The organism is Streptomyces echinatus (assembly GCF_014203595.1).
Taxonomy (GTDB): Bacteria; Actinomycetota; Actinomycetes; order Streptomycetales; family Streptomycetaceae; genus Streptomyces; species Streptomyces echinatus.
Map to the genome: position 1 here is coordinate 732,945 of NZ_JACHJK010000002.1, position 55,103 is coordinate 788,047.

The 55,103-nt window shown below is 73.1% G+C and carries 56 protein-coding genes (2 of these 56 cut by a window edge); 33 read left to right on the plus strand and 23 right to left on the minus strand.

What is annotated here, in order from left to right:
• A protein-coding gene (locus FHS34_RS07855; RefSeq protein WP_184962529.1) for a LysR family transcriptional regulator crosses the window boundary here: on the plus strand, positions 1–183 show its final stretch. Its footprint begins 741 nt before the window's first position; the window shows 183 of its 924 coding nt (coding positions 742–924); the start codon falls outside the window, past its left edge; it ends in the stop codon at positions 181–183.
• Between the two features lie 106 nt (positions 184–289).
• On the opposite strand, the gene FHS34_RS07860 is transcribed toward FHS34_RS07855, so the two are convergent.
• Positions 290–757: an ATP-binding protein gene (locus FHS34_RS07860; protein WP_184962531.1), complete on the minus strand. Its 468-nt coding sequence runs from the start codon at positions 755–757 to the stop codon at positions 290–292.
• 213 nt (positions 758–970) lie between these two features.
• Here FHS34_RS07860 and FHS34_RS07865 point away from each other — a divergent pair, with 213 nt between their 5' ends.
• Positions 971–1,831 carry a helix-turn-helix domain-containing protein gene (locus FHS34_RS07865; RefSeq protein ID WP_184962533.1) on the plus strand — a complete coding sequence of 287 codons (861 nt, stop codon included), beginning with the start codon at positions 971–973 and terminating at the stop codon, positions 1,829–1,831.
• 9 nt (positions 1,832–1,840) lie between these two features.
• The gene (locus tag FHS34_RS07870) at positions 1,841–2,062 is read left to right on the plus strand and encodes a DUF397 domain-containing protein (RefSeq protein WP_184962535.1); all 222 of its coding nucleotides are present in this window, start codon (positions 1,841–1,843) and stop codon (positions 2,060–2,062) included.
• 67 nt (positions 2,063–2,129) lie between these two features.
• Here the strand turns inward: FHS34_RS07870 and FHS34_RS07875 are convergent, their stop codons facing one another.
• The gene (locus FHS34_RS07875; protein ID WP_184962537.1) at positions 2,130–3,257 is read right to left on the minus strand and encodes an 8-amino-7-oxononanoate synthase; all 1,128 of its coding nucleotides are present in this window, start codon (positions 3,255–3,257) and stop codon (positions 2,130–2,132) included.
• Between the two features lie 147 nt (positions 3,258–3,404).
• Here FHS34_RS07875 and bioB point away from each other — a divergent pair, with 147 nt between their 5' ends.
• The 4 genes from bioB (at position 3,405) to FHS34_RS07895 (ending at position 7,475) form a co-directional block, all read left to right on the plus strand.
• Positions 3,405–4,622, plus strand: coding sequence for a biotin synthase BioB (gene bioB / locus FHS34_RS07880; protein ID WP_184962540.1), 1,218 nt, complete (start codon positions 3,405–3,407; stop codon positions 4,620–4,622).
• On the plus strand, positions 4,615–5,895 hold the full coding sequence (locus tag FHS34_RS07885) for an adenosylmethionine--8-amino-7-oxononanoate transaminase (RefSeq protein WP_184962544.1): 1,281 nt from the start codon (positions 4,615–4,617) through the stop codon (positions 5,893–5,895). The genes bioB and FHS34_RS07885 overlap by 8 nt, the downstream gene beginning before the upstream one ends.
• A gap of 1 nt (position 5,896) precedes the next feature.
• Complete coding sequence (bioD, locus tag FHS34_RS07890) at positions 5,897–6,613, plus strand: dethiobiotin synthase (RefSeq protein ID WP_184962548.1); 717 nt, start codon at positions 5,897–5,899, stop codon at positions 6,611–6,613.
• 169 nt (positions 6,614–6,782) lie between these two features.
• Positions 6,783–7,475 carry a class I SAM-dependent methyltransferase gene (locus FHS34_RS07895; protein ID WP_184962551.1) on the plus strand — a complete coding sequence of 231 codons (693 nt, stop codon included), beginning with the start codon at positions 6,783–6,785 and terminating at the stop codon, positions 7,473–7,475.
• Between the two features lie 13 nt (positions 7,476–7,488).
• Here FHS34_RS07895 and FHS34_RS07900 read toward each other — a convergent pair whose 3' ends face one another.
• Positions 7,489–7,863 (minus strand): fic family toxin-antitoxin system, toxin component, encoded by a 375-nt coding sequence (locus FHS34_RS07900; RefSeq protein WP_184962554.1) that lies wholly within the window; start codon positions 7,861–7,863, stop codon positions 7,489–7,491.
• An 88-nt stretch (positions 7,864–7,951) separates the two neighbouring features.
• Positions 7,952–8,194, minus strand: a complete 243-nt coding sequence (locus tag FHS34_RS07905) for a toxin-antitoxin system HicB family antitoxin (RefSeq protein WP_184962556.1) — start codon at positions 8,192–8,194, stop codon at positions 7,952–7,954.
• 121 nt (positions 8,195–8,315) lie between these two features.
• Between FHS34_RS07905 and FHS34_RS07910 the strand changes: the two genes are divergently transcribed.
• The 7 genes from FHS34_RS07910 (at position 8,316) to FHS34_RS07940 (ending at position 16,640) form a co-directional block, all read left to right on the plus strand.
• Positions 8,316–9,128 carry an ABC transporter ATP-binding protein gene (locus FHS34_RS07910; protein WP_184962558.1) on the plus strand — a complete coding sequence of 271 codons (813 nt, stop codon included), beginning with the start codon at positions 8,316–8,318 and terminating at the stop codon, positions 9,126–9,128.
• Between the two features lie 4 nt (positions 9,129–9,132).
• Positions 9,133–11,700 carry an ABC transporter permease gene (locus FHS34_RS07915; RefSeq protein ID WP_184962560.1) on the plus strand — a complete coding sequence of 856 codons (2,568 nt, stop codon included), beginning with the start codon at positions 9,133–9,135 and terminating at the stop codon, positions 11,698–11,700.
• A gap of 69 nt (positions 11,701–11,769) precedes the next feature.
• The gene (locus tag FHS34_RS07920) at positions 11,770–12,654 is read left to right on the plus strand and encodes an LLM class F420-dependent oxidoreductase (RefSeq protein ID WP_184962563.1); all 885 of its coding nucleotides are present in this window, start codon (positions 11,770–11,772) and stop codon (positions 12,652–12,654) included.
• A 45-nt stretch (positions 12,655–12,699) separates the two neighbouring features.
• Complete coding sequence (locus tag FHS34_RS07925) at positions 12,700–13,125, plus strand: GNAT family N-acetyltransferase (RefSeq protein ID WP_184962565.1); 426 nt, start codon at positions 12,700–12,702, stop codon at positions 13,123–13,125.
• A gap of 218 nt (positions 13,126–13,343) precedes the next feature.
• A complete protein-coding gene (locus FHS34_RS07930; RefSeq protein ID WP_184962567.1) occupies positions 13,344–14,705 on the plus strand; it encodes a hemolysin family protein in 1,362 nt (453 codons plus the stop codon).
• Positions 14,702–15,721 carry a hemolysin family protein gene (locus FHS34_RS07935; RefSeq protein ID WP_184962570.1) on the plus strand — a complete coding sequence of 340 codons (1,020 nt, stop codon included), beginning with the start codon at positions 14,702–14,704 and terminating at the stop codon, positions 15,719–15,721. Before FHS34_RS07930 ends, FHS34_RS07935 begins: the two co-directional genes overlap by 4 nt.
• 130 nt (positions 15,722–15,851) lie before the next feature.
• Positions 15,852–16,640: an SGNH/GDSL hydrolase family protein gene (locus tag FHS34_RS07940; protein WP_184962573.1), complete on the plus strand. Its 789-nt coding sequence runs from the start codon at positions 15,852–15,854 to the stop codon at positions 16,638–16,640.
• 2 nt (positions 16,641–16,642) lie between these two features.
• Here the strand turns inward: FHS34_RS07940 and FHS34_RS42330 are convergent, their stop codons facing one another.
• The 7 genes from FHS34_RS42330 to FHS34_RS07975 form a co-directional block, all read right to left on the minus strand.
• Positions 16,643–16,960, minus strand: coding sequence for a site-specific integrase (locus FHS34_RS42330; protein WP_225817702.1), 318 nt, complete (start codon positions 16,958–16,960; stop codon positions 16,643–16,645).
• Positions 16,961–17,386: 426 nt separating this feature from the next.
• Positions 17,387–17,725 (minus strand): hypothetical protein, encoded by a 339-nt coding sequence (locus FHS34_RS07950; protein ID WP_184962575.1) that lies wholly within the window; start codon positions 17,723–17,725, stop codon positions 17,387–17,389.
• Positions 17,722–18,093: a hypothetical protein gene (locus FHS34_RS07955; RefSeq protein WP_184962971.1), complete on the minus strand. Its 372-nt coding sequence runs from the start codon at positions 18,091–18,093 to the stop codon at positions 17,722–17,724. The genes FHS34_RS07950 and FHS34_RS07955 overlap by 4 nt, the downstream gene beginning before the upstream one ends.
• Positions 18,094–18,179: 86 nt before the next feature.
• A complete protein-coding gene (locus FHS34_RS07960; protein WP_184962577.1) occupies positions 18,180–19,028 on the minus strand; it encodes a helix-turn-helix domain-containing protein in 849 nt (282 codons plus the stop codon).
• Complete coding sequence (locus FHS34_RS07965) at positions 19,025–19,765, minus strand: DUF6879 family protein (RefSeq protein ID WP_184962579.1); 741 nt, start codon at positions 19,763–19,765, stop codon at positions 19,025–19,027. The genes FHS34_RS07960 and FHS34_RS07965 overlap by 4 nt, the downstream gene beginning before the upstream one ends.
• Before the next feature lie 127 nt (positions 19,766–19,892).
• The gene (locus FHS34_RS07970) at positions 19,893–20,486 is read right to left on the minus strand and encodes a hypothetical protein (protein WP_184962581.1); all 594 of its coding nucleotides are present in this window, start codon (positions 20,484–20,486) and stop codon (positions 19,893–19,895) included.
• Positions 20,487–21,010: 524 nt separating this feature from the next.
• Positions 21,011–21,355, minus strand: a complete 345-nt coding sequence (locus FHS34_RS07975) for a hypothetical protein (RefSeq protein WP_184962583.1) — start codon at positions 21,353–21,355, stop codon at positions 21,011–21,013.
• A 1,065-nt stretch (positions 21,356–22,420) separates the two neighbouring features.
• On the opposite strand from FHS34_RS07975, the gene purB reads away from it, so the two are divergent.
• Both purB and mug read left to right on the plus strand, forming a co-directional pair.
• A complete protein-coding gene (purB, locus tag FHS34_RS07980; RefSeq protein WP_184962585.1) occupies positions 22,421–23,863 on the plus strand; it encodes an adenylosuccinate lyase in 1,443 nt (480 codons plus the stop codon).
• Between the two features lie 71 nt (positions 23,864–23,934).
• A complete protein-coding gene (gene mug, locus FHS34_RS07985) occupies positions 23,935–24,465 on the plus strand; it encodes a G/U mismatch-specific DNA glycosylase (protein ID WP_225817701.1) in 531 nt (176 codons plus the stop codon).
• On the opposite strand, the gene FHS34_RS07990 is transcribed toward mug, so the two are convergent.
• Genes FHS34_RS07990 through FHS34_RS08000 form a run of 3 tightly spaced genes read right to left on the minus strand, consistent with a single transcriptional unit; the run spans position 24,426 to position 26,544 of the window.
• Positions 24,426–24,869 carry a hypothetical protein gene (locus tag FHS34_RS07990; RefSeq protein WP_184962587.1) on the minus strand — a complete coding sequence of 148 codons (444 nt, stop codon included), beginning with the start codon at positions 24,867–24,869 and terminating at the stop codon, positions 24,426–24,428. The genes mug and FHS34_RS07990 overlap by 40 nt on opposite strands.
• Before the next feature lie 41 nt (positions 24,870–24,910).
• On the minus strand, positions 24,911–25,621 hold the full coding sequence (locus FHS34_RS07995; protein ID WP_184962589.1) for an ABC-2 transporter permease family protein: 711 nt from the start codon (positions 25,619–25,621) through the stop codon (positions 24,911–24,913).
• 2 nt (positions 25,622–25,623) lie between these two features.
• Positions 25,624–26,544: an ATP-binding cassette domain-containing protein gene (locus FHS34_RS08000; RefSeq protein ID WP_184962591.1), complete on the minus strand. Its 921-nt coding sequence runs from the start codon at positions 26,542–26,544 to the stop codon at positions 25,624–25,626.
• 109 nt (positions 26,545–26,653) lie between these two features.
• Between FHS34_RS08000 and FHS34_RS08005 the strand changes: the two genes are divergently transcribed.
• The 3 genes from FHS34_RS08005 to FHS34_RS08015 all read left to right on the plus strand — a co-directional run bounded on the left by FHS34_RS08005 (position 26,654) and on the right by FHS34_RS08015 (position 29,731).
• Positions 26,654–27,808 carry a sensor histidine kinase gene (locus FHS34_RS08005; protein ID WP_184962593.1) on the plus strand — a complete coding sequence of 385 codons (1,155 nt, stop codon included), beginning with the start codon at positions 26,654–26,656 and terminating at the stop codon, positions 27,806–27,808.
• Positions 27,809–27,822: 14 nt separating this feature from the next.
• Positions 27,823–28,479 carry a response regulator gene (locus FHS34_RS08010; protein ID WP_184962595.1) on the plus strand — a complete coding sequence of 219 codons (657 nt, stop codon included), beginning with the start codon at positions 27,823–27,825 and terminating at the stop codon, positions 28,477–28,479.
• A gap of 97 nt (positions 28,480–28,576) precedes the next feature.
• A complete protein-coding gene (locus tag FHS34_RS08015; protein WP_184962597.1) occupies positions 28,577–29,731 on the plus strand; it encodes an ROK family transcriptional regulator in 1,155 nt (384 codons plus the stop codon).
• A 503-nt stretch (positions 29,732–30,234) separates the two neighbouring features.
• Here FHS34_RS08015 and FHS34_RS08020 read toward each other — a convergent pair.
• Both FHS34_RS08020 and FHS34_RS08025 read right to left on the minus strand, forming a co-directional pair.
• Positions 30,235–30,996 carry a GntR family transcriptional regulator gene (locus tag FHS34_RS08020; protein ID WP_184962599.1) on the minus strand — a complete coding sequence of 254 codons (762 nt, stop codon included), beginning with the start codon at positions 30,994–30,996 and terminating at the stop codon, positions 30,235–30,237.
• 264 nt (positions 30,997–31,260) lie between these two features.
• Entirely contained in the window at positions 31,261–32,148 is an 888-nt protein-coding gene (locus FHS34_RS08025) for an RNA polymerase sigma-70 factor (RefSeq protein WP_184962601.1), read from the minus strand.
• 121 nt (positions 32,149–32,269) lie between these two features.
• Between FHS34_RS08025 and FHS34_RS08030 the strand changes: the two genes are divergently transcribed.
• The 4 genes from FHS34_RS08030 (at position 32,270) to FHS34_RS08045 (ending at position 37,122) form a co-directional block, all read left to right on the plus strand.
• Positions 32,270–32,923: an NADPH-dependent F420 reductase gene (locus FHS34_RS08030; RefSeq protein WP_184962603.1), complete on the plus strand. Its 654-nt coding sequence runs from the start codon at positions 32,270–32,272 to the stop codon at positions 32,921–32,923.
• Between the two features lie 96 nt (positions 32,924–33,019).
• Positions 33,020–33,850 carry an alpha/beta fold hydrolase gene (locus FHS34_RS08035; protein ID WP_184962605.1) on the plus strand — a complete coding sequence of 277 codons (831 nt, stop codon included), beginning with the start codon at positions 33,020–33,022 and terminating at the stop codon, positions 33,848–33,850.
• A gap of 131 nt (positions 33,851–33,981) precedes the next feature.
• Positions 33,982–35,568, plus strand: a complete 1,587-nt coding sequence (locus tag FHS34_RS08040) for an alkaline phosphatase D family protein (RefSeq protein WP_184962607.1) — start codon at positions 33,982–33,984, stop codon at positions 35,566–35,568.
• A 129-nt stretch (positions 35,569–35,697) separates the two neighbouring features.
• Entirely contained in the window at positions 35,698–37,122 is a 1,425-nt protein-coding gene (locus FHS34_RS08045) for a GNAT family N-acetyltransferase (RefSeq protein WP_184962609.1), read from the plus strand.
• Between the two features lie 293 nt (positions 37,123–37,415).
• On the opposite strand, the gene FHS34_RS08050 is transcribed toward FHS34_RS08045, so the two are convergent.
• Positions 37,416–38,615: a trans-sulfuration enzyme family protein gene (locus FHS34_RS08050; protein ID WP_184962611.1), complete on the minus strand. Its 1,200-nt coding sequence runs from the start codon at positions 38,613–38,615 to the stop codon at positions 37,416–37,418.
• 60 nt (positions 38,616–38,675) lie between these two features.
• Here FHS34_RS08050 and FHS34_RS08055 point away from each other — a divergent pair, with 60 nt between their 5' ends.
• The 6 genes from FHS34_RS08055 to FHS34_RS08080 all read left to right on the plus strand — a co-directional run bounded on the left by FHS34_RS08055 (position 38,676) and on the right by FHS34_RS08080 (position 44,925).
• Positions 38,676–39,161 carry an Lrp/AsnC family transcriptional regulator gene (locus FHS34_RS08055; RefSeq protein WP_184962613.1) on the plus strand — a complete coding sequence of 162 codons (486 nt, stop codon included), beginning with the start codon at positions 38,676–38,678 and terminating at the stop codon, positions 39,159–39,161.
• 53 nt (positions 39,162–39,214) lie between these two features.
• Positions 39,215–40,906: a DUF885 domain-containing protein gene (locus tag FHS34_RS08060; protein WP_184962615.1), complete on the plus strand. Its 1,692-nt coding sequence runs from the start codon at positions 39,215–39,217 to the stop codon at positions 40,904–40,906.
• 268 nt (positions 40,907–41,174) lie between these two features.
• The gene (locus tag FHS34_RS08065) at positions 41,175–41,849 is read left to right on the plus strand and encodes a hypothetical protein (RefSeq protein ID WP_184962617.1); all 675 of its coding nucleotides are present in this window, start codon (positions 41,175–41,177) and stop codon (positions 41,847–41,849) included.
• A 161-nt stretch (positions 41,850–42,010) separates the two neighbouring features.
• Positions 42,011–42,268, plus strand: a complete 258-nt coding sequence (locus FHS34_RS08070) for a ferredoxin (RefSeq protein WP_184962619.1) — start codon at positions 42,011–42,013, stop codon at positions 42,266–42,268.
• Complete coding sequence (locus FHS34_RS08075; RefSeq protein WP_184962621.1) at positions 42,258–43,649, plus strand: NAD(P)/FAD-dependent oxidoreductase; 1,392 nt, start codon at positions 42,258–42,260, stop codon at positions 43,647–43,649. The genes FHS34_RS08070 and FHS34_RS08075 overlap by 11 nt, the downstream gene beginning before the upstream one ends.
• 37 nt (positions 43,650–43,686) lie before the next feature.
• A complete protein-coding gene (locus FHS34_RS08080; RefSeq protein WP_184962623.1) occupies positions 43,687–44,925 on the plus strand; it encodes a cytochrome P450 in 1,239 nt (412 codons plus the stop codon).
• Positions 44,926–44,981: 56 nt separating this feature from the next.
• Here FHS34_RS08080 and FHS34_RS08085 read toward each other — a convergent pair whose 3' ends face one another.
• The gene (locus FHS34_RS08085) at positions 44,982–45,458 is read right to left on the minus strand and encodes a rhodanese-like domain-containing protein (RefSeq protein ID WP_184962626.1); all 477 of its coding nucleotides are present in this window, start codon (positions 45,456–45,458) and stop codon (positions 44,982–44,984) included.
• Positions 45,459–45,552: 94 nt separating this feature from the next.
• Here FHS34_RS08085 and FHS34_RS08090 point away from each other — a divergent pair, with 94 nt between their 5' ends.
• Complete coding sequence (locus tag FHS34_RS08090) at positions 45,553–45,999, plus strand: Lrp/AsnC family transcriptional regulator (RefSeq protein WP_184962628.1); 447 nt, start codon at positions 45,553–45,555, stop codon at positions 45,997–45,999.
• A 30-nt stretch (positions 46,000–46,029) separates the two neighbouring features.
• Here the strand turns inward: FHS34_RS08090 and FHS34_RS08095 are convergent, their stop codons facing one another.
• The 5 genes from FHS34_RS08095 to FHS34_RS08115 all read right to left on the minus strand — a co-directional run bounded on the left by FHS34_RS08095 (position 46,030) and on the right by FHS34_RS08115 (position 52,551).
• A complete protein-coding gene (locus FHS34_RS08095) occupies positions 46,030–49,029 on the minus strand; it encodes an AAA family ATPase (protein WP_184962630.1) in 3,000 nt (999 codons plus the stop codon).
• Entirely contained in the window at positions 49,026–50,189 is a 1,164-nt protein-coding gene (locus FHS34_RS08100) for an exonuclease SbcCD subunit D (RefSeq protein ID WP_184962632.1), read from the minus strand. Before FHS34_RS08100 ends, FHS34_RS08095 begins: the two co-directional genes overlap by 4 nt.
• Before the next feature lie 434 nt (positions 50,190–50,623).
• Positions 50,624–51,250 carry a YigZ family protein gene (locus FHS34_RS08105; protein ID WP_184962634.1) on the minus strand — a complete coding sequence of 209 codons (627 nt, stop codon included), beginning with the start codon at positions 51,248–51,250 and terminating at the stop codon, positions 50,624–50,626.
• Between the two features lie 36 nt (positions 51,251–51,286).
• A complete protein-coding gene (locus FHS34_RS08110; protein ID WP_184962637.1) occupies positions 51,287–51,826 on the minus strand; it encodes a SixA phosphatase family protein in 540 nt (179 codons plus the stop codon).
• Entirely contained in the window at positions 51,823–52,551 is a 729-nt protein-coding gene (locus FHS34_RS08115; protein ID WP_184962639.1) for a hypothetical protein, read from the minus strand. Before FHS34_RS08115 ends, FHS34_RS08110 begins: the two co-directional genes overlap by 4 nt.
• Before the next feature lie 142 nt (positions 52,552–52,693).
• Between FHS34_RS08115 and FHS34_RS08120 the strand changes: the two genes are divergently transcribed.
• The 3 genes from FHS34_RS08120 to FHS34_RS08130 form a co-directional block, all read left to right on the plus strand.
• A complete protein-coding gene (locus FHS34_RS08120; protein WP_184962640.1) occupies positions 52,694–53,101 on the plus strand; it encodes a CoA-binding protein in 408 nt (135 codons plus the stop codon).
• Positions 53,102–53,303: 202 nt separating this feature from the next.
• Complete coding sequence (locus FHS34_RS08125) at positions 53,304–54,938, plus strand: APC family permease (RefSeq protein ID WP_184962642.1); 1,635 nt, start codon at positions 53,304–53,306, stop codon at positions 54,936–54,938.
• A gap of 68 nt (positions 54,939–55,006) precedes the next feature.
• Positions 55,007–55,103, plus strand: the beginning of a protein-coding gene (locus FHS34_RS08130; RefSeq protein WP_184962644.1) for a 4-hydroxybenzoate 3-monooxygenase. It continues 1,121 nt past the right edge of the window; 97 of the gene's 1,218 nt are visible here — the first part of the coding sequence; the start codon lies at positions 55,007–55,009; the stop codon falls past the right edge of the window.

A 55,103-nucleotide genomic window follows, 5' to 3' on the forward strand; every position in this document is an offset into this window, starting at 1 on the left:
GTACCGGAGATGGTGGCGCGGACCGCGACCACGCCGGTCGGGATGCGGCCTCTGGAGGGCGGCCGGCTGGGCCGCACGATCTCGGTGGCGTACCGCGCGGACGAGACGAACCCGGCCGCGGACGTCTTCCGTGCGCTGTTGCGGGGGGCGTTCGGCCGGGCGGGGAGAGGAACGGCCGGCTGAGGACCACCGCCGCGAGCACCACCCGTCCACTGTGCGGTCCGACCCCGCGGGGAACCCTCCGTGCGGGTGTCGTCCGGTCGGCGGCGGTCCAGGCCGGCGCCCGGGGTCACGGCTTCGGGGGCAGCCCCGCCGGGACCGCCGGGACCGCCGCGGCCTGGACGGTCCAGGGGAGTTCGATGGAGACCGTCTTGCCGCCCTCGCGGGTGGGGCGGACGCGGAGTCTGCCGCCGCACTCCGCGGTGAGACAGCGGATGATGACCATGCCGCGGCCGTTGTCCTGCTGGACGGCGGCGGGCAGTCTCTTCGGGAAGCGGGGATGGCTGTCCGTGACGCCGATGCGCAGGTGTTCGTCATGGTGCAGAGCGATGTCGACGGTGAAGGTGGGTGACTGGCCGAAGGTGTGCTGTACGGCGTTGGTGGCGAGTTCGGAGACGATGAGCCGCACGGTGTCGGCGACATCGGTGTCCGACGGGAGGCCCCACTCCGCCAGGGTGCCCACGACGTAGGAACGGGCGGCGGAGACCGAGGCGGGATCGCTCGGCAGAGTGACGGATGCTTCCAGATGGTCTGCCATGGCGACGTCGTCCCTTTCCCGCGGGACCGATGTCCGACAGACGGCGGAGGGTTCGAGTACGGTCCCGGACTGGTGCTTGCCCGTCAGATTGCCATCACCGGGACGGTCACGGGGGGCGATCCACCAAGATATGCATATATCTGTCGCTCGAAGCGGTGAACTCTGCGACGCGAAACCGTATTTGGGCGGCCCGGAAGGAGTAAGGAGGAGCCCATGCAGAACGGTCCGGCAGTACGCCGTCGCAAACTGGGCGCCGAACTGCGAACGCTGCGTACCGGCGCCGGGCTCACGAGCGGTGAGGCGGCCCGGCTGGTCGGCTGGCACCAGTCGAAGGTGAGCCGCATCGAGACCGGTTCCAGCGGTGTGAAACCGGCCGATCTGGGGTTACTGCTCGACGCCTACGGGGTGCGGGACGGACACCTGCGCGAGTTGCTGCTGATGCTGGCGGGGGCGGAGGACGCGGGTGGCCGGCACCGATGGTGGCATGCCTACCGCGGGGTGCTGCCACCCACGTACCGCGATTTCATCAGTCTGGAGTCACAGGCGAGCGCGATGCGGACCCTGGAGACCACGGTCGTGCCCGGCCTGCTGCAGACTCCCGAGTACGCCCGCGCGGTGACCCGGGCGGCCGTGAAGGACCTGGCCGAGGACCGCCTGGACACGCTGGTGGAGGTGCGTCTGGCCAGGCAGGACGTACTGCGTTCGAACCCGCCGCTGGTGCTGAGCGCCGTACTGGACGAGGCGGTGCTGCGCCGCGAGGTCGGCGGTCCGGGAGTGATGGCCCGCCAGCTGGAGCGGCTGACGGAGGCCGCCCGTCTGCCGCAAGTCCGGCTGCAGGTCCTGCCGTTCGGGGCGGGAGCCCATGTCGGCCTCACCGGCCCTTTCGTTATCTTCTCATTTCCGAGCACTTCTGATCTGGATGTGGTGGTTCTCGACCAGTTGACGAGTAGCCTCTACCTGGAACGGAAAGAAGACCTGATGGCCTACTCCGAGGCCTTCAGCACCCTTCAGTTCCACGCCCTTTCCCCCGAGGAATCGTTGGACTACATCGCCGGGATAGGTGACGGCGTGTAAGGAGGCACCATGTCAGCTCTGCCTCGGAACGTTCCCGCCAGTACCGAACTGCAGGACGTGCGCTGGCTGCGCAGCAGCTACAGCACGGGAGCCAACAACTGCGTGGAGACGGCCCGGCCGCGCTCCGGCCCCGCGGCCGGACTGCTCGCCGTGCGCGACTCGAAGAACCCGGCCGGACCCGCGCTGCTCTTCTCAGCCGCCGGCTGGGCGGGCTTTGTCACCACGCTTTGACCACCATCTGATCAGAACCGATCAAATCTATCCACACTCGTGCGACACACGGCCGTGTCACGCCGACTCATGGTCGCGTTTCGCCGATGACCCGTACAGCGCGTTCGATCTCGGCCCCGGACAGGTCCGCGCGGGCGGTCAGCCTCAGCCGTGAGATGCCGTCGGGCACGGAAGGAGGACGGAAGCAGCCCACGGCCAGGCCCGCCGACCGGCAGTCGGCCGCCCAGCGCACCGCCTGCTCCGGGGAGGGAGCCCGCACGGAGACCACCGCGGCGTCCGGACGTACCGCCTCCAGACCCGCGGCGGTCAGCCGTGCGTGCAGCTCCGCGGCCACCTCCCGGGCCCGCGCCGCCCGTTCGGGCTCGCGCTCCAGCAGCCGCAGCGCCGCCAGCGCGGCACCGGCCGCCGCCGGCGCCAGTCCCGTGTCGAAGATGAACGTCCGGGCCGCGTTGACCAGGTGGTCGATCACCCGGGCCGGGCCGAGCACCACCCCGCCCTGACTGCCCAGCGACTTGGACAGGGTCGCCGTGACGACCACGTCGGCGGCGCCCGCGAGCCCCGCCGCGTACGGCGCGCCCCGGCCGCCGTCGCCCAGCACGCCGAGTCCGTGGGCGTCGTCCACCACCAGCCCCGCGCCGTGCTCCCGGGCCGCCGCGGCCAGCGCGGCCAGCGGGGCCTGGTCGCCGTCGACGGAGAACACCGTGTCGGAGACGACGATCGCCGCCCCCTCGTGCGCGCCGAGCGCCTTGCGCACGGCCTCCGGGTCGGCGTGCCCGACCACCTGCGTCTCGCCCCGGGCGAGCCGGCAGCCGTCGATGAGGGAGGCGTGGTTGCCCGCGTCGGAGACGATCAGCGAGCCGTGCGGGCCGAGCGCCGTGACCGCGGCCAGGTTGGCGGCGTAGCCGGAGGAGAACACCAGGGCCGCCTCGAACCCGCAGAACGCGGCCAGCGCCCGCTCCAGCTCGGTGTGCAGGCCGGTGGTACCGGTGACCAGCCGGGAGCCGGTGGAGCCACCGCCCCAGGTGCGGGCGGCCTCGGCCGCTGCCCCGGTGACCTCGGGGTGGCGGGCCAGGCCCAGGTAGTCGTTGCTCGCCAGGTCCAGCAGCGGCGAGTCGGCGGGGCGCGGACGCAGGGTGCGCACGAGTCCGGCGCGGCGGCGCGCCTCGGCCTGCTCGTCGATCCAGCCGAACGCCATGGGTCCTCCGGTGCTTTTGTAGGTAGCGGACAGACCCTAGCGGCACGACCAGTCACCCACTGTGTGGCAATACCCACACGGTGAACCGTCTCTGTTGTGCGAAGTCTCCTTGGCCCGGGACGGTCCCGTAAGACAGGATCGGACCTCATGGACCTGCTGAACACGCTGGTGGACAAGGGGCTTCGGCGCGAGCTGCCGACCCGCGAGGAAGCGCTCGCCGTACTGGCCACCTCCGATGACGACCTGCTCGACGTGGTGGCCGCGGCCGGAAAGGTGCGCCGGCACTGGTTCGGGCGTCGGGTGAAACTCAACTATCTGGTCAACCTCAAGTCCGGTCTGTGCCCGGAGGACTGCTCCTACTGCTCCCAGCGGCTCGGCTCCAAGGCCGACATCCTGAAGTACACCTGGCTCAAGCCGGACGAGGCGTCCGAGGCCGCCGCCGCGGGCCTCGCGGGCGGCGCCAAGCGGGTCTGCCTGGTGGCCAGCGGGCGCGGTCCGACGGACCGGGACGTGGACCGGGTCTCGGAGACCATCAAGGCCATCAAGGACCAGAACGAGGGCGTCGAGGTGTGCGCCTGCCTCGGCCTGCTCTCCGACGGCCAGGCCGAGCGGCTGCGCGAGGCGGGCGCGGACGCCTACAACCACAACCTCAACACGTCCGAGGGGACGTACGGGGACATCACGACCACCCACACGTACGCCGACCGGGTGGAAACGGTGCAGAAGGCGCACGCGGCCGGGCTGTCCGCCTGTTCGGGTCTGATCGCGGGCATGGGCGAGACCGACGAGGACCTCGTCGACGTCGTCTACTCGCTGCGTGAGCTGGACCCGGACTCGGTGCCGGTGAACTTCCTGATCCCGTTCGAGGGCACCCCGCTGGCCAAGGAGTGGAACCTCACCCCGCAGCGCTGCCTGCGGATCCTGGCGATGGTCCGGTTCGTCTGCCCGGACGTGGAGGTCCGCATCGCGGGCGGCCGTGAGGTCCACCTGCGCACGATGCAGCCGCTGGCGCTGCACCTGGCCAACTCGATCTTCCTCGGCGACTACCTGACCAGCGAGGGCCAGGCCGGCAAGGCCGACCTGGACATGATCGCGGACGCCGGCTTCGAGGTGGAGGGCGCCGACCAGGTGACACTGCCGGAGCACCGCGCCGGGGAGGCGGGCGGCTGCGGCTCGCACGCGAGCGCCGGCTGCGGGTCGGGCGCCGACGCGGGCTGCGGGTCGGGCGCCGAGGCCGGCTGCGGCTCGCACGAGGCCGGCGGCATCTGCGGTACGGCCGCCGTCGCCACGGCCGGCGAGGCGCGCACCGACCTCGTCGCCGTCCGCCGCCGGGGCGCCGGAACGGATCTCGCGCCCAATGCCTGATCTCGGCGTGCCGGAGCTGCTGGAGCTGGACCGGCGTCATGTGTGGCACCCCTACGGCCCGATGCCCGGGCAGTCGGAACCGCTCGTCGTGGAGGCGGCGAGCGGGGTCCGGCTGCGGCTGGCGGACGGTGCCGGGGAACTGGTCGACGGTATGTCCTCGTGGTGGTCGGCCGTCCACGGCTACCGCCACCCGGTCCTCGACGAGGCCGTGCGCGAGCAGCTGGGCCGGATGAGTCATGTGATGTTCGGCGGGCTCACGCACGAGCCCGCCGTCCGGCTCGCTAAGCTCCTTGTCGACATGTCGCCAGATGGTCTGGAGCACGTCTTCCTGGCCGACTCCGGTTCGGTGTCGGTCGAGGTCGCGGTGAAGATGTGCCTGCAGTACTGGCGTTCGCTCGGCCGGCCGGCCAAGCAGCGGCTGCTGACCTGGCGCGGCGGCTACCACGGCGACACCTGGCAGCCGATGTCGGTGTGCGATCCCCAGGGCGGGATGCACGAGCTGTGGTCCGGGGTGCTGCAGCGCCAGGTGTTCGCGGATCCGCCGCCCGCCGAGTACGAGGAGTCGTACGCGGAACAGCTGCGCGAGCTGATCGCGCGGCACGCGGACGAACTGGCCGCGGTGATCGTGGAGCCGGTGGTGCAGGGCGCGGGCGGGATGCGCTTCCACTCCCCCGCCTATCTGCGGGTGCTGCGCGAGGCGTGCGACGCGCACGACGTGCTGCTGGTGTTCGACGAGATCGCCACCGGCTTCGGCCGCACCGGCGCGCTGTTCGCGGCGGAGCACGCGGCGGTCTCCCCCGACGTGATGTGCGTGGGCAAGGCGCTGACCGGCGGCTATCTGTCGATGGCGGCCACCCTGTGCACCGCGCGGGTCGCCGACGGCATCTCGCGGGGCGAGGTGCCGGTGCTCGCGCACGGCCCGACGTTCATGGGCAATCCGCTGGCCGCGGCCGTGGCCTGCGCCTCCATCGAACTGCTGCTGGGACAGGACTGGCTCGCGGAGGTCAAGCGGATCGAGGCGGGTCTGCGGGAGGGCCTGGCGCCGGCGCGCGACGTTCCCGGGGTGCGGGACGTCCGGGTCCTCGGGGCCATCGGGGTCGTCCAGCTCGACCACGCGGTCGACATGCGGGCGGCCACCGCTGCCGCCGTGCGGGAGGGCGTGTGGCTGCGCCCGTTCCGCGACCTGATCTACACGATGCCGCCGTACGTCACCTCGGACGAGGACGTGGCGCGGATCGCGCGCGCGGTGTGCGCCGCGGCGCGGGAGGGATGAGATGCCGGTACTGGTGATCACGGGAACGGGCACGGAGGTCGGCAAGACCGTCACCACCGCCGCCGTCGCCGCGGCGGCGCTCGCGGCCGGGCGTTCGGTGGCCGTGCTCAAGGCCGCCCAGACGGGCGTCCTGCCGGACGAGCGCGGGGACGCGGACGAGGTCGCGTGGCTCGCGGGTCCGGTCACGACCGACGAACTGGCCCGCTATCCGGAGCCGTTGGCGCCGGGCACGGCGGCCCGGCGGGCCGGTATGGCGCCGGTGCACCCGCACGAGGTGGCCGAGCGGGCCGCCAAGCTGGCCACCGAGCACGATCTGGTGCTGGTGGAGGGGGCGGGCGGACTGCTGGTCCGCTTCGACGCGGCCGGCGGCACGCTGGCCGACACGGCCCGGCTGCTGAACGCTCCGGTGCTGGTCGTCGCGCAGGCCGGGCTCGGCACCCTCAACACCACGGAGCTGACGGCTCGCGAACTGCGGCGGCGCGAGCTGGAGTTCGCCGGGGTGGTGATCGGCAGCTGGCCGGCCGCCCCGGATCTGGCCACCCGCTGCAATGTGGCCGACCTGCCGGAGGTCGCCGCCGCCCCGCTGCTCGGCGCGCTGCCGGCCGGGGCCGGGGCGCTGTCGCCCGCCGCGTTCCGCACGGCCGCGCCGGGCTGGCTCGCCCCGCGGCTGGACGGGACCTGGGACGCGGAGGCGTTCCGGGTGCGCGAGGCGCCGTAGCCCGGCCGGGAACCTTCCGGCGTGTGCCGTTCCGGCCGCCGCTCCGGGCGGCCGGAACGGCGGAGTGGCGGTCTCCCCCGTCGGCACCGACACGGCGGAGTCCGGTGGGGTGCGCCGGGCCGTCCCGGGGGACACTCTCCCTAGGGCCGTCCTGTCCAGGGAGGTTGCCATGCGACTGTTGTCCACCCGTTCCGGCCGGGTGACGCGGGGTCCCGTCCACCATCCGCTGTTCGCCCGCTACTACGCCCGGATCAGCGTCGGCGCCGAGTCCCGGCTCGGGATGGCCGGGGTGCGGGAGCGGCTGCTCGCCGGGCTGTCCGGGCGGGTGATCGAGATCGGCGCGGGCAACGGGCTGAACTTCGGGCACTATCCCGGGGCCGTGGCGGAGGTGGTGGCGATCGAACCGGAACCGCGGCTCAGGCAGTTGGCGCTGGAGTCCGCGCTGCGCGCCCAGGTGCCGGTGGACGTGGTGCCGGGCGCGGCAGAGGCGCTGCCGGTCAAGAGCGAGGCGTTCGACGCGGTCGTGCTCTCCCTGGTGCTGTGCAGCGTGCGGGACGTCCCCCGGACGCTCGGCGAGGTACGGCGGGTGCTCCGGCCCGGCGGCGAGGTGCGGTTCTTCGAGCACGGGCAGGGCGGCGGCCGGGCCATGACTCTGACCCAGCACGCCCTGGACCGGACCCTGTGGCCGGTCCTCAACGGCGGCTGCCATCTGGCCCGGGAACCGGTCGCCGCGCTGCGCGAGGCCGGTTTCCGCCTCGGACCGCACCGGCGCGTGATGCTGCCGGAGCGTGGGCCGGCGCTGCCGACCTCCTACTGTGCGCTCGGGGTCGCCTGGCGGCCGGACGAGCCGGACGGGCGCTGACCGGCCGGCGGCGTCAGCCGCTCCAGCGGCGCAGCTCGCGCGCGATGTCGTCGACGTCCGCCGTGCCGTCCTTCACCAGCCGGGCGAGGTCCCGCACCTGCTCGGGCGTGGTGACCACCTTCTCCCCGCTGGCCACCAGGTAGGCGTAGGCGACCGCCGAGGCGAACAGCGCGTTGGAGCGTTCCAGCGCCGGTACGTGGATGAGCAGTTGCAGCAGGGCGGCGGCGCGGGCGTGCGGGGTGTCATAGACGGGCACGCCGAATATCCGGGCGCGGTGCCGGGCGACGGCGGCGACCAGGGCACCCCAGTCGGTGACCTGCGGGTCCCCCGGCGTCTTCTGTTCGGCGAGCATGAGCAGCCAGGCGAGGTCGATGCTGAGATCGTTCAAGGAATCGGCTTCGGGGGGTCGGCTTCGGGAGCGCGGCTCGGGGAGATCACGCTTCAGCAGAGCAGCTCGGGCGGATCGTCCGCAAGGCTCAGCAGCGCTCTTCGGCCGCGTCGGTGCCGCGCGCCTCGGCGAACTCCTCGGTGAACACGGACTCGTACTGCTTCATGAAGTCGGCGGCCGCGTCGACGAACGTCCGGCCCGTTTCCCCGGCGTCCTGTCTGACCAGCTCCTCGATGTAACGGTTGACGCTGATGCCGCGGGCCTGGGCGCGCTCGCGGGCCGCGCGGGCGGTGCCCTCGTCCACGCGCACGTTCAGCTGGGTCTTCGCCATGCTTCGACGCTAGCGCCGGGACGCTAGCCGCGGCAAGGGCGCACGGATGCGCTGCGCCGGGTCCCCGGTGTCCCTTACGCTCGCCCCCGGACGGGCAGTTCAGGCGACCGGGGAGGCGGTCTTGTCGACACCTGCTGCGCAGCATGTATCCGGCCGCACGCCGGACGGCGGGATCGCGGCCCGCGCCCGCGGGCTGACCAAGGCGTACGGCTCCGGTGAGACGGCCGTGCTCGCCCTGGACGCGGTGGACGTGGACATCGCGCGGGGCCGGTTCACCGCCGTGATGGGCCCCTCGGGCTCCGGCAAGTCCACGCTGATGCACTGCCTCGCGGGCCTCGACACGGTCTCGGCCGGTCAGGTGTGGCTCGGCGAGACCGAGATCACCGGGCTGCGCGAGCGGGAGCTGACCCGGCTGCGGCGGGACCGGATCGGGTTCATGTTCCAGTCGTTCAACCTCATCCCGACGCTGACGGCGGCGGAGAACATCACGCTGCCGATGGACATCGCGGGCCGCCGGCCCGATCCGCGGTGGCTGGACCGGGTCGTCGACGCCCTCGGGCTGCGCGACCGGCTGGGGCACCGGCCGGCCCAGCTCTCCGGCGGCCAGCAGCAGCGGGTCGCGTGCGCGCGGGCGCTGGCCTCCCGGCCCGAGCTGATCTTCGCCGACGAGCCGACCGGCAATCTGGACTCGCGGGCCGGTCTGGAGGTGCTGGGCTTTCTGCGCGAAGCGGTGGACGACCTCGGGCAGAGCGTCGTCATGGTCACGCACGACCCGGGTGCCGCCGCCCACTCCGACCTGGTGCTGTTCCTCGCCGACGGGCGGATCGAGGACGAGCTGCCGGGGCCGACGGCGGAGGCCGTGCTGGAGCGGATGAAACGATTCGAGGTGGTCCGACGCCCCTCCGGCGACGGCCTCGGCGGCCAGGAGGGCTGACCCCGTGCTCAAGGCGACCCTGCGGAGCTTCCTGGCGCACAAGGGGCGGCTGGCCCTGTCCGCGCTGGCCGTGATCCTGTCCGTGGCGTTCGTCGCGGGCAGCCTGATCTTCTCCGACACCGTCACCCGCACCTTCGACCGGCTGTTCGCCTCCACCGCCGCCGATGTGACGGTCCAGCCGAAACAGGATCTGCGGTCGGCCCGGCTGAGCGGGACGGTGCAGACCCTGCCCGCCGCGCTGCGGGACCGGGTGGCGACGGTCGACGGGGTCGCGGCGGCCCGGGCCGAGGTGTCGGTGCAGAACGCGTTCGTGGTCGACCGCCACAACAAGTCCGTCGGCCCGACCACCGGCGCCCCGACCATCGTCACGGCCTGGCACGTCACCCACCACAGCCCGGTGAGGATCACCTCCGGGCGCGCCCCGCTCGGCCCCGGTGAGGCCCTGCTGGACGCCGACACGGCCGACCGGAAGCACGTGCGGACCGGTGACCCGCTGACCGTGCAGGCGCAGCCCGGCACGTTCCGGGTCCGGGTCGTCGGCATCGCCACCTTCACCACGACCAACCCCGGCGCGGCCCTGGTCTACCTGGACCCGGCGGTGGCCGGCCGGGAACTGCTCGGCTCGTCCGCGAAGGCGACCAGCGTGACGGCGGACGCGGCGGCGGGCGTGTCCGACGCCGAACTCGAACGCAGGATAGGCGCGGCGCTCGGCACCCGCACATACGACGTGAAGACCGCTGCCGAGCAGGCCAAGTCGGCGGCGGCCACCCTCGGCACGTTCCTCGACGTGATCAAGTACGTGATGCTGGGCTTCGCCGGCGTCGCCCTCCTCGTGGGTGTGTTCCTGATCGTCAACACGTTCTCCATGCTCATCGCCCAGCGCACCCGTGAACTGGGGCTGCTGCGGGCACTGGGCGCGGACCGGCGGCAGGTTCGGCGCTCGGTGCTCACCGAGGCCCTGCTGCTGGGGCTGGTCGGCTCCACACTCGGTCTGGCCGCCGGAACGGGGCTGGCGTACGGGCTGATCCGGCTGATGAGCGCGTTCGGGATGAACCTGAAGGCCACGGAGATGGTGATCGGCTGGGGCACACCCGTCGCGGCCTACGTCGTCGGCCTCGGTGTCACCTTCGTGGCCGCCTACCTGCCGTCACGGCGCGCGGCGGCCGTCTCGCCGATGGCGGCGCTGGCGGACGCCGAAGTCGCCGGTGTGGGCAGGCCGTTGACGGTGCGGGCGATCGCCGGGGCGGTGGTCGCGGCGGCCGGCGCGGCGGCACTGGCCGGGTGTGCGGCGGCGACGCGGACCGCTCAGGCGGCCTCGCTGCTCGGTGCCGGTGTCGCCCTGACCCTGATCGGGACCGTCGTCGCCGGGCCGCTGCTCGTCCGGCCGGTGATCCAGGTGCTGGGCGGGGCCTTCCCGGCGCTGTTCGGCCCGGTCGGCCGGATGAGCCAGCGCAACGCCCTGCGCAATCCGCGCCGCACCGGCGCCACCGCCGCCGCGCTGATGGTCGGGCTGGCCCTGGTCAGCGGGATGTCGGTGGCGAGCGCCTCGATGTCGGCGTCGTTCGACCGGCAGATCGACCGGACGCTGGGCGCCGACTTCGTGGTCCAGAACGCCAACTTCATGCCGTTCACCCGTCAGATCGCGGACCGCGTCACCGCGACCCCGGGGGCCGGGCTCGTGGTACGGCAACGGCTCACGCCCGTCGCCGTACGCCTGCCGGACGGCCGGCGGGTGAGGACGACCGCCGCCGGGTACGGCCCGGGGCTCGACGACGTCGCGCACCTGACGTACGCGCGGGGCGGCTCGGCGGCCGCCCTGGCCGACGGACACCTGGCCCTGGACGCCGACTGGGCCCGGGACCACCGGGTGCGCCTCGGCAGCGTGCTGCCGGTCGAGTTCCCCGGTGGCGGACGGGCGGAGCTGACCGTCGGGGCGCTGACCGACCAGGAGTCGGCCGAGGGGTTCGGCACCCAGGGCGGCATCTTCTTCGGGCTGGCCACGCTGGAGAAGTACGTGCCGGACGGTCAGGACTCAGCGCTCTACGTCAACGCCGCACCCGGCACGGGGGCGGCGGACCTGCGGCCTCGCCTGGAACGGGCGCTCACGGCGTTCCCGCAGGTCCAGGTGCGCGACCAGGCCGACTACAAGGAGCTGGTGCACGACCAGATCGCCGTCCTGCTGTACCTGGTGTACGCGCTGCTGGGGCTGGCGATCGTCATCGCCGTGCTCGGGGTGGTCAACACCCTCGCCCTGTCGGTCGTGGAGCGGACCCGGGAGATCGGGCTGCTGCGCGCGATCGGGCTGGCGCGGCGGCAGCTGCGCCGGATGATCCGGCTGGAGTCGGTGGTGATCGCGGTGTTCGGGGCGGTCCTGGGGCTGGCGCTGGGGCTGGTGTGGGGCCTGTGCATGCAGCAGGTGCTGGCCCTGCGCGGACTGACGGCCCTCGCGATCCCGTGGGGCACGATCGTCGTGGTGATGATCGGCTCGGCGGTGGTGGGCGTGGTGGCGGCCCTGCTGCCGGCGCTGCGGGCGTCGCGGATGAACGTGCTGGCGGCGATCGCCCACGAGTGAGCGCCCGCGGGCGGACATGATGGGATGGGCTCGGATCCGGCTCAAGTCACCTTTCGCTGAGGAGAGTTCATGCCCCGCCCGTTCCGTTTCGGAGTCAACCTGCTCAACGCCGCGCCCGCCGCCGAATGGCGCGCCAAGTGCCGTCGCGCCGAGGAACTGGGTTACGACGTGATCCTCGTCCCGGACCACCTCGGGATGGTCGCGCCGTTCCCGGCGCTGGTCGCGGCGGCGGAGGCGACCGAACGGCCGCGGCTCGGCACGTTCGTGCTCAACGCCGGCTTCTGGAACCCGGCCCTGCTGGCCCGCGAGGTGGCGACCACGGACGCGCTGACCGGCGGCCGGCTCGAACTCGGCCTCGGCACCGGGTACGTGCCGGCGGAGCACGAGGCGGCCGGGCTGCCGTACGGTTCGCCGCGCGAACGGGTGGACCACCTGCGGCGGACGGTGGAGGAGCTGGAGCGGCTGCTCGGCTCGGCGGACCACGAGCCGCGGCCGGTTCAGGCCCGGGTGCCGGTGCTGATCGGCGCCAACGGCGACCGGATGCTGCGCCTGACCGCCGAGCACGCGGACATCGCGGCCTTCACCGGGGCCCGGCCGGGGAACACCCCCGGCTCGCTGGAGCCGCTCGGCGCCGACGAGCTGGACGAACGCGTGGCCCGCTACCACGCGGCGGCGGACCGGGCGGAGCCCGCCGAGCTGAACCTGCTGATCCAGCTGGTGGCTGTCACCGACGACCCGGAGCCCGCGCTGAAGCCGCTGCTGGAGCGGCAGGCCGGGCTGACCCTGGACGAGGCGCTGGCCCTGCCCCTCGTGCTGGCCGGTCCGCTGGACCGGATCGTGGCGAAGGTGCGGGCGCAGCGCGAGCGGTTCGGGTTCTCGTACCTGACCGTGCTGGAGCCGTTCATGGAGGCGTTCGCGCCGGTGATGGAGCGGCTGCGGGCGGAGTCCGCATGACGGAATCCCCGCGCGGCACGGCCGGTTCGTGATCACGATGGCCGCATGACCGAACCGCGCGTACGTGCCGCCGTCCCCGACGACCTGGACGCCGTCCTCGCCTTCTGGAAGACGGCCGCCGAGGGCACGAGCATCAGCGACGACCGGGCCGGGGTGGAGCGGCTGGTGGCCCGCGATCCCGAGGCGCTGCTGCTCGCCGAGTCCGGGGGCGAGCTGGTGGGCACGGTGATCGCCGGCTTCGACGGCTGGCGGTGCCATCTGTACCGGCTCGCGGTGCATCCGGAGCGGCGGCGGCAGGGCATCGGCTCGGCGCTGCTGGCCGCCGCCGAGGAGCGTTTCGCACGCCTCGGCGGGCGCCGGGCGGACGCGATGGTGCTGGTCCGCAACGAGACTGCGCAGCACGCCTGGCGTTCGGCCGGGTACGGGCCCGAGGAGCGCTGGCGGCGCTGGGTGAAGCCGCTCGGCGGCTGAGCGGAGGACCGGGCGGCCGGGAGGCGGAAGGGACGGGCGAACCGGGAATCGGACCGGGATCCACAGGCACGAGAGGGTTCTTTGCCCATCCTTTACCATTGAGGGAGCACTCGGCCCTCTATGAAAGGTTGTGAGCGTCCGTCCATGGGCGAGCCTCCCGGTACGCGACACCGCGCGCACTCCCCTGACCTGCCCGATCATGGGACGGGGGTGACCCGATGACCGAAGTGCTCCTCCTTCTGGTGGCGATCCTGCTGTCAGTGGCCTGCGGCGCCTTCGTGGCGGCGGAGTTCTCGCTGACCACGGTCGGACGCGGCGAGCTGGAACGGGCCGCCGAGCGCGGCGAGCGCGGCGCCGCGGGCGCCCTGAAAGCCGTACGGAACCTGACCTTCCAGCTCTCCGGCGCCCAGCTCGGCATCACCGTGACCAACCTGGTGGTCGGCATGCTCGCCGAGCCGTCGATCGCCAAGCTGCTCGCCGGGCCGTTCCAGGCGCTGGGCCTGTCGCGGACCACGGCGAGCTCGGTCGCGCTGGTGCTGGGCACGGCCCTGTCGACGGTGTTCCTGATGGTCGTCGGCGAGCTGGTGCCGAAGAACTGGGCGATCTCCTCCCCGCTGGCCGTGGCCAAGCGGGTGGGCAGTGGGCAGCGCTGGTTCAGCGCCGTCTTCCGGCCCTTCATCACGCACCTGAACAACACGGCCAACCGCTTCGTGCGCCGGCTCGGCATCGAACCGGCCGAGGAACTCGCCTCCGCGCGCGGACCCCAGGAGCTGGCCGCGCTCGCACGGCACTCCGCCAAGGCGGGCGCCCTGGAGGCGGACACCGCCGAGCTGTTCGTCCGGACCCTGAACCTGGCCGACCTCACGGCCGAGAACGTGATGACCCCGCGCGTCCAGGTCGTCGCCCTGGACATGCAGGCGACCTGCGAGGACGTCGCCAACGCCACCCGGGCCACCGGTCTGTCCCGCTTCCCGGTCTACCGGGGCACCCTGGACGCGGTCGTCGGGACCGCCCACATCAAGGACGTCCTGGCCGTCCCCGCCGACCAGCGGCCCCACCGCACGGTCGCCCAGGTGATGCGCGAGCCCCTCCTGGTGCCCGAGTCGCTGACCGTGGACCGTCTGCTGGACCGGCTCTCCGGCAGGCGCACCATGGCCGTGGTCATCGACGAGTACGGCGGTACGGCCGGCGTGGCCACCCTGGAGGACATCGTGGAGGAGGTCGTCGGCGAGGTGCGGGACGAGCACGACCCGCACGAGACTCCCGACCTCGCCTCCGCCGGCGCGGACGAACGGGGCCGGGCCCTGTACTCGGCGGACGGCGCCGCCCGCACCGACCAGCTCGCCCGCGTGGGCCTGCGTGTGCCGGAGGGGCCGTACGAGACGCTGGCCGGCCTGGTCGCCACCGAACTGGGGCGGATACCGGCCGTCGGGGACAGCGTCGAGGTGGCCGGCTGGCGGCTGGACGTCGTCGACGCCTCGGGCCGCAGGGCCGCCCGCGTGCTGCTGCACGCGCCGCTGGACGACGAACGCGCCGGCGGGGCCGACGGGACCCGCGGGACACGGGAGGGAACGCGATGACCGCCGTACAGCTGCTGATCGGTCTGGCGACCCTCGTCGTCAACGCCTTCTTCGTGGGCGCGGAGTTCGCGCTGATCTCCGTACGCCGCTCGCAGATCGAGCCGCTGGCCCAGGAGGGCGACCGCCGCGCGCGCAGCGTGCTGTGGGGCCTGGAGCACGTTTCCGCGCTGCTGGCCGCCGCCCAGCTCGGCATCACGCTGTGCACGCTGGTGCTGGGCGTGGTCGCGGAGCCGGCGATCGCGCATCTGCTGGAACCGGTGTTCCACGCGGTGGGTGTGCCGGAGAGCGCGGGTCACGTCGTGTCCTTCGTGATCGCGCTGACCCTCGCCACCTATCTGCACATGCTGCTCGGCGAGATGGTCCCGAAGAACATCGCGCTCGCCGAACCCGTGCGCAGCGCCCTGCTGCTCGGCCCGCCGCTGGTCACGCTGGCCCGGGCGCTGCGGCCGGTGATCTTCGCGATCAACGCCTTCGCGAACGGGCTGCTGAAGCTGCTGCGCGTGGAGGCGAAGGACGAGGTCGCGGCCACCTTCACGGACACGGAACTCGCCGAGATCGTCAAGGACGCCAGCGAGGCGGGCCTGATCGACAACCGCGCGCAGGAACGCCTGCACGACGCCCTGGAGCTGGGCAGCCGACCGGTGCGGGACGTGATCGTGCCGCTGCGGGACGTGGTCTACGCGCACCTGGGGGTCACCCCGGAACAGCTGGAGAGGCTGTCGGCCGAGTCGGGCTTCTCCCGCTTCCCGGTGGTGGACACCGGCCGCCGGATCGTGGGCTACCTGCACGTCAAGGACGCCCTGGACGCCTCGCCGCGGGACATGCCGTTCCGGCTGCGGGACATGCGGTCCATCGCGCGCGTGCGGGAGGGGACGCCACTGGACGACGTGCTCACCGCGATGCGGGCGGGCCGGACACACCTCGCGGCCGTCCTCGGCGAGGACGGACGGCTGGCGGGCCTGGTGACCATGGAGGACGTCCTGCGGGAGCTGTTCGGCCAGCCCGCTCCGGGGTGACGCCCAGGGGCTTCCGGACCGTCACCCCGGTGCCGCTCCGGGAAACCCGGGGCGCGCCGCCCCGGGGCCGCCCCGGGATTCCGGGGCGACCGACCGACGGGTATGGCGCCGGGATACCATCGCTGTCGCCATGCAGACGAATCCCACACCTCCCCCGTACACCAGCCTGGTCGCGGTCGGCGACTCCTTCACCGAAGGCATGTCGGACCTGCTGCCCGACGGCTCCTACCGTGGCTGGGCGGACGTCCTGGCCGCGCGGATGGCCGGCGCTACGCCCGGGTTCCGGTACGCCAACCTCGCCGTGCGCGGAAAGCTGATCGGGCAGATCGTCGACGAGCAGGTGGCGACGGCCGCGGCCATGAACGCCGACGTGGTCACCCTGGTCGGCGGGCTGAACGACACCCTGCGCCCCAAGTGCGACATGGTCCGGGTCCGGGACCTGCTCACCGAGGCCGTGGAACGGCTGGCGCCCTCCTGCCGGCAGCTGGTGCTGATGCGCAGCCCCGGCCGCCAGGGCCCGGTGCTGGAGCGGTTCCGGCCCCGCATGGAGGAACTGTTCGCCTGCGTGGACGAGCTGGCCGGGAAGCACGGCGCCCTGGTGGTCGACCTCTACGGGGCGCCCTCGCTGGCCGACCCGCGGCTGTGGGACGTGGACCGGCTGCACCTGACGGCGGAGGGACACCGCCGGGTCGCCGAGGCGGTGTGGCAGACGCTCGGGTACGAGCCGGAGGACGCCGAGTGGCACGTGCCGACGGCGGCGACGCTCCCGCCGGGCTGGACGGCGCGCCGGATCGCCGACGCGCGGTTCGCCCGGCAGCACCTGATCCCGTGGATAGGCCGTCGCCTGACCGGCCGCTCCTCCGGCGACGGCCGCCCGCCCAAGCGCCCGGAGCTGCAGCCGTACGAGGGCCGGGCATAGCCTCACGGACCTGACCACCCGGGACAGCCGGCGGCGAGGGTGGCCGACGGCGAGGGTGGCGACGCGGCCGGGGATACCAGAGTGACCGGGGTCTCGTAGGTTCCGCCGAACGGGGGCGCTTTCGGATCTCCCCCGTGGAAGCTGTCCCACACCGTCGCCGCGGCCCGCAGATCCTCGACGTCCGGGCGCACGTACTTCCGCTTCGTGAAGGTCGCGTTCGTGTGGCCGGCCCACGCCGCGAGAATGTGGTCGGGCACGCCGGCGTTCGCGAGGTACGTCAGGCAGGAGTGCCAGGCGTCGTACAGGCGAACCTGCCGCATCTCCAGCTCTCGCATCAGCCGGTACGCGTGCCCGCCCGCCCTCTCGCCCCTGAGGGGCGGGGGTGCTGAGGGCGGACTGGCGATCGTGGACGGGACCGCCCCCGACGGGGGCGGAGGCGGTCCCGCGTCTCCAGCGCCGACCTCTCTACCCCGATTCGCCGTCTAGGGCTGCGCTGGAGAACTGTTCCGTACCCGGCGCGGTCGGCGACGCTGCCGGGCACGGGGCCTACTCGAACCACACGGTGCCTGTCGTGTCGGTGATGGAGTGTCGGCCGGTGTAGTAGTCCTCGTGTCGCCGATCGGCGTGGGGGCGCCTTGTGCACCACGCCTTGCCGTTCTGGTGCTTCAAACCGCAGTAGCCGGCTGCGCGGCGGGCTGACTGCGCGGCCTCCGCTCTCCGTGTCGCGTAGTCCTTCTGCTTCGCGGTCATGGGCGTAGCTCCAGGGCGAGGGCCTGCAGCGCGCGGCGGGTCTGGCAGAACGTGGCGTCGTCCGTGCACTGCTCGCACCGGCCGCGGTGGTCGTCGCGCGCGGCGAGGACGGCCCGGCGGGCACACGGCCGGCAGGCACGGGGGAACCAGTGGCCGCCGTCGGTGGCGCGCTCGCCGAGGTCGATGGCCGTCGCGGTGGACAGCGGCTCGGCGCCCCACACGCACTCTGCGCCGCGTGCCCTGGCGTCGGGTAGAACTTCCAGCCGCGGCAGCGGGATGAGCGGCAGGAGTTCGGCGGGGATGTCGACCAGGGCTCTGGTCTGGGCGGTTGTCATGCGGTCGTCTCCGCTTCGGTCCGGTAGCCATGCGTGACTGGCGGGCAATGCAGTTCCCAGCCAGCCGGGTGCACCGTGAGGCCGCCGACGTCGTCGAGTTCGTCGGCGAGGTTGGGCGGGAGCAGCCACCAGGTCAGGCTGCTGCGCACGTTGCCGAGGACCGGGCCGTGCAGGTTCAGGTGCATCCGTCGGAGCGCTTCGAGGGCCCGGGCCAGGGGTGTCTCGGCGACGCGCCAGTGGGAGCCTGTGGGGATCGCGGCCAGCTGCTGGGCGTCCCACGCGCGTTGCGCCGCGCCTGGGTCAGGGGCGCAGGACAGTAGCCAGTCCTGCCCTTCTCGTACCGGGGCGAGGGGGAGGTGTGTCGCCATGCCGTGACCGTATGCAGGGCGGTTGCGGGCCTGCGCGCCGATTGCGCGAGACTGCGCACGCCGCTGCGAAGGTTGCGGCTGATTGCCTACGAGAGGTCGAGAGAGCCCCGTGCACGGCCGATCAGCCGCCGTGCCGGGGCGCCGTACTCGGCGGACTCAGCGAGCCATTCCCACGCCCGCTCATACAGCGCGAGGTCTTCGTCGCCCGTCAGCCATAGTTCCTCGCTGATCGTCTCCACGATGACCAGGCGCCGGTCGTAGATCCAAAACGCGTGTGGTGCGGTACGGCGCAGTTGCGCGCCGAACGGGATGATGCCCAGCTCGATTCGGCGCTGCCCGACGAGGTTGTACAGGCGGTCCAGCTGCTCGGCCATCACGTCGTTGGGGCATGGCTGGTGATACAGGGCGGCCTCGCACACGAGGAACCGGAACGACTTCTCCGGGTCGTACAGTGCTTCCTGCCTGCGCATCCGTTTCTCTACCGCATCGTCGGTCGTAGGCGGGATGCCGCGGAAATCGGCGTTGGCGTCGAAGATGACGCGCGCGTACTCGGGCGTCTGGAACAACCCGGGGATCCGGGAGACCTCAAGACCGCGGATCAGCGACGTGGTCTCGGTCTGCCGTACTGCGATCTCCTGGCGGCCGCGGTGCCCGCCGGCCAGTTGCTTCCGCCACGATCGGTTGCGTTGCTTCATGTCCAGGCCGGCCAGCAGCCCGTGCAGTTCCGCCTCGATGTCGGGCCGTTCAAGGGCGCGCGCCCATGCGCTCAAGTCATCCCGGGTGGGCGTCTGCTTGCCGTTCTGCAAGCGGCTGACCTTCGAGGTCTGCCATCCGAGGCGCGCGGCGAGGTCTTTGCCTTCCAGCCCTGCCTCGGTGCGCAGCTCGCGCAGCCGTGCACCGAGGGCTTCACGGGCCGTCTGGAAGTCGGTGGTCACACGGTCGACGCTACCTGTCGCGCGAACTCCTGCGTGGGCACAGCGTGATGCCAGGCGGCGTCTCGGGCCTGGCATGCGGCGAGTACCTCTGCGGGGTCGTCGGTGACGTACACGCCGAGCGTGGTGTCGTCCTCGTCGAACGCGAACCGGGCGACGATGCGGGAGTCGAAGAGCCAGAAGTCGTAGTCGGGCAGGCGCAGCCGCTCGGCGTGGGCGCGGGTCAGGTTGCGGATGTCCTCGCCCGCGGCCACATTGCCGGGCGCGCTCGCGAGCAGGAACCGCTGCCCGTCGGTGGGCGGGTCGTCGACCAGGCGCACGCGCTCGAACCGCTTCCCCGCGGCCGTCTGCTCGGCGACGTTCTCCCGCCACGCGTTGGCGGGGTCGGCAGCGATGTCCTCGCCGGACTGCCAGCGTGCCCACTTCGGGCTGCGGCGGTCGGAGGCGTAGCCGCGGCGCGTCTCCAGCCGCCAGGCGGTGTGCCGGAACTCGCGGAACATGTGGGCGATGGACGAGAACGGCGCCAGTGCCGGGGCCTCGGTCTTCGGCGCGTACCGGGTGAGCAGGCTACGCGGGACGCGTACGAAGGTCTCCGTGGGCTTCACGTCGCGCAGCTGCACCAGATGTTCGGGGTCGGTCTCGCGGTCACCCTGCACGAGGATCTCGTCGGTTCCCTCGATCTCGTACAGGGTGGGGCAGTCGCCGTCGTCGCTGGTGGTGCCGATGAACCTGAGCGCCATGGTGCCTCCACGTTCTGGTAGTTGAACCCCCAGAATGCGCGGGACGGCGCCGAGGCGGAGAGCGATTGCGGCAGATTGCGCGCGCTCGCACGGGCGTGCTTATTGCGCGCAACCAGACCGCCAGCGGTCAGACCTTGGGCACTGTCCACGTGATCGGTTCGCGGCCCTGGGGCGCGTAGATGATCTCGTTGGGGCGGCTGCCCTTCTCCACGCTCAGCGTGATCAGGCCACGCAGGCATCTGCCGGGTTGGACGAGGGAGCCGACGACGGGGTACTCCGGCTTGGGGATGCCGGCGCCGCTGATGCCGGGGGCCTGCAGCTGCGTGTCGTCGGGGAAGCCGAGCTTCCAGGGCGTCTGGCTGACCTGCACGTTGGAACTGGTGGGGTCGGCACACACTTTCACGTCGATCAGCGCCCACACGGGGTGAGGGAAGTCGGAGAGTGCCTGAACGAGATGGACGCCGGGAGCGGGCTGCGTGTAGCGGAGGACGGTGGTGGTGCCGCTGACGTGGCTGCCGTCGAGGTCTGTGTCTGACCAGTGATGCCCGGAGCCGAGCCGAAGCGGGGCGCTGGCGGCCTTGGGTGAGGCCGTGGCAGTGGGCGTGCTGCTGGGCTTTGCAGCGGGCTTGGTCGCCTTGTCATCGTTGCCTTCGCTGCTGCAGGCGGTGGCGGTGGTGATGGCGAGTAGGGCGCCGGCGAGCGCGGCTGTCCTCGTGTGCATGGTGTCCCCTTTGGGTCAATGCGCGGGAGGATCATGCGTGCATCGATGGTGACGGGTAGGCCTTGTGTCCGGCTTGTGACGCGAGAAGCAATGGCGAGGTCTACCTCGGGATCGCGTCCTACACCGAAGCGGCGCTCGAAGGCGCTCTGCCGCTGCCGACCGAGGAAGTCCCAACGTGTCGCCTGTGCGACTTCGTTGTACAGCGCCTCAACTGCGCAGCCTATTGCGGGTTCGTACACTTCGGGCACCAGCTCTTGCAGGGAAATGAGCTGGGCATGGGCGGCGATGTTGAGTGGCCACGCTCGACGGGGTCCGTAGATCTTCTGCAGCGAGCGTAAGGGTAGTCATCGACTGAGACACAGCAGTTTGAGCCCAGTCCGGCCGGCTCGTTGACTGGGCGCACTGGCGGCTTCAGGGTGAACTCGCCTGCAGCGAGTGGACGCCGCCGTGCCGTCGCCGATGGACTACGACTGGTGAGAGCACGAGCGCCCCGCCACTCGGGCGGGGCGCTGTGGCCGGTTCTGCTACTTGCCGACGTTGATCTTCTCGTTGTCGAGGAGGGCGGTGTGGGTCGCCGCAGTGATCATCATCAGAATGAGGAGCAGGCCCGCGAACGGTGCCCCCGCGTCACCGTCCTTCGGACTGATCAGGAACACGCTGCCGAAGATGACGAGCTCCCCGACCACGTAGGTGATCGCCAGCCACGGCTTGACGACGCCTTTCACCGCGGCGACGACGAATGGTACGGCGGCGGCCAGGCCGAGGGAGACGAGAGGGACGAGTGTCCAGATCACCTTGGCCACGGAGGTGTTGAACATGCGGGGCCGGGTGGGGGTGTACGGGGTGGTGAAGTAAGGGTTCGTGGCCATGGGTCTCCCTCGCGGTTGTGGGTGGCGTGTGGGGCAGTGTGCTGCGGTGGGGCGGGGTCCGTGGGGGTTTCTGACGAATTGACGCCTACGGGTGATCGGGCTGTCGTGTGGCGTGCCGCTCTGGACTCAGCGGCTGCCCGCCTCATGCGTACGACGCCAGGCGTTGTGGGCGCGCCGACCGGCTCGCAGGCGGAGCTTGCGGCCGCGGCAGCGCGGGCAATTTTGGGTGCCTGCGGGGTGGGCTCGCTCGTCGGGCACCGCCGGCGAAGGCAGCGAAGGCGGCGATCAGGGTGACGGCGGCGACGTACTCGCTCTTCCGCGGCCGGTACGCGGCGACGAGCCGGGCGACCTGGGCGAAGGTCCAGCGGCTGACGCTGTGGGTGCGGTGGGCGTGGCCGCCGGCGACGGTGCGGCGGGGGGGCGGCCGGGGGGACGGCGAGGCGCTTGGCGGCGGAGCGCAGTCCCTTGACGACACCGGCGGCGATGGCCACGGTGGCGAGGGAGCGGGGGGCGGAGTCGGCGTCAGGCCCCCCGCTCGGTGTTGGCGCACCGGCGGGCCCGTCCCGTTTCCGAGAGGCTTGACCTTGTATCTACACAGCATCCATAACCTTGTAGATACACGAAACCCCGTGCGAGGATCTGTGATCCACGAGAGAGAGCCGTGGCGGAGCAGTCAGCAGAGACGAAGCGGCACACGACCCCCCGGGCCGATCCGGGTGCCGGACCCGCTGTGGCAGGCATACGGGCGTGTGTGAGCGACTGGGCACCGATCGCACGAACGACGTCCTGGACCACATGAAGGCGCGGATCCGCGAACACGGCACCGATGAAGACCGTGCGGATCTTGAGCGGGCCGAGAAGGAAGTCGCCGAGCGCCGCGCCCGCAAGGGCGGCCGGCCGAAGCAGGAACCCCCGGGCCGACAGTTGGGGGTCGGGGCGGCGACGTCTCACACTCGTCTCACAAACCGATGCGCGCACACCCGCCCGACAGCCCGTTGACCTGTAGTTTCCTACGGCTCCTGGATGGTACGGACCCTGTATGGACGGACTGTAAACTCTGGACACGTGACTTCTGCGCCCGCCAAGCCCCGCATCCCGAACGTCCTCGCCGGACGCTACGCCTCGACCGAGCTCGCCACGCTCTGGTCCCCCGAGCAGAAGGTGAAGCTGGAGCGGCAGCTCTGGCTCGCCGTGCTGCGGGCCCAGAAGGACCTCGGCATCGACGTGCCGGACGAGGCGATCGCCGACTACGAGCGCGTCCTCGGCACCGTCGACCTCACCTCGATCGCCGAGCGCGAGAAGGTCACCCGGCACGACGTGAAGGCCCGGATCGAGGAGTTCAACGACCTCGCCGGGCACGAGCACGTGCACAAGGGCATGACCTCCCGTGACCTCACGGAGAACGTCGAGCAGCTGCAGATCCGGCTCTCCCTGGAGCTGGTGCGCGACCGCACGGTGGCCGTCCTCGCCCGCCTCGGCAAGCTCTCGGGCGAGTACGCCGAGCTGGTGATGGCCGGGCGCTCGCACAACGTGGCCGCTCAGGCCACCACCCTCGGCAAGCGTTTCGCGACCGCCGCCGACGAGCTGCTCGTGGCGTACGGCCGCATCGAGGAGCTGCTGGGCCGCTACCCGCTGCGCGGCATCAAGGGCCCGGTGGGCACCGCGCAGGACATGCTCGACCTGCTGGGCGGTGACGCGGCGAAGCTGGCCGACCTGGAGAACCGGATCGCCCGGCATCTGGGCTTCTCCCAGGCCTTCACCTCCGTCGGCCAGGTCTACCCGCGCTCGCTGGACTACGAGGTCGTCACCGCGCTGGTGCAGCTGGCCGCGGCGCCGTCCTCGCTGGCCAAGACGATCCGGCTGATGGCCGGGCACGAGCTGGTCACCGAGGGCTTCAAGCCGGGCCAGGTCGGCTCCTCGGCCATGCCGCACAAGATGAACACCCGCTCCTGCGAGCGCGTCAACGGCCTCATGGTCATCCTGCGCGGCTACGCCTCGATGACCGGCGAGCTGGCGGGCGACCAGTGGAACGAGGGCGACGTGTCCTGCTCGGTGGTGCGCCGGGTTGCGCTGCCGGACGCGTTCTTCGCCCTGGACGGCCTGCTGGAGACCTTCCTGACCGTCCTCGACGAGTTCGGTGCCTTCCCGGCCGTCGTCGCCCGTGAGCTGGACCGCTACCTGCCGTTCCTGGCCACCACCAAGGTGCTGATGGGTGCCGTGCGGGCCGGTGTCGGCCGCGAGGTCGCGCACGAGGCGATCAAGGAGAACGCGGTCGCCACCGCGCTGGCGATGCGCGAGCAGGGCGCCGAGCGCAACGACCTGCTCGACAAGCTCTCCGCCGACGGGCGCCTGCCGCTCGACCGTGAGCAGCTGGCCGCGCTGATGGCCGACAAGCTCTCCTTCACCGGCGCCGCCGCCGACCAGGTCGGCGTGGTCGTCGGCCGGATCGAGGAGATCGTCAAGCGGCACCCGGAGGCCGCCGGCTACACCCCCGGAGCGATCCTCTGACCCGCGCACCGCGCTCTCCCCGCTTCACCCGGGCGGAACTGGAGGCCGCCCGCGACCGTCTCGTCCCGGACGTGGTCGCGGACGGCCTCCGTGTGCTGTTCTGCGGGATCAACCCGGGGCTGATGACGGCGGCCACCGGCCACCACTTCGCCCGCCCCGGCAACCGGTTCTGGCCGGTGCTGCACCTGTCCGGCTTCACACCCCGGTTGCTGAGGCCGGCCGAGCAGGGCGAGCTGCTGTCGTACGGGCTCGGCATCACCAATGTGGTGGCACGGGCGACCGCGCGGGCGGACGAGCTGACCGCCGAGGAGTACGTCGAGGGCGGGCGGCTGCTGGCCGGGAAGGTGACGCGGCTGCGGCCGGGGTGGCTGGCGGTCGTCGGCGTGACCGCGTACCGCGCGGCCTTCGCCGACCGCACGGCCCGGGTCGGCCCGCAGGAGCGGACGATCGGGGACACCCGGGTGTGGGTGCTGCCCAATCCCAGCGGCCTGAACGCGCACTGGACGGCGGCCACGATGGCGGAGGAGTTCGCCCGGCTGCGGGAGGCGGCGGGCGCGGCCGGTCACGGCGGGTCGGACTCCGTCACTATGCCGAGCAGCTGAAAGGGCAGCTCCTTGTCCCACTGGGAGACGCCGAGGGCGACCCAGCGGCCCGCCTCCGGCACCCGCCAGAGCCGGACGTCCGGGACGTGACCGCTGAGCCCGGCCCAGGGTTCCGCGAGGGCCTCGCCCGCCATGCCGCGGTGGAGCACGCTGTACAGGCTGAAGTGCAGCGACGGCCCCCACCGCGCGCCGAGCCGCTCCGCGAGAGCGTCCCGGTCGGCGTCGTACTGCGCCTCGGTCTCCTCCCGTTCGCCGTCGTGGACGTCCCAGAAGTCCTGGCTGGTCTGTAATGCGGCTATGTGATAGCCGGGCCCGCTCTCGCCGTGCTCCGTCCTGCCGTACGCGGCCGGGAACTCCCGGGCGCACAGCAGGTCGATGAGGGTCAGACACTTCGCGATGTCCATGAGATCCAGTAAAGCGGGCACCACTGACAAGTGGCGGCCTGTCAGACGTCCCTGCGCCGCAGGCTCCAGGCACCGGCGAGCAGGGCCGCCGCCGCCCACAGCGCGGTCACCGCGAGCCCGCTCCACGGGCCCAGGGTGCCGTCCCAGCCGCTGTGCAGGGCCACTTGGCCGGCCCGGTCGGGGAGGAAGTCGGCGACTCCGCCGGACAGGTCGCCGACGACGAAGGACACGATCAGCAGGAACGGGATCAGCACCGAGAGGGTCGCCATCCCGCTGCGCAGCACGGTCGCGAGTCCGGCGGCGAACAGGGCCATCAGCGTCAGGTGCACGCCGCAGCCGACGGCGCCGCGCAGTCCCGCGGACCAGCCGGGCGCGGACGCGCCGAGGACCGACCGGCCCACCAGGAGCGTGACGAAACCGGTGAGCAGCCCGACGGCCAGCGCCGGCAGCGCGATCGCCGTCGCCTTCGCGACGAACCAGCGCCCCCGGTCGGGCACCGCGGACAGCGTCAGGCGCAGCGCGCCGCCCCGGAACTCGGACGCGACCGCCGTCGTACCGAAGGCGATGGCCGCGACCTGCCCGAAGTTGATGCCGAAGAACACCGAGAACAGCGGGTCGGAGTCGTCGGCGTCGGTGGCGGCGAGCGCCGAGAACGCGGCGGTGGCGACGAGGATCGCGGCGAGGGCGCCCAGCAGGGAGCGCAGGGTCCGGATCTTGATCCACTCGGCGTGGAGCGCGGGTGCGAACGACATGGTCAGGCCTCCTGGGGCGGTGCGGTGAACTCGGTCTCGGACGCCGTCAGATCGAGGTAGGCCTCCTCCAAGGTGGCTTCCCGGGTGGCGAGTTCCAGGACGGGGACGCCCGCCTCGGACATCAGCCGGCCGAGGTCGTCCACGCGCGTGTGCCGCACGATCCAGGTCCCGGCCTCGTCCCGGGAGGCGTCATGGCCGTGCCGGGCCAGGAGGTCGGAGAGGGCGGCGGGGTCGGTGGTGCGGATGCGGACGTGGGGCCGCACGCGCGCGTGGATGAATTCCCGCACCGGTGTGTCGGCGAGCAGCCGGCCCCGGCCGAGGATCAGCAGGTGGTCGGCGAACGCGGCGGTCTCGCCCATGAGGTGGCTGGAGACCAGGACCGTGCGGCCCTCCGCGGCGAGCCGCCGCAGCAGCGCCCGGATCCAGATGATGCCTTCGGGGTCGAGGCCGTTGGCGGGTTCGTCGAGCAGGACGACCTCGGGGTCGCCGAGCAGGGCGGCGGCGATGCCGAGCCGCTGCCGCATGCCGAGGGAGTACGTCCGCACCCGGCGCCGCGCCACGGCGGCCAGGCCCGTCTCCTCCAGGACGGTGTCGACCCGGCGGGCCGGGACGCGGTTGCTCGCGGCGAGGGCCAGCAGATGGTCGCGGGCGGTGCGGGAGCCGTGCGCGGCGCCGGCGTCGAGGAGGGCGCCCACCCGGCGCAGGGGTTCGCGGAGCCGCGGGTACGCCTCGCCGCCGATGGTGGCGGTGCCGGCGGTGGGCCGGTCGAGGCCGAGGAGGAGACGGAAGGTCGTGGACTTGCCGGCGCCGTTGGGGCCGAGGAATCCGGTGACGCGGCCGGGCCGGACGCTGAAGTCGAGGCCGTCCACGACGCGCCGTCCGCCGTACTCCTTGGTGAGCTCTCGTACGTCGATGCTGGTCATGGCAGACAGCCTGGCCGGGCACGGGCGCCCGTTCCTCCCCCGCCGGTGGAGATCGTCTCCCCCGTGCGGGGGAGGGTCGTTGTCGGTGCCGCCTGCGACGATGAGGGCCATGGTCCGCCTTCTGCGCCCGCTGCTGCGCGGGACGACGTACACGCGTCTGCTGCATCTGTGGGTGCCGATGCTGGTGGTCAGCGTCTGGCTCTTCGTGATGCCGTCGACCCCCTGGGTGCCCGCGCTGTTCCTCGTCCCGCTCGGTCTCCTGCCCGCGGTGCGCAGGGGCGAGGGCGTGCAGGCGCGGCAGCTGCTCACGCCCGGCGAGACGGAGCCGGGCATCTCCGAGGGCCGGTCGGCGTCCTGGCGGGACCGGCTGCGCACGGTGCTCTGGCTGGAGCTGCGGATGCTCCTCGGCGGAGCGACGGTGTTCGCCACGGTGTGGCTGCCCGTCACCGCCGTCGAACTGGCCCGGTGCGCCTGGGGAGGCGCGCCGTCCGGGGTGCCGCTGCTCGACCGGCTGCCCCCGGGCCGTGCCTGGGCCCTGCTGACACCGCTCCCGCTGCTCGCCCTGTACGGCGTGGTGGTCGGGCTCGGCGAACTGATCACCGCCGGCGCGCGCCGGCTGCTGGGGCCGAGCGCGGCCGAGCGGCTGGCCGCGCTGGAGGAGCGCACCGAGCAGCTGCTGGAACGCACCAGGATCGCGAGGGAGTTGCACGACTCCATCGGGCATGCGCTGACGGTGGCGGTGGTGCAGGCGGGCGCGGCGCGGGCGGCCGGCGATCCGGCGTTCACCGACCGGGCGCTGGACGCCATCGAGGAGACCGGCCGGGCCGCGCTGGCGGACCTGGAGCGCGTGCTGGGTGTCCTGCGGGAGGCCGAGCGGCCGGTGAGCGCGCGGCCCACGCTGGCCGACGCCGGCCGGCTGCTGGAGTCGGCCCGGGCCTCCGGCGCGAAGGTCGACGCCGAGGTGACGGGTCCGGTCGAGGCCGTGCCGGGCCCGGTGTCCCGCGAGGGCTACCGCATCCTCCAGGAGGCGCTCACCAATGTGCTGCGGCACGCCGGGGCGGTGCCCGTGCGGGTCCGGGTCACGGTCACCGGCGGCACGCTCGCGCTGGAGGTCCGCAACCCGCTGCCGGGGGCGGCGCCGGGCCCCGGCCGGGGCAGCGGTCTGCGCGGCATACGGGAGCGGGCCGCGCTGCTCGGCGGCACCGCCAGGACCGGCCCGGACGACGGCGACTGGCAGGTGCGCGCGGAGCTGCCGGCCGGTTGATCTAGGCTGGCCGGATGCCGGTCACCGTACTCCTCGTCGACGACGAACCCCTGGTCCGCGCGGGTCTGCGGGCGGTGTTGGAGGCGCAGCCCGACATCACGGTGGTGGGCGAGGCGGCCGACGGCGCGGCGGTCATCCCGCTCGTCCGGCAACTGCGGCCGGACGTGGTCGCCATGGACGTGCGGATGCCCCTGATGGACGGTATCGAGGCCACGCGCGCGGTGCTGCGCACGGTGGCCGAGCCGCCGAAGATCCTCGTGGTGACCACCTTCGAGGACGACGAGTACGTGTACGAGGCGCTGCGCGCGGGCGCCGACGGGTTCCTGCTGAAGCGGGCCCGGCCGGCCGAGATCGTGCACGCGGTGCGGCTGGTCGCGGAGGGCGAGTCGCTGCTGTTCCCGGCCTCCGTACGGCGCCTCGCCGCCCGGTACGGCGACGGTGACCGGCCGGCGCGGGCCGTGCTGGAGCGGGCCCGGCTGACCGAGCGGGAGGCGGAGGTGCTGCGGCTGATGGCGCGGGGGCTGTCGAACGCGGAGATCGCCGCCGGGCTGATCGTCGGGGCGGAGACGGTGAAGTCACATGTGAGCGCCGTTCTGGCCAAGCTCGGCGCGCGGGACCGTACCCAGGCGGTGATCGCGGCCTACGAGTCGGGTTTCGTGGAGCCGCGCTGAGCCGGGGGGCGGCCCAGGGACGGAACCCGGCACTCGCCGGGGTGGGCCGGGCCGAGTACGATCCGGCCAACACGCCCGCGAGCTGGGAGGACGGACGGTGGGCCAGCTGACCGGTGGCGATCCCTCGCTGCTGCGGAGGATCAATTCCGCGGTGGTGCTGCACGCGTTGCGTGCCACGGACTGCGCGACGCTCACCGAGATCACCCGTGTCACCGGACTGTCCCGGCCGACCGTCGAAGGCGTCGTCGAGGGGCTCATCGAGGGTGGCCTCGTCGTGGAGGCGGCGGCCGACGAGGGCGGCACCCGCCGGCAGGGGCGGCCCGCGCGGCGGTTCCGGTTCCGGGCCGAGGCGGGGCATCTGTTGGGCCTGGAGATCGGGCCGCACCGGGTCGCCGCGCTGCTGTCCGACCTGGACGGCCGGGTGCTGGGTGCGCAGGCCAAGCAGGTCGACGAGGCGGCCCCGGCGGACGAGCGGCTCGACCGGCTGCGCGGCGCGGTGGCCGAGCTGCTGCGCCGGGCCGGGGTCGCGCGCAGCTCGTTGCGGGCGGTGGGCGTGGGCACGCCGGGCATCGTGGAGGTGGACGGCACGGTCCGGCTGAGCACGGCCCTGCCGGAGTGGACGGGCCTGCGGCTGGGTGAGCGGCTCAGCCGTTCCTTCAGGTGTCCGGTGCTGGTGGAGAACGACGCGAACGCGGCGGCGGTGGCCGAGCACTGGAAGGGTGCGGCGGCCGGGACGGACGACGTGGTGTTCGTGCTGGCCGGGCTGAGTCCGGGGGCCGGTTCACTGATCGGCGGGCGGCTGCACCGGGGCTTCGGCGGGGCGGCCGGGGAGATCGGCGCGCTGCATCTGCTGGGCCGGGGGGCGACTCCGGAGGCGCTGCTGTCGACCACCGACGAGCCGCTGCATCCGCTGGACGAGCAGGCGGTGGCGGAGGTGTTCGCGCTGGCGCGGAAGGGGGACCAGCGGGCGCTGGCCGCCGTCGAGCGGTTCATCCAGCGGCTCGTGCACGACGTGGCCGCGCTGGTGCTGGCGCTCGATCCGGAGCTGGTCGTGGTCGGGGGCTGGGCGGCCGGACTGGACGGTGTGCTGGAGCCGTTGCGCCGCGAACTGGCGCGTTACTGTCTGCGGCCGCCGAAGGTGACGCTGTCCCTGCTGGGGGAGGCGGCCGTGGCCACGGGGGCGCTGCGCTTGGCCTTGGACCATGTCGAGGAGCAGTTGTTCGCGGTCGACGGCACGGTGACGCGGCGCTGAGCGTTGCGGGGTGGTCGGTGCCGGGTGCGATTGTTGGTGCCGGGTGCGATTGTCGTGCCTGGTGCGGTTGTTGAGGCGGGTGCGGCTGGGTTGTGGCTGGTCGGGCAGTTCCCCGCGCCCCTGGGGGGTTAGCCCCGAGGTTGGTTGTGAAGGGGGGCCTTGCCGGGGGCGGTTGTTGGGGCGGTGCGGGTCGGCGGTGGCTGGTCGCGCAGTTCCCCGCGCCCCTGGGGAGTTGGCCCCGAGGTTGGTTGTGAAGGGGGGCCTTGCCGGGGGCGGTTGTTGGGGCGGTGCGGGTCGCTTTGTGGCTGGTCGCGCAGTTCCCCGCGCCCCTGGGGGGTTAGCCCCGAGGTTGGTTGTGAAGGGGGGCCTTGCCGGGGGCGGTTGTTGGGGCGGTGCGGGTCGCTTTGTGGCTGGGCGCGCAGTTCCCCGCGCCCCTGGGGGCCCCGAGGTTGGCTTGAGGGGTGGGGGGGGGTGCCCCGGAGGGGGGTCCGGGGCAGCCGTGGTCAGGAGGCCTGGCGTTCCGGGTCGTGGTGTATTTCCACGCCCGCCGAGTCGCCGAAGGTCAGCCGGCAGGTGTCGGCGCGGTAGGTCGCCACCGAGAGCGCCGCGGTGCGGCCCTGGGCGAAGAAGCGGGTGGTGACGACCAGGACGGGCGAGCCGGGCAGCCGGTCGAGTTCCCTGGCGTCCTCGGCGCGCGCGGAGCCCAGCTCGACCGCGCGGTCCTCCCCCTCCAGCGACAGGTGCTGCAGTTCCCGCAGGATCGCACGCGCGCGTGCCGCGCCGGACGGGGCGTCGATCGCGGTCAGGCCCGGCACCGAGGCCGCCGGGATGTAGAGCAGTTCGGTCGCGACCTGCTGGCCGTGGGACATGCGGGAGCGTCGGACGGTGTGGACGAGGTCGTCCGCGCCGGTCTCCAGGGCCGCGGCGACGGCGGCGGGCGGCGTCGCCTGGACACCGTCGACGGGCTGCCAGGCGTCACCGGCGGCCCCGGGCCAGGCGTGCTGTTCCGTGCCGACGGCCACACCCACGCGCGGGGGCGCGACGGTCGTGCCGACCCCGCGGCGGCGCTGCAGCCGTCCCTCCAGCTCCAGTTGTTCGAGAGCCTGACGGAGCGTGGCGCGGGCCACGCCGAAGCGGGCGGCGAGCTCACGTTCGTTGGGCAGGATCTCACCGACCGAGAACTCGGAGTCCAGTGCCTCGCTCAGCACGGTCTTGAGATGCCAGTACTTCGGTTCCGGTACCGATTCCAGCTGCGTGGTCCCCACCCTGTCCTCCGCAAGAGCCGTGGTCCGGCGGTTTTTAGCGCCCTTGTTTATTAAAGGTTGTTGCACTTCTCTGCGACCATAGGGCGGCCGTCACCCTTGGTCAAGACCAATCCTCGGTCCCGTGGCGGACGCACGGGCGACGGGCAGCGGAGCGTTCACGAGGCGTTCGCGCGCGACGGTGTGTGTGACATCGCGGCAAAGCCCCCGTCGTACGACGGGGGCCCGCGGCGGATGATCCGGCTCAGAGACCGGCGAGGTTCCGGCTCAGAGACCGGCGAGGTACCGGAGCTTGTCCGGGTTGCGCAGGACGTACACGGCCGTGACGCGGTCGTCGGCGATGTCCAGCTGGAACAGGCTGTCGGGCTTGCCACCGGACAGGAGCAGCACGGCCGGCCCGCCGTTGACCTCCAGGACGCTCAGGGACAGGTCGGCCGGGACCGAGCGGGCGGCGGCGCCGACGAGGAAGCGGCCGACCTTGTCGGCGGTGTGCAGCGTGCGCACCGGCGCCTTGGCCTTGCCGCCGCTGTCGCCGACCAGGCGGACGTCCAGGGCGAGCATGGACATCAGTCCCTCCAGGTCGCCCTCGGCCACGGCGGCGAGCAGACGTTCGGTCAGGTCCCGGCGCCGGGCGGGATCCACCTCGTACCGGGGCCGCCCTTCCGCCACGTGTCGGCGGGCCCGCCCGGCGAGCTGCCGTACCGCCGGCTCGCCCCGGTCGAGCAGCGCGGCGATCTCGGCGTACGGGTAGCCGAAGGCCTCCCTGAGCACGAAGACCGCCCGCTCCAGCGGGGAGAGGGACTCAAGGACGACCAGGACGGCCACGGAGACCGTGTCGGCGAGCACGGCCCGCTCCTCGGTGTCCGGCGCGGTGTCGGCGAACTCGGTGAGGTACGGCTCCGGCAGCCACGGCCCGACGTACGTCTCGCCGCGCGCCTGCACCTGGCGCAGCCGGTCGATGGCCAGCCGGGTGGTGATGCGCACCAGGTAGGCGCGCGGTTCGCGGACCTCCGCGCGGTCGGCCTGGTACCAGCGCAGCCAGGCGTCCTGGACCACGTCCTCGGCGTCGGCGACCCGGCCGAGCATGCGGTACGCGACCCCCATGAGCAGGGGACGGTGTTCTTCGAAGACGTCGGTGGCGGAGTCGGCGATCACGGGTCCATCCCATCCGACACGCCTGCCGGTGTCCACTGGGAATGCCGGGTCCCGGGTGCGGTCCGGATCACAATGACCGCGGACCGCCGGCGGGCGGCGGCCGGCGACGTCGAGGTGGGCGATGCGGTACGCAGTGCTGGGCACGGGCGAGGTGGGCCGCACCCTGGCCGGCCGGCTGCTGGAGCTGGGGCACGAGGTGACCCTCGGGTCCCGCACCCGGGACAATCCGGTGGCGGTGGAGTGGGCCACGGCGGAGGCGGGCCGGGCCCACGCGGGGACGTTCGCGGAGGCGGCAGCGGCGGGCGAGGTGGTCGTCAACGCGGTGGGCGGACGGGTGGCGCTCGACGCGCTGGAGGCGGCGGGCGCGGAGCACCTGGCGGGCAAGGTTCTGGTGGACGTGTCGAATCCGCTGGCTTTCGAGGACGGTGCGCCGCTGCTGGACCCGGTCGGGTCGGACAGCGTGGGCGAGCGGATCCAGCGGGCGTTCCCGGGCGCGCGCGTGGTGAAGACGCTGAACACCGTCAACTGCCGGGTGATGGTGGATCCGGGGCGGGTGCCCGGCGAGCACCAGGTGTTCGTGTGCGGGGCGGACGCCAGGGCCAAGGAGCAGGTGACGGCGCTGCTCGGGGAGTTCGGCTGGCCCGCCGGACGGGTGCTGGACCTGGGCGGCATCCGGGCGGCGCGGGCGATGGAGATGTATCTGCCGCTCTGGCTCACCCTGTTCGAGCGCTTCGGGGACGCGGACTTCAACATCGAGGTGCGCCGGTCGGATTGAGTGCCGTGCGGGGGCGGCGCCGGGGGCTACCGGTCGGTAGTAATTGCTGACAAGCTGTCTACGGCGTCCGTCAGCAGCCCAGCCGAGGAGCACTCCATGTCCGCCACCGTCTCCTTCAAGGTCCCCACCCCGCACGGCACGAGCGACGTGAGTGTGTCGTACACGCGCGTGGGCCGCGGCGAACCGCTGGTCCTGCTGCACGGCATCGGCCACCATCTGCAGGCCTGGGACCCGGTCGTGGACATCGTGGCCACCGAGCGCGAGGTGATAGCCGTCGACCTGCCGGGCTTCGGCGCGTCCCCGGGGCTCCCGGACGGCCTGGCGTACGACCTGCCCACCACGAACTCCGTGCTGGGCGCCCTGTTCGAGGCGCTGGAGCTGGACCGCCCGCACGTCGTCGGCAACTCGCTGGGCGGCCTGCTCGCGCTGGAGCTGGGCCGGGAGAAGCTCGCACGGTCCGTCACCGCCTTCTCCCCCGCCGGCTTCTGGACGGAGGCCGAGCGGCAGTACGCCTTCACGGTGCTGCGCGCGATGCGGGGCATCGCCCGGCGGTTGCCGGAGCCGCTGGTGCGGCAGCTGTCCCGCACGGCGGCCGGCCGTACCGCGCTGACCAGCACCATCTACGCCCGCCCCGGGCGCCGTTCACCGGATGCCGTGGTCGCCGAGACGCTCGCGCTCGTCGCGGCCGCCGGCTTCGAGGCGACCCTGCGGGCGGGCGGCACCGTCCGGTTCACCGACGAACTGCCGGGGCTGCCGGTCACGGTGGCCTGGGGCAGCCGGGACCGGCTCCTCCTGCGCCGCCAGGGTGTCCGCGCCAAGCAGCTCATCCCGCACGCCCGGCTGATCCGGCTGCCCGGCTGCGGCCATGTCCCGATGAACGACGACCCGGCGCTGGTCGCCCGGGTCATCCTGGACGGCACCAGCTGAGGAGCCGGTCCGGCGGGCCGGCCGGAGCGCCGCATCGGGCGGTTGTTCACTTGCGGTTCGCGTGCGTGCCGCTGGGGCCCAGTAGGTGTGGCTCCGCACACCGGCCGGATCCCGTCCCTGGAGGCGCAGTCATGTCACACCGTCCGTTGCCCGGCCGCCGCAGCGTTCTGCGCGGCTCCCTCGCCGCGTCGGCGGCCCTGACCCTGCCCGTCGGCCTCGGCGCGGCCCCGGCGTTCGCCCGCTCCGGACGTCCGCGGGCGGGCTGGGGTGTGCAGGCCGGTGACGTGACCGCCGACTCCGGCCTGGTATGGGTGCGTTCGGACCGGCCGGCCCGGATGATCGTGGAGACCTCCGCCACCGAGTCGTTCCGCAACCCGCGCAGCTGGCGCGGACCGCTGCTGGGCGCCGGGACGGACTTCACCGGCACCACCCGGCTGCACGGACTGCCGTCCGGCGAGCAGATCCACTACCGCGTCCTCCTCGCCGACCCGGACGACCCGCGCCGCACCGGGGAGCCCGTGACCGGCACCTTCCGCACGGTCTCCCGGCACCGCCGGGACGGCGTGCGCTTCCTGTGGTCGGGCGACCTGGCCGGCCAGGGCTGGGGCATCAACCCCGACCTGGGCGGCTACCGCATCTACGACGCCATGGCGAAGCTGGACCCGGACTTCTTCCTGTGCAGCGGCGACAACATCTACGCCGACGGCCCCATCACCGCCACCCAGGCGCTGCCCGACGGCACAACCTGGCGGAACATCACCACCGAGGAGAAGTCGAAGGTCGCCGAGACCCTCGCCGAGTACCGGGGCAACTTCCGCTACAACCTGCTTGACGAGAACCTGCGCCGGTTCAACGCCCAGGTGCCCTCGATCGTCCAGTGGGACGACCATGAGGTGCGCAACAACTGGTACCCGGGCGAGGTCGTCGCCACCTCCGACACCCGCTACACCGAGAAGAGCATCGACGTCCTCGCCGCGCGCGCCCGGCGGGCGTTCACCGAGTACTTCCCCCTCTCCACGGCGCGGCCCGGCGCCGAGGAGGGCCGCGTCCACCGGGTGCTGCGCCATGGCCCGCTGCTGGACGTGTTCGTGCTCGACATGCGGACCTACCGCAACGCCAACTCGGCCGACGACCAGACCGTCGACCCGCGGGGCATCCTCGGCCGGGAGCAGCTGGAGTGGCTCAAGCGGGAGCTGGCCCGGTCCCGTGCGGTGTGGAAGGTGATCGCCGCCGATATGCCGCTCGGCCTCGTCGTACCGGACGCGACGGAGAACAGGCCGAACTTCGAGGCGGTGGCCCAGGGCGACCCGGGCGCGCCGCTCGGCCGTGAGCTGCAGATCGCCGAGCTGCTGCGGTTCATCAAGCACCGGCGGATCACCGGCACGCTGTGGCTGACGGCGGACGTGCACCACACCTCGGCCCAGCACTACCAGCCGTCCCGGGCCGCGTTCACCGACTTCGAGCCGTTCTGGGAGTTCGTCTCCGGGCCCCTCAACGCCGGCGCCTTCCCGGCCAGCGCGCTGGAGGGCACCTTCGGCCCGGAGCGGGTGTTCGTGAAGGCGCCGACCGCGTCCAACGTCTCCCCCGCGGGCGGTTACCAGTTCTTCGGCGAGGTCGACATCGACGGGGACAGCGGCGAGCTGACGGTACGGCTGCGCGAGCAGGACGGCACGGTCCTGTTCACGCGGACGCTGCAGCCGGGCCGGGTCGGCCAGTAGCGGACAACCGGTCGGTCGGCCGGCCGTGGAAAAACCAATAAATAGGACGGAGCATGCTTTACCCATCGGTCACAAACAGTTCGTGATCACGCAACACCGTTCCTTCACAGTGGCTGTATGACTCCGAACATGTCTCATGTGACCCGGGCGAGGCACGGACGGCCCGTGCACCACTGGCGGCGGGACGTCGTCGAGCTCGCCGCGCTCTTCACGGCCGTGGCCGTCGCCGACGCGGTGGCGAACACGGTCGGGCACGGGCCCGACGGCCCGGCCCTGCTGGTGATCTCGGCGATCGCGCTGGCCGCGACGGCGGCGTTCCACGTGTGGTGGTCACGCCGCCACGGACACGCACCGCCGGTGAGCGATACCGGTGCCCGGACGGCCGCCGGAACGCGGCCGGCCGGGCTCCCCGGGCAGACCACCACCGACGCCGTCGCCGGCGCGCTGTGGCGGATGCGGACGACCGTGAAGGACGAGCCGGGCTCCCTGGCCGCCCTGTGCTCGGTGCTGGCCGAGCGGCGAGTGGACATCCTGAGCCTGCAGGCGCACCCGCTGGCCGACGGCACGGTGGACGAGTTCCTGCTGCGGGCGCCGGGCGCGCTGACGGCGGCCGAGATCACCCGGGCGGTCGCGCTGGCCGGGGGCACGTCCACGTGGATCGAGCGGGCCGACGCCCATGACCTGGTCGACGCGCCGACCCGGGTGCTCGGCCTGGCGGCGCGCACTGCTCTGGACTCCGCGGAACTCCCGCTGGCCCTGCGCCAGTTGCTGGGCCGCTGCACGATCCGGTCGCTGCCCGGCACGCCGGCCGGCGGAGGTCCGGGGCCGCGGCCGGTGCCGGTCGAGGGCGTCCTGGAGGACACCGTGATGCGGCTGCCGGCGCCGGAGGGCGGTGTGCTCACCGTGGAGCGGCCGTACCTGCCGTTCACCCCGACCGAGTTCGCCCGGGCGCGGGCGCTGGTGGAGCTGGACAGCCGGCTCGGCCCGCGCATTCCCGGCGGCCAGGACGTGCTGACCCTTCCCGAGGGCAACGACATCGCCGTGCGCCGGGTGGACACCGGGGACCTGGCAGCGGCCCGGGCGATGCACGAGCGGTGCTCGCCGCGCACCCTCGCACTGCGCTACCACGGCCCGGTCGGCGACGCGGACCGTTATCTGAACCACCTGCTCAGCCCCCGCTTCGGCCGGACCCTGGCCGCGCAGACCGCCTCCGGGCGGATCGTCGGCCTCGGGCATCTGCTGTGGGACGGTGACGAGACGGAGGTCGCGCTGCTGGTCGAGGACGAGTGGCAGCAGCGGGGCATCGGCGGTGAACTGCTCGGCCGGCTGGTGGCGCTGGCGGTGGAGGCCGGCTGCGAGAGCGTGTACGCCGTGACCAAGGCGTCCAACACCGGCATGGTCGCCGCGATGCGGGGCCTCGGGCTGCCGCTGGACTACCAGATCGAGGAGGGGACGCTGGTCATCACGGCCCGGCTGAACTCCGTACCGGACGCGCCCCGGCCCCCGTACGACACCGCGCGGCAGCGCCTCGGCGACCCGGCCCGGCGGGACTGACACCGGCCACGCGGCCCGGCGGGGCGGTGCGCCCACCAAGAGCGCACCGCCTCCCCCGACGACTCCCCGACCGCCACCGCCGACACTCGCTCACCCGCGACGGGCACGCCGACGCCGACCGGCACCGCTCACCCCCGACGGGCACGCCGACGCCGACCGGCACCGCTCCCGCCGGCCCGGCCTCGTCGGCCCCCCCCGGCCCGGACCTCGACGCCCCGCCTCCACTGACGGCACACCGACCGCCTCCGCCCCCACCCCCCTCAACCAGGCGAACACCACACGGCGGCCGGACCTCAGTGCACCGCCTCGCGCAGGGGGACCGGTGTCAGGGCGGGCTCTCCCAGGGCCTGGTCCAGATCGGCCCACAGGTCGTCCACGTCCTCCAGGCCCACCGACAGGCGCAGCAACCGGTCGCTCACGCCCGCCCCGCGCCGGTCCTCGGCGTCCACGATGCGGTGGCTGATGGACGCGGGATGCTGGATGAGCGTGTCGACGCTGCCCAGGCTCACCGCGGGGGTGACGAGCCGGACCCGGGAGATCAGCTCATGCGGATCGCCGTGCACCTCGAAGGCGATCATCGCGCCGCCGAGCCGCGGATAGCGCACCCGGGCCACGCGCGGGTCGGCGGCCAGCCGGCGGGCCAGCTCGGCGGCGTTCGCCGAGGCGGCCCGCACCCGCACCGGCAGCGTCGCGAGACCGCGCAGCAGCAGATAGCCCGCCAGCGGATGCAGCACACCGCCGGTGGCGAACCGTATCTGCCGCAGCCGGCCGGCGAACTCCTCGTCGCAGGCCACCACCCCGGCCATCACGTCGCCGTGCCCGCCGAGGTACTTGGTGGCGCTGTGCAGCACCAGCCGGGCACCCTGACCGGCCGGGCGCTGCAGCACGGGCGTGGCGAACGTGTTGTCGGCGAGCAGCGGAACCGACCCGCAGGCGTGGGCGATGGCCCGCAGATCGAGTTCGGCGAGGGTCGGGTTGGCCGGGGACTCGACCATCACCAGGCCGGTGTCCGGGCGCAGCGCGTCACCGATGCCCGCCGGGTCCGTCCAGGTGACCTCCGTACCGAGGAGCCCGGCGGTCAGCAGATGGTCGCTGCAGCCGTACAGCGGCCGTACCGCGACGACATGGCGCAGCCCCATGGCGGACCGGGCCAGCAGGACGGCGCTGAGCGCGGCCATGCCGCTGGCGAAGGCGACCGCGGACTCGGTGCCCTCAAGCCGGGCGAGCGCGGTCTCGAAGCGGGCGACGGTCGGGTTGCCGAGGCGGGCGTAGACGGGCGGCCCCACCGGGTCGGCGCCGTCGGTGGCGAAGGCGTCGATGCGGGCGGCCTCGGCCCGGCTGTCGTAGGAGGGGTAGGTGGTGGACAGGTCGATCGGCGGGGCGTGCAGACCCTGGCGGGCGAGGTCGTCGCGGCCGGCGTGCACGGCCTCGGTGGCCAGGGCTCTCGATGCGGCGCGTACGTCGTCGTAGGCGCCGGTGCTCGCTGTGTCCATGGCCGGAAGGGTGAACATCGAACGGTTCCCGGGAATCGAACACCGTGCTACGTTCGGCCAATGGCCGAATCTGTCGTACTGGATCCGGTGGACCTCCATCTGCTGCGGCTGCTGCAGAACGACGCCCGGACCACCTATCGCGACCTCGCCGCCCAGGTGGGTGTGGCGCCCTCGACCTGCCTGGACCGGGTGACCAGGCTGCGCCGCTCCGGCGTGATCCTCGGCCACCGGCTCCAGCTCGACCCGTCCCGGCTCGGACGCGGCCTGCAGGCACTGCTGTCGGTACAGGTACGGCCGCACCGGCGGGAGCTGGTGGGGCCGTTCGTGGAGCGGATCCGGGTGCTGCCGGAGGCGCGCACGGTGTTCCACCTGACCGGGCCCGACGACTATCTGGTGCACGTGGCCGTCGCGGACATGGCCGATCTCCAGCGACTGGTACTGGACGAGTTCACGGCACGGCGGGAGGTCGCCCGGGTGGAGACCCGGTTGATCTTCCAGCAGTGGGAGTGCGGGCCGCTGCTGCCGCCCGTCCACGCCCAGAGCTGAATCAGCCGATACGTGGGTGACGCGGAGATCCTCCTCGTACGAGGATGGTCGGCATGTCTGAGACCCGGATCACCCTGCCCCGGCAGATCGCCGACGCCTACGTGGACGACCTCATCGCCCTCGACCCCATCACCGGTACGTATCTCGGGGTGAAGGAGAGTTCGAGCAAGCTGCCCGACTACTCGCCCGCGGGCGCGGAGGCGCAGGCGGAGCTGGCGCGGGCCACGCTCGCGAGGCTGGACGAGGCGGAGCGGCAGCCCGGAGCGGACAGCGACGTGGAGCGGCGCTGCGCGCGGCTGCTGCGGGAACGGCTGACCGCCGAACTCGCCGTCCACGACGCGGACGAGCACCTGCGGCGGATCGGCAACATGGGCACGCCCGGCCACTCGGTGCGGGACGTCTTCACGGTCACCCCGGCGGACACGGAGGAGGACTGGGCGGCGATCGCGGAGCGTCTGCGCGCGGTGCCGGGCGCCGTCGCGGGGTACCGCGCCTCGCTCGAACTCGGCCTGGAGCGCAAGCTGTTCGCCGCTCCCCGGCCCACGGCGACGTACATCGATCAGCTCACCGAGTGGACGGACACGGACGGCAAGGGCCGCGGCTGGTACGAGGACTTCGCCGCCGCGGGACCGCAGGCGCTGCGCGCCGAGCTGGACCAGGCCGCCCAGGCGGCGACCGGGGCCCTGGCGCAGCTGCGGGACTGGCTGCGGGACGTGTACGCGCCGGCGATCGAGAGCACCCCGAACGTGGTCGGCCGGGAGCGGTACGCGCGCTGGTCCCGCTACTTCAACGGCACCGACCTCGACCTGGACGAGGCGTACGCCTACGGCTGGGCGGAGTTCCACCGCATCCTCGGCGCGATGAAGGAGGAGGCGGAGAAGATCCTGCCCGGCGCCGGGACGCCGTGGGTGGCGCTCGCCCACCTGGACGAGCACGGCCGGCACATCGAGGGCGTGGACGAGGTCCGCGAGTGGCTCCAGGGCCTGATGGACAAGGCCATCGAGGAGCTGGACGGCACCCACTTCGAACTCGCCGAGCGGGTGCGGCGGGTGGAGTCACGCATCGCCCCGCCCGGCGGCGCGGCGGCCCCCTACTACACGGCCCCGTCGGAGGACTTCTCCCGGCCCGGCCGCACCTGGCTGCCCACCATGGGGCTGACCCGCTTCCCGGTCTACGACCTCGTGTCGACCTGGTACCACGAGGGTGTGCCCGGTCACCACCTGCAGCTCGCGCAGTGGGCTCACGTGGCCCGGGACCTGTCCCGCTACCAGGCCACGATCGGCATCGTCAGCGCCAACGCGGAGGGCTGGGCGCTGTACGCGGAGCGGCTGATGGACGAGCTGGGCTACCTCACCGACCCGGAGGAGCGGCTCGGCTACCTGGACGCGCAGATGATGCGCGCGGCCCGGGTGATCGTGGACATCGGCATGCACCTGGAGCTGGAGATCCCGGCCGACTCGCCGTTCCACCCCGGTGAGCGGTGGACGCCGGAACTGGCGCAGGAGTTCTTCGGCGCGCACAGCAGCCGGCCGGCGGATTTCGTGGAGAGCGAGCTGACCCGGTACCTGACGATCCCGGGCCAGGCGATCGGCTACAAGCTCGGTGAGCGGGCGTGGCTGCTCGGCCGGGACAGGGCGCGCGAGCGGCGTGGCGACGCGTTCGACCTGAAGGCGTGGCACATGGCGGCGCTGTCGCAGGGCTCGCTGGGCCTGGACGACCTGGTGGACGAGCTGTCCCAGCTCTGACCCCCGGCCCGGACCGCCCGAGCCCGGCCGAGCCGGCCGGACTCGGGCGGTCCGCTGCGCAGGCCGGGCTGGTGCGGTGTGGCCGCGCCTGTCGGGCATGCCGGCCCGGCTGCGCCGGTCAGGCGTGGTCTGCCCGGCCGGGCAGACCACGACCGGGCGCGGTTCCGGACGGGATGCGGCTCGGCCGTACGGCCGTCTCCGGGTGGCGCGGGCGGTGGGCGGGCGGCTAGCTGGTGCCCGGGGACCGACGCGGAGAGGCGGGCCGGGCATGCAGGAGTTGGGTCCGGGACCGGAGGGCCTGCGGACACCGCGCGCCGCGGGGCTGGCCGGAGTCGTGTTCGCGCTGCTCCTGGCCGCGATGATCGTCCTGGTCAGGCTGGGAATCCCGGAAGGGGCCGACGCGGCCTCCCTCCAAAGGGCTCCGAGCCCCGGACGGCACACCGCGCTGCGGACGGCACTCGAGCTCGTGCCGTTCGCCGGCCTCTTCTTCCTGTGGTTCATCGGCGCGGTACGCGCGCACGTCGGCGCGGTCGAGGACAAGTTCGTCGCCACCGTCTTCCTGGGCAGCGGTCTGGTCTTCACCGCCATGATGTTCGGCGCAGCCGCGACGGCGGGCGCCGTGCTCGTGGTGCCCCCTCGTCCCGGCACGCTGACGCCGCCGGCCGCCTGGGACTTCGGCCGTCACCTCGCGTACGCGCTGATGACGGACTACGCGATGCGGATGGCGGCCGTCTTCGTCTCCTCCATGTCCGTCATCGGCCACCGCCTCGGGGTCCTGCCGCGCTGGCTCACGATCGTGGGCTTCCTCAGCGCTGTGACGCTGCTCTTCGTCTCGTCGAACGTGCCCTGGGCGGAACTGGTCTTCCCGTTCTGGTCGCTGCTGCTCAGCCTGCACATCCTCGTGGTGAGCCACCGGGACCGGGCCCGGCCTGCGGCCGGATGACACCCGTCCGCGGCGGCCGCTCACTCGATCGGCATGCCCGGCGCGCGGGCCCGCGCCCCGCGCTCGCATGCTGGCGGGCAGGGGATGTCCGCCGTCCGGAGCCGCCCGCGCGAGCCGTGCGGCGGACACCGGGCCTGGCCACCGGAGAGAGCGGAGCGTCGATGAGGCTGGTCGTCGATCTCAACAAGTGTCAGGGGTACGCGCAGTGCGCGTTCCTCGCGCCCGACGTCTTCGCCATGCACGGTGAGGAGTCACTGATCTACAACCCCCGCGCGGACGAGGAACAGCGGGAGCGGCTGGCGCGTGCCGTCGCCGCCTGCCCGGTGCAGGCGATCACCGCCGACGGCCTGGACGGAGCGGCGGACCCTGCGGACGGAGCGGCGGACGGTGCCTCGCGGGAGGCGTCCGATGGCCGCTGACTACCTGGAATGGCTCAGGCGCGAGGGCCGGATCGTGATCGTGGGTGCCTCGCTGGCCGGCCTGCGGGCCGCCGAGACCCTGCGGGCCGAGGGCTTCGCCGGCGAGCTGACCCTGATCGGTGACGAGCCGTACGAGCCGTACGACCGGCCGCCCCTGTCGAAGTCCGTGCTGCTGGGCATGGCCTCCCCGCACCACACCGAGCTGCCCCATCGCTGGGAGATCGACGCGAAGTGGCGTCTCGGGGTCGCGGCGAGCGGGCTGGACCTGACGGCCAAGCGGGTCCGGCTGGCCGACGGGGACGAGGTGGAGTACGACCGGCTGCTCATCGCCACCGGGGTCCGCGCCCGGCCCTGGCCGAAGGAGGACGAGGCGCGGCTGGACGGTGTCTGTCTGCTGCGCACGCGGGAGGACGCGGCGGACCTGTACCGGCGGCTGAAGGCGGGGCCGCGCCGGGTGTTCGTCATCGGCGCCGGGTTTGCCGGTTCGGAGGTCGCCTCCGCGTGTCGGGAGATGGGCATCCCGGTCACCGTGGCGGAGCGCGCGGGCGCACCGCTGGTGGGCGCGCTCGGCGGGGTCGTCGGCGCGGTCGCGGCCGACCTCGCGACCGAGAACGGCGTGGACCTGCGCACCCATGTCACGGTGACCTCGCTGGAGGGCGACCCGGTCGGCAGGGTGCGGGCCGTCCATCTGTCCGACGAGAGTGTGGTCGAGGCGGACGTGGTGGTGGTCTCGCTGGGGTCGCTGCGGAACACCGACTGGCTGGCCGGGTCGGGGCTGGGTGCCGGGCCACGGGGCATCGCCTGTGACGCGGGCTGCCGGGCCTTCGACTTCCGGGGCATCGTCACGGACGACGTGTTCGTGGCGGGCGACGTGGCGCGCTCCCCGCACGCGCTGTTCGGCTACCAGTTCCTGTCGCTGGAGCACTGGGGCAATGCCGTCGCCCAGGCGGAGACGGCCGCGCACAACATGATCTGCCACGGCGCCGACCGGCGGCCGCACCTGTGGATGCCGGCGTTCTGGTCGTCGATGTTCGGGGTGAACATCAAGTCGGTCGGGGTGCCGCCCATGGGCGAGCAGCTCATGATCACGCAGGGTTCGCTGGCCGAGCGCCGGTTCGTCGGCGTCTACGGGTACCAGGGCCGGATCGTGGCCGCGGTGACCTTCGACAACACGCGCTGGCTGGAGTTCTACCAGCGGCAGATCGAGCAGGGTGCGCCGTTCCCGGTGGAGCACCCGACGGTGGACCGGCGTCCCGAGGGCCGCCAGCCGGTGCCGGCCGACTTCCCGGACCCGTCCCTGCCGACCCACGGCCCCATGGTGACCCTCAGCGGTTACTCGCCGGCCGAACAGCAGCTGGTCTTCCATCCCGCCCGCCACTGACCACCCGTCCCCGGCCCCGACGCTCCAAGGACCCGCCATGCCGCACGCCTCGATCATGCGTCAGATCACCGACTTCGCGAACCGCGCCGACCCGTATCCGGTGTATGAGGAACTCCGCGGCACACCCGTGCTCCATGAGGAGGAGGGAGGCCCGTACATCATCAGTTCGTACTACGACATCAAGGCTCTCCTGCACGATCCGCGGATCAGCTCCGACGCCACCAACCTGGCCGCCGCCGGGGACGACGAGCTGGCCCAGTCGGAGGAGACGGGTGGGCTGCCGCCGTCGTTCCTGCGCCTCGACCCGCCCGAGCACGACCGGCTGCGGCGCATCGCCAACAGCGCCTTCGGACCGCCGCACCGGCCACGGCGGATCGAGAGCATGCGGGGCGACATGCGGGAGATCGTCAACGGTCTGATCGACGGTTTCGGGGACGCGCGCGAGATCGACCTGGTCGACCAGTTCGCCTATCCCTTCCCGGTGACGGTGATCTGCCGGCTGCTAGGGGTGCCCCGGGAGGACGAGCCGCGGTTCCGCGCATGGGTCGACCCGCTGGTCGCGAGCCTCGACCCGGACACCCGTCAGGGCGCGGACGCCGAGTTCCAGAAGGAGGCGCAGGAGGCCCGGATGCAGCTCGGCATGTACCTGGCCGGGCTGGTCGAGAAGCGCACCAAGGAACCGCGGGACGACCTGCTGTCCGACCTGGTGAACAGCCGGGGACCGGACGGCTCGATGACGATGATGGAGGTCCTCAGCACCTCGGTGCTGCTGCTGATCGCCGGTCACGAGACGACGGTCAACCTGATCACCAACGGAATGCTGACCCTGCTGCGCCACCCGGACATCCTGCGGCGGCTGGGGGAGGACCCGGGTCTGTCGGTCAACATCGTGGAGGAGCTGCTGCGGTACGAACCGCCGGTGCAGCTCGTGCCGCAGCGCACCTGCATCGCCGACATCGAGGTGCGCGGGGTCACGATCCCGAAGGGCTCGCGGATCTGGCTGGTCCTCGCCGCGGGCAACCGGGACCCGGAGCGGTTCAAGGACCCCCAGCGGTTCGACCCGGACCGCGGGGACATCCAGCACCTGGGCTTCGGCAGCGGCATCCACAGCTGCTTCGGCGCTCCGCTGGCCCGGCTGGAGACCCAGATCGCGCTGTCCGAGCTGGCCCGACGGCTGCGCGACCCGCGCCTGGTCGAGGATCCGCCGCCCTACCGCCCGAACGCCGTGCTGCGCGGCCCGCGGCATCTGAACATCGCCTTCGAGGGACTGGTCTGACCCCACCCGGCCGAGCGGACCGCCGGCGTCGTCCCACCCGGTGCGGGACGCGTACGTCAGCAGCCGCACTCGCCCTCGACGGGTGCGGTCAGCGGGTCGGCGTCCTTGCGCCCCGGGCCCTGCCAGGTCTCGTAGGCGAAGCCCTCCCGCACCCAGTACTCGAAGCCGCCGAGCATCTCCTTGACGTGGTAGCCGAGTTCGGCGAGGGCGAGGGCCGCGCGGGTGGCGCCGTTGCAGCCGGGGCCCCAGCAGTACGTCACCACCGGCACGGACTTGTCGAGGAGCTGTTCGGCCTGCTCCGCAATGAGCGCGGTCGGCAGGTGGACGGCGCCGGGTACATGGCCCTGGTCCCAGGACTCGGTGGAGCGGGAGTCCACGACGACGAAGCCGTGGTCGCCGCCGGCCGCGAGCACGGCGGCCACGTCGGAGACGTCGGCGTGGAAGGCGAGGCTCGCGCGGAAGTAGGCGGCGGCCTCGGCGGGGGCGGCGGGCGCGACGCGCAGGACGGGGTTCTCGGAAGCCGTGTTGATCATGACGTGAAATCTACGGTCCGCGAGCCGCACTCTGAAGAGACGATCCACGGGCTTCCCCTTGCCCCGCCGGGGAATCCCCTGCTATCCATCCGGGATGACCGTGTATTCCCCGGACGCCGTGGACCGGCGCATCCTCGAAGTCCTCCAGCGCGACGGACGGGCCAGCTACGCCGAGCTGGCACGTGCCGTGTCCATGTCGCCGAGCGCCGTCACCGAGCGGGTCCGGCGGCTGGAGGAGGCGGGCGTCATCCAGGGGTACGCGGCGGTGGTCGACCCCGAGCGGCTGGGCCTGTCGATCCTGGCGTTCGTGCGGCTGCGCTATCCGAACGGCAACTACAAGCCGTTCCACGACCTGGTCGCGGCGACACCCGAGATCCTGGAGGCGCACCACGTCACGGGCGACGACTGCTTCGTCATCAAGGTCGCCGCGCGGTCGATGTCCCATCTGGAGCAGGTCTCGGGGCGGATCGGCGCGCTGGGCTCGGTGACGACCAGCATCGTGTACTCGTCCCCGCTGCCCCGGCGCGCGCTGATGGGCTGACCCGCGGTCCGCGGCACGGACCGCGGGGGTTCAGGAGCCGTCCGCGCCCCGCTGGAGCACCCTGGATCCGGCTCGGCCCTTCTCCACCTCCAGTCGCGCGTGGATCCGGCGGCGCAGGTCGGCGACATGGCTGACGATGCCGACGCTGCGGTCGCGTTCGCGCAGGGAGTCGAGGACGTCCAGGACCTCGTCCAGGGTCTGGTCGTCGAGGCTGCCGAAGCCCTCGTCGATGAAGAGGGTGTCCAGGCGGACGCCGCCCGCCTCGTCGGTGACGACGTCGGCGAGACCGAGGGCGAGCGCGAGGGAGGCGAAGAAGGTCTCGCCGCCGGACAGGGTCGCGGTGTCCCGTTCCCGGCCGGTCCAGGCGTCGACGACGTGCAGCCCGAGCCCGCTGCGTCCGCGCCCGGTCCGGTCGTCGGAGTGGACGAGGGTGTAGCGGCCCGAGGACATGCGCTGCAGCCGGACGGTCGCGGCGGCGGCGACCTGTTCGAGGCGGGCGGCCAGGACGTACGACTCCAGGCGCATCCTGCGTTCGTTGTCGGCGGAGGTGCCCGCGGTGAGGGCGGCGAGCCGGGCCACCCGGTCGTACTCCTCGCGCAGCGGGGCGAGCCGGCGCACCGCCTCGGCGGCCCGGGCGGAGAGGCGGTCCAGTTCGGTGCCGCAGCGGGCGGCGGCGTCGCGCGCGGAGGCGGCCTCGCGCAGCCGCCGTTCCGCGTCGGCCGCCGCCCGCTCGGCCGAGGCCGGGTCGGCGGGCGGCCGCTGGGCGGCCGCCGCGGTGCCGGCCTCGGCGAGGACCGCGCGCACGGCGGCCTCCTCCTGCTGCCAGGCGTCCAGGCGGTGTTGCAGCTCGCGGTGGGCGGCGGGGTCCAGGAGGGCCGCCGCGGCGTCCCGCGGGGTGTCGAAGCCCGCCCGGTAGGCGGCGTCGGCGAGACGGGCGTCGGCGTCCTTCAGCCGCTGGGCGGCCTCCTCCGCGGCCCGGACGGCGTCGGCGGCCTCGGTGAGCTGTGCCGCCCGCCGCTCCAGCTGCGCGGCACGGGCGGCCACGCTGTCGGCGCCGCCCCGCGCCTGTGCCAGCTCGGCTTCCAGCTGGGCCTGTTCGCGCTCCAGGGTGTCCCGGCGGGTGAACCGGGAGGCGGCCCGCACGGCGGCCTGCTGGCGGTCGGCGAGCCGCCGCTCGCGCTCCCGCTCGGCGCGCCGCAGCTCCTCCTGGGCGGAGTGCAGGGTGGAGGCCGCGCGGCGGGCGCGGGTGTACTCCTGTTCCAGTTCGGCGGCCTCGGCGGCCAGCCGGTCGGTGGGCGTGTCACCGGCCTCGGCGGTGGCGGCGGCCAGCGCCTCGCGGACCACGCCGAGGCGCCGCTCGTCCTCGGTGTGCCGCTCCTCGGCCCGCCGGGAGGCGGTGAGGGCGCGGTCCTCGGTCTCGCGGTCGACGTGTCCGGCGACCTTGCGGGCGGGGGCGGGGTGGTCGGTGGCTCCGCAGACCGCGCAGGGTTCGCCGTCGGTGAGGTGGGCGGCGAGTTCGGCGGCGATGCCGGTCAGCCGCTGCTCCTTGAGGTCGAGCCAGTGGGCGCGGGCGTCGAGGGCGTCCTGCCGCGAGGCACCCGCGCTCCGCAGGGCCTGCTCCAGGTCGGCGGCGAGGCGGTCGCGGGTGCGGGCCGCGTCGAGGCGCCGCTGCATGGGGGCGCGCTGGACGGCAAGCTGCTCGGCGCGGGTGGCGGCCTCCTGGGCGGAGTCGACGCGGGTCTGGTGGGCCGCGCGGGTGGCGTCCCAGTCGGCGAGCCAGGCGTCGGCCTCGCGCAGGACGTCCTCGTCCTCGCGCTCCTGCCGTTCGAGTCCGGCCCGCTCCTCGGCGAGTCCGGTGAGCCGGTGTTCGGCGCGCCGGGCCGCGTCGAGGCCGCCCAGTTCCTCGGCGGTCCGGCGGGCGGCGGCGGCGAGGCCGCTCGCGCCGTCGCCGGCGTGGGTGCCGGGGAGGAGTCCGCGCGCCCGGGTCTCGGCCGCGGCGGCCCGGCGGTGTTCCGCCTCGGCGGCCTCCCGCAGCTCCAGGGCGGGCGCGACCGCCTCCGCCTTGCGGGCCCGCTCCATGCGCTCCTGCGCCTGGCGGTGGGCTCCGGCCCGCTCCTGGAGGCGCTCGGCGCGCTGCCGGGCCTCGGCGAACCTGCCCTGCAGGCGGGCGAGTTCGCGTTCCTCGTCCAGGGTGCGCCGGGCCGCCGCGTGGGCGGACTCGGTGGCGGCGAGGCGGCAGTGGGCGACGGTGAGACGTTCCCGGGCGGTGCTGCGGGCGACGGCGGCGGCGGCGAGGACGGTGCCGGCCAGGCCCGGGTCACCGGGGGCCAGCTCCGGCAGTTCCATGGCGTCGCCGGCCTCCTGCTGCATGCGGTGGGCGTCGGCGAGCAGGGCCGTGTCGCCCTCGCGCACGCGTGCCTCGGTGGCGCGGCGGCGTTCGGCCAGGCGCTTCTCGACGTCGGCGAAGCGCTGGGTGTCGAAGAGCCGGCCGAGGAGTCTGCCCCGGGCCTCGGCGTCGGCGCGCAGGAAGCGGGCGAAGTCGCCCTGGGGCAGCAGGACGACCTGGCAGAACTGCTCGCGGCTCATGCCGAGCAGCTGCTCGATCTCGGTGCCGATCTCCTGGTGGGAGCGGCTCAGGTCCTTCCAGGCGCCGGCCTGGGCGTCGTACGCGCGCAGCCAGGTCTGGGCCTTGTCGACCGTCATGCCCTTGCCCCGCAGCTTGCGCCGTTCCCACGGGGGCTGCCGGGTGATCTCCAGCCGGCGGCCGGCGACGGTCAGTTCGAGGCGGACCTCGGTGCGGGTGCCGGGCTGGGCGTGGTCGCTGCGCAGGTTCATGCCCTGGCTGCTCTGCCGGGCGCCGGGGACAGTGCCGTAGAGGGCGTAGCAGACGGCGTCCAGGACGGAGGTCTTGCCCGCGCCGGTCGGCCCGTGCAGCAGGAACAGCCCGGCGGTGGACAGCGCGTCGAAGTCGACGCTCTGGGGGCCGCCGAAGGGCCCGAAGGCCGTGATGTCGAGCCGGTGCAGCCTCACCGGGCCACCTCCCGCACCGCGTGGTCGGCGCGCACGGCGTCGAACGCCTCGCGCAACACGGCCGCCTCGTCCTCGTCGGGTCCGGCGCCGCGCACATGGGCGACGAAGTCCTGGGCGATCTGCTGGTCGCCGCGGCCGGCGAGGCGGCGGGCGTACGACACCCGGGGGTCGTCCTGGGTCCGCTCGGGGTCGAAGACCAGGCTGATGGTGTGCGGGAAGCGCTCGGTGAGCCGGGCCATGGGTTCGGCCGGGCGGACCGGGTCGGTGAGGGTGGCCTCGATCCAGGCGTCCTCGTGACGGGTCAGTCCCGGGTCGGCGAGGAGGTGGTCCAGGGTGCCGCGGACGCGGGCCAGCGGGCGCGGCACCGGGCAGTCGAGGCGTTCGGCGCCGACGGAGCCGTCCGCGTCCAGGTCGATCAGCCACATGCTCTTGCGGTGGTCGGTCTCGGAGAAGGAGTAGGCGAGCGGCGAGCCGGAGTAGCGCACACGGTCGGTGATGGTCTGGCAGCCGTGCAGGTGGCCGAGCGCCGTGTAGTCGACGCCGTCGAAGATCGCGGCCGGTACGGCGGCCACCCCGCCGACGGTGATGTCCCGCTCGCTGTCGCTGGCCTGGCCACCGGTGACGAAGGCGTGGGCGAGGACGACGGACCGGGTGCCCGGCGCGCGTGTGGCGAGGTCGGCGCGGACGCGGTCCATGGCGGCACCGAGGACGGCCTCGTGGCCGGCCCTGTCGACGGCGAACTCGTCCTTCACCAGGGCCGGTTCGAGGTAGGGCAGGCCGTAGAAGGCGACGTCGCCGTGGGCGTCGCGGAGGATCACCGGGGTGCCGGCGGCGGACGGCTCGGTGCGCAGGTGGATGCCCGCGCGGTCGATGAGCCCGGCGCCGACGCCGAGGCGGCGGGCCGAGTCGTGGTTGCCGGAGATCATCACCGTGGGCACGCCGAGGTCCGCGAGACGGTGCAGAGCGGTGTCGAACAGCTCGACCGCGGCGAGCGGGGGCACCGCGCGGTCGTACACGTCGCCCGACACGACCACCGCGTCCACGTCGCGCTCACGCACGGTGGTGACGAGGTGACCGATGAACTCGGCCTGGGCCCCGAGCAGGTTCACCCGGTGAAAGGCCCGGCCGAGATGCCAGTCGGACGTGTGCAGGAGTCTCATGAGCCCCGAGACTAACGGCCGGGTGCGACATCGCGGCCGGTAACTCCCGTCCTGGTCCCGTCGCCTGTCTCCTCCCGTGTCGGCGGCCCCGCACCGGTGACTCCGGCGGCACGGGGCCGGCGGGTCGCGTTCCGGCCACTGTCGGGCGTGAGGCCACGGGGTGTTCGAGCCGCGGTCACGGGCCGGACACCGGGGGGAAGAGCCTCCCTGTCGGTCACCGACGCGTCGGTTACGGAGACTTTCGGCCAATGTGAGAAGAAGCACTCCGGGGCGCCCCCGCCTGCCCGGAGCGCATCGCCGCCGAGCTGCCAAGGGGTTCGAGGCGCGCAACGGCGAGTACCGCCATGTCGTCCGCGGCGGTGTCGTGACCATCTACCGGTCGGGCCGGCGGACCGGAGCGGAGGACCTGACGCCGGAGCCGTCACCGTCCTGACTCACGCGTCGCCGTACGCCTCCCCGCCCAGTTCCAGGCCGGCCGTGCCCGCCGTGGCATCGGCGAGCCACCCGCGGAAGGCGTCCACGTCGGCGTCCGGGAGGGCGATCTCGAGGGTGACGGCCTCGCCGTAGCGGACGTCCCGCACCTCGCGGCCGGTCGCGCGCAGATCGTTCTGGACCTTGCCGGCCCGCTGGTGGTCGACGGTCACCGTGGCCAGCCGGAAGCGGCGCCGGGTGATCGTGCCGAGGGTGTCCAGGGCCTCGCCGACCGAGCCGCCGTAGGCGCGGATGAGTCCGCCGGCACCGAGCTTGACGCCGCCGTAGTAGCGGGTGACCACGGCGACCACGTACCGCATGTCGCGGCGCAGCAGCATCTGCAGCATGGGCACGCCGGCGGTGCCGCCCGGTTCACCGTCGTCGCTGGCCTTCTGCACGGAGGCGTCGGCGCCGATGACGTACGCCCAGCAGTTGTGGGTGGCGTCGGCGTGCTCCTTGCGCACGGCGGCGACGAAGGCCTGGGCCTCCTGCTCGGTGGCGGCCGGGGCGAGGGCGCACAGGAAGCGGGAGCGGTTGATCTCGGTCTCGTGCACGCCCGCGCGGGCGACTGTGCGGTACTCGTCCTGCATCCCGCCAGCCTATGTGAACGCCGGGATGCGCTTCGGTCACCTCTTCTTCCCGCGCGGGACCGTGAACGAGGTGAGCAGGGCCGCGCCCGGGGCGAGGGCGGGCCAGCCGGTGCCGTGCCAGGTGAGCACGGCGATCGCCGAGGTCGGGAACTTCTCCCGCAGCCGGTCCAGTGTGTCGTCGAGGCCGTCGGCGGCCAGCGCGCGCACCAGCTCCTCCAGGCCGGGGTTGTGCCCGATGAGCAGCAGCGTCCGTACGTCCGCCGGCACCTCGTGCACGACCTCCAGCAGGTCTCCCACGTCGGCGGCGTACAGCCGCCGGTCGTAGTGGACCGGCGGCGGAGTGGCCCACTCGGCGGAGACCAGCTCCCAGGTGCGGCGGGCCCGTACGGCGGTGGAGCAGAGGGCGAGGTCGGGCAGGGAGCCGGCCGCGAGGGCGCGCCCGGCGGCCGGTGCGTCGCGCAGGCCGCGCGGCGCGAGCGGCCGGCGGTGGTCCTCGACGCCGTCGGGCCAGTCGGACTTGGCGTGCCGCAGCACCAGCAGCCGGCGCAGCGGGCCCGCGCCGGCCGGTGCGCTCACGCGAGGCTCCCCAGGTCGCGCGCGAGGTCCAGGGCGAGCAGCCGGTCGGCGTAGGCGTAGGTCTCGAAGCGGGCGCCGTCCGGGATGCCGGGCGCGCTCTCGACGTCCCGTAGGACGCCGAGCACCGCGGGCACGTCCAGGTCGTCCTCCCAGGCGGCGCGCAGCCGCGCCCGCACCTCGTCGGGAACCGGCCGGGAGGGCCGCCGTGCCCAGCCGGCGACGGCCCGCCGCCATCGGGCGAGGCACCGCGCGGCGTCGTCCAGTGCGGCCCGGTCCAGCCGTACGGGTTCGCTCCGCGGGACGGCGAGCAGTGCGAGGCGGAAGGCGGCGGGGTCGGCGAGGAGCGCCTCCAGCGCGGCGGGGGCGACCTGGGCCACGTCCATCACCGGCCCCTCCCCGATGGTGCCCCCGGAGTCCCGCTGGGCCACATGGACGGCCTGGGCGTCCCCGAGGCCCGACGCGAGGTCGCGGCCGTCCTCGAAGGGGCGGATGGCGAGCCGTTCGGCGGCCGTGCGGAGTTCGGGCTGGTCGCGGGGGGCGGTGAGGGTCGTCCAGACCGGGGTGCCGCCGAGTTCCAGGGCCCGGACCAGCAGGTCGGCCGTGAGCAGCACCCGCAGGGCCGTGGGATCGAGGCCGGAGGCGTGCGCCTCGATACGGGTCAGGCCGCGGCGGGCGGGCGCGGCGGGGACGGGCTCACCGGTTCGGGCGTCGAGGATGCGCAGCACGGGGCGAGCGTAGGCGGCCGGACGGCTGTATGCAGCAGCTTGCGCCGATTCCGGACAGCGTGGCGGGGTACGACGGGAATCCCGACCGGCCGGGGCGATGTTGCCACGGCACACAGTTCCCCGCAGCCCGAGGAGGCGGCCGATGTACGGCGACGAAGCGACGATCCGCAGGATCCTGACCGAGCTCGGCGACACCTGGGCGGTGGTCGGCCTGTCCTCGAACCGGAACCGGGCCGCCTACGGGGTGGCGCAGGTGCTGCAGCGGTTCGGCAAGCGGATCGTGCCGGTGCACCCGAGCGCCGAGACGGTGCACGGAGAGCGGGGCTACGCCTCCCTCGCGGACATCCCCTTCGGCGTGGACGTGGTCGACGTGTTCGTGAACAGCGACCTGGCCGGCGCGGTGGCGGACGAGGCCGTGGTGAAGGGCGCGCGGGCGGTGTGGTTCCAGCTGGGAGTCGTCGACGAGGCCGCCCATGAGCGGACCCGGTCGGCGGGTCTGGAGATGGTGATGGACCGCTGCCCGGCGATCGAAATTCCCCGCCTGAACTAGTGACTCTTCGTCTTCATCACAATTCCCAGCTGAATATTGACATTCGTCCGACGCGTCTGACCTGTGTGAAGGCTGTTACCAAGACAGGCAAGATCCCGGGTCAAGTTTTGTAAAACAGTCTTTTGCCGACGCGGAATGTCTTCCTAGCCTGTGGCCTCCTTGCTCGTTAATTCTGCGTTCATGAACTGAGAGGCCACTTGACATGGCGAAAGTCGACGCCCTGCCACAGGCCACGACGGAGTCCGGCGGTCTACGCCGGGACGTCGGACTGATCGGACTGATGTGGGCCTCCGTGGGCTCCATCATCGGATCGGGCTGGCTGTACGGCGCCGAGAAGGCGGTCGTCGTGGCCGGCCCCGCGGCGATCATCTCGTGGGTGATCGGCACGGTGGCCATCGTGCTGCTGGCGCTCGTGCACGCCGAGCTCGGCGGCATGTTCCCGGTCGCCGGCGGCACGGCCCGCTATCCGCACTACGCCTTCGGTGGCCTGGCCGGCATGTCCTTCGGCTGGTTCGCCTGGCTCCAGGCGGCGACCGTGGCGCCGATCGAGGTCGAGGCGATGATCGGCTACGCCGGTCACTGGAAGTGGGCCCAGAGCCTGCAGCACGCCGACGGAACCCTGACGACCAGCGGTTTCGTCTCCGCCGTCGCCCTGATGGCGGTCTTCGTCGGCGTCAACTTCTTCGGCGTCCGTGCCCTGGCGCACACCAACAGCGCCGCCACCTGGTGGAAGATCGCCGTCCCGCTCGCGGCGATCTTCATCATCGCGGTGGGCAACTTCCACGGCAGCAACTTCACCTCGGAGGGCTTCGCGCCGTTCGGCATGAAGGGCGTCCTCGGCGCCATCAGCTCCAGCGGCATCATCTTCGCGCTGCTCGGCTTCGAGCAGGCGATCCAGCTGGCCGGCGAGAGCCGCAACCCCAAGCGCGACCTGCCGCGGGCGACCCTCGGCTCGGTGGCGATCGGCGCCGTGATCTACATCCTGCTGCAGATCGTGTTCATCGCCGCGCTGCCGCACGCCTCGTTCGCGCACGGCTGGGCCAAGCTCGACTTCGAAGGCATCAGCGGCCCCTGGGCGGGCCTCGCGACCCTGGTGGGCCTGGGCTGGCTGGGCTGGGTGCTCTACGTCGACGCGATCATCTCCCCCGGCGGCACCGGCCTGATCTACACCACCGCCACCTCCCGCGTCTCCTTCGGTCTGGCCAAGAACGGCTACGCGCCGAAGGCCTTCGCCAAGACCGACAAGCGCGGCGTACCGTGGTTCGGCCTGCTCATGTCGTTCGTCACCGGTGTGGTCTGCTTCCTGCCGTTCCCGAGCTGGCAGGAGCTGGTCGGCTTCATCACCTCGGCCAGCGTGCTGATGTACGCGGGCGCGCCGCTGGCGTACGGCGTCTTCGCCGACCGGCTGCCGCACCTCGAGCGCCCCTACCGGCTGCCGTTCGGCAAGTTCATCTCGCCGGCGTCGTTCGCGGTCGCGAACCTGATCATCTACTGGGCCGGCTGGGACACCCTGTGGCGACTCGGCTTCGCGATCCTGCTCGGTTACGTGCTCCTCGGCTCCTACGCCTGGTACGCCACCGCGACGCGGAAGCCGGACGCTCCCCGGATGGACTTCAAGGCGGCGCAGTGGCTGCCCGGCTACCTGCTCGGCCTGGGCGCGATCTCCTGGCTGGGCGGCTTCGGCGGCCGCGGCTCCATCCCGATGTACTGGGACATCCTGGTCGTCGCGGCCTTCTCCCTGGTCATCTACTACTGGGCCAAGGCCACCGCGTCGAACGCCGAGGCGATCGAGCGCAGCATCGACGAGGTCGTGGTGACGGACATGCCCGCGCACTGACCCGCTCCCGCGTCACCCACGGTGTCCCGTCGGCTCGTCTGACGGGACACCGTCATAATGCTCGCGTGATGTCTCCTTCCCCCCACTCCGACTCACCTTCCACCACCCGCTTTCCGGTCGTCGTCCTGGGCGCCGGACCGGCCGGTCTGACCGTCGGCAACATCC

Coding starts and splice junctions, on each gene's coding strand:
- FHS34_RS08080 (WP_184962623.1), top strand. CDS start 43,687: ATGCCGCACGCCTCGATCATGCGTCAGATCACCGACTTCGCGAACCGC.
- FHS34_RS07865 (WP_184962533.1), top strand. CDS start 971: ATGCAGAACGGTCCGGCAGTACGCCGTCGCAAACTGGGCGCCGAACTG.
- FHS34_RS08035 (WP_184962605.1), top strand. CDS start 33,020: ATGTCCGCCACCGTCTCCTTCAAGGTCCCCACCCCGCACGGCACGAGC.
- FHS34_RS08005 (WP_184962593.1), top strand. CDS start 26,654: ATGGTCCGCCTTCTGCGCCCGCTGCTGCGCGGGACGACGTACACGCGT.
- FHS34_RS07860 (WP_184962531.1), bottom strand. CDS start 757: ATGGCAGACCATCTGGAAGCATCCGTCACTCTGCCGAGCGATCCCGCC.
- FHS34_RS08065 (WP_184962617.1), top strand. CDS start 41,175: ATGCAGGAGTTGGGTCCGGGACCGGAGGGCCTGCGGACACCGCGCGCC.
- FHS34_RS08040 (WP_184962607.1), top strand. CDS start 33,982: ATGTCACACCGTCCGTTGCCCGGCCGCCGCAGCGTTCTGCGCGGCTCC.
- FHS34_RS08125 (WP_184962642.1), top strand. CDS start 53,304: ATGGCGAAAGTCGACGCCCTGCCACAGGCCACGACGGAGTCCGGCGGT.
- FHS34_RS07975 (WP_184962583.1), bottom strand. CDS start 21,355: ATGGCCACGAACCCTTACTTCACCACCCCGTACACCCCCACCCGGCCC.
- FHS34_RS08060 (WP_184962615.1), top strand. CDS start 39,215: ATGTCTGAGACCCGGATCACCCTGCCCCGGCAGATCGCCGACGCCTAC.
- FHS34_RS07965 (WP_184962579.1), bottom strand. CDS start 19,765: ATGGCGCTCAGGTTCATCGGCACCACCAGCGACGACGGCGACTGCCCC.
- FHS34_RS07920 (WP_184962563.1), top strand. CDS start 11,770: ATGCCCCGCCCGTTCCGTTTCGGAGTCAACCTGCTCAACGCCGCGCCC.
- FHS34_RS07885 (WP_184962544.1), top strand. CDS start 4,615: ATGCCTGATCTCGGCGTGCCGGAGCTGCTGGAGCTGGACCGGCGTCAT.
- FHS34_RS08075 (WP_184962621.1), top strand. CDS start 42,258: ATGGCCGCTGACTACCTGGAATGGCTCAGGCGCGAGGGCCGGATCGTG.
- FHS34_RS07995 (WP_184962589.1), bottom strand. CDS start 25,621: ATGTCGTTCGCACCCGCGCTCCACGCCGAGTGGATCAAGATCCGGACC.
- FHS34_RS08050 (WP_184962611.1), bottom strand. CDS start 38,615: ATGGACACAGCGAGCACCGGCGCCTACGACGACGTACGCGCCGCATCG.
- FHS34_RS08100 (WP_184962632.1), bottom strand. CDS start 50,189: ATGAGACTCCTGCACACGTCCGACTGGCATCTCGGCCGGGCCTTTCAC.
- FHS34_RS07875 (WP_184962537.1), bottom strand. CDS start 3,257: ATGGCGTTCGGCTGGATCGACGAGCAGGCCGAGGCGCGCCGCCGCGCC.
- FHS34_RS08070 (WP_184962619.1), top strand. CDS start 42,011: ATGAGGCTGGTCGTCGATCTCAACAAGTGTCAGGGGTACGCGCAGTGC.
- FHS34_RS42330 (WP_225817702.1), bottom strand. CDS start 16,960: ATGCGGCAGGTTCGCCTGTACGACGCCTGGCACTCCTGCCTGACGTAC.
- FHS34_RS07930 (WP_184962567.1), top strand. CDS start 13,344: ATGACCGAAGTGCTCCTCCTTCTGGTGGCGATCCTGCTGTCAGTGGCC.
- FHS34_RS07970 (WP_184962581.1), bottom strand. CDS start 20,486: ATGCACACGAGGACAGCCGCGCTCGCCGGCGCCCTACTCGCCATCACC.
- FHS34_RS08085 (WP_184962626.1), bottom strand. CDS start 45,458: ATGATCAACACGGCTTCCGAGAACCCCGTCCTGCGCGTCGCGCCCGCC.
- FHS34_RS07990 (WP_184962587.1), bottom strand. CDS start 24,869: ATGGACATCGCGAAGTGTCTGACCCTCATCGACCTGCTGTGCGCCCGG.
- FHS34_RS08010 (WP_184962595.1), top strand. CDS start 27,823: ATGCCGGTCACCGTACTCCTCGTCGACGACGAACCCCTGGTCCGCGCG.
- FHS34_RS08030 (WP_184962603.1), top strand. CDS start 32,270: ATGCGGTACGCAGTGCTGGGCACGGGCGAGGTGGGCCGCACCCTGGCC.
- FHS34_RS07935 (WP_184962570.1), top strand. CDS start 14,702: ATGACCGCCGTACAGCTGCTGATCGGTCTGGCGACCCTCGTCGTCAAC.
- bioB (WP_184962540.1), top strand. CDS start 3,405: ATGGACCTGCTGAACACGCTGGTGGACAAGGGGCTTCGGCGCGAGCTG.
- FHS34_RS08045 (WP_184962609.1), top strand. CDS start 35,698: ATGTCTCATGTGACCCGGGCGAGGCACGGACGGCCCGTGCACCACTGG.
- FHS34_RS07950 (WP_184962575.1), bottom strand. CDS start 17,725: ATGACAACCGCCCAGACCAGAGCCCTGGTCGACATCCCCGCCGAACTC.
- FHS34_RS07905 (WP_184962556.1), bottom strand. CDS start 8,194: ATGGCGAAGACCCAGCTGAACGTGCGCGTGGACGAGGGCACCGCCCGC.
- FHS34_RS07895 (WP_184962551.1), top strand. CDS start 6,783: ATGCGACTGTTGTCCACCCGTTCCGGCCGGGTGACGCGGGGTCCCGTC.
- FHS34_RS07955 (WP_184962971.1), bottom strand. CDS start 18,093: ATGGCGACACACCTCCCCCTCGCCCCGGTACGAGAAGGGCAGGACTGG.
- FHS34_RS07925 (WP_184962565.1), top strand. CDS start 12,700: ATGACCGAACCGCGCGTACGTGCCGCCGTCCCCGACGACCTGGACGCC.
- FHS34_RS08105 (WP_184962634.1), bottom strand. CDS start 51,250: ATGCAGGACGAGTACCGCACAGTCGCCCGCGCGGGCGTGCACGAGACC.
- FHS34_RS08055 (WP_184962613.1), top strand. CDS start 38,676: ATGGCCGAATCTGTCGTACTGGATCCGGTGGACCTCCATCTGCTGCGG.
- FHS34_RS07870 (WP_184962535.1), top strand. CDS start 1,841: ATGTCAGCTCTGCCTCGGAACGTTCCCGCCAGTACCGAACTGCAGGAC.
- FHS34_RS08090 (WP_184962628.1), top strand. CDS start 45,553: ATGACCGTGTATTCCCCGGACGCCGTGGACCGGCGCATCCTCGAAGTC.
- bioD (WP_184962548.1), top strand. CDS start 5,897: ATGCCGGTACTGGTGATCACGGGAACGGGCACGGAGGTCGGCAAGACC.
- FHS34_RS08120 (WP_184962640.1), top strand. CDS start 52,694: ATGTACGGCGACGAAGCGACGATCCGCAGGATCCTGACCGAGCTCGGC.
- FHS34_RS08000 (WP_184962591.1), bottom strand. CDS start 26,544: ATGACCAGCATCGACGTACGAGAGCTCACCAAGGAGTACGGCGGACGG.
- FHS34_RS07940 (WP_184962573.1), top strand. CDS start 15,852: ATGCAGACGAATCCCACACCTCCCCCGTACACCAGCCTGGTCGCGGTC.